Genomic DNA, 54,582 nt, shown 5'->3' with positions numbered 1-54,582 from the left:
GGTGCGCCGGCTGCGCGCGCTGCGAAGGCCCGAGGGCGAGGACGCCGGCGCCCAGACCGAGACGCTGCGCCGGATGCTGCTGGCGATGGCGACCGACATCCGGGTCGTGCTGCTGCGGCTGGCCTCCCGGCTGCAGACGCTGCGCTACCACGCGGCGGTCAGGCGCGATCCCGACGAGCCGGTAAGCCGCGAGACGCTCGAGGTGCTCGCGCCGCTGGCCAACCGGATCGGCCTGTGGCAGCTGAAGTGGGAGCTCGAGGACCTGGCCTTCCGCTTCCTGCAGCCCGAGGCCTACAAGTCGCTGGCGCGGGCGCTCGAGGAGAAGCGGGTCGAGCGCGAGGCCTACGTGGCCGACGCCACGCAGCGCCTGCGCGCGAGGCTGGCCGAGGCCGGGCTGAAGGCCGAGGTCAGCGGGCGGCCCAAGCACATCTTCAGCATCTGGAACAAGATGCGCGCCAAGAGCCGTGGGCTGGAGGGCATCTCCGACCTGCGCGGGCTGCGCGTGATCGTCGACACCGTGGCGCAGTGCTACGCGGCGCTCGACGTGGTGCACTCGATGTGGCGGGCGATCCCGGAGGAATACGACGACTACATCGCGCGGCCCAAGCCGAACGGCTACCAGTCGCTGCACACGGTGGTGACCGCCGAAGACGGCCGGCCGCTCGAGGTGCAGATCCGCACCGAGGCGATGCACCGCTTCGCCGAGTACGGCGTGGCCTCGCACTGGCGCTACAAGGAGCGGGCGAGCGGCGCCGCAGGCGCGGGCGCCCGGAGCGACCAGGCCTACGAGGACCGGATCGCGTGGATGCGCCAGCTGCTCGCGTGGCAGCGCGAGGTCGGCGAGGCGCTGGGCGGCGCGGCGGTGCCGGGGGCGGGGCCGATGGCGGGGGCGGCCGCGGCCGCCGTTGCCGGAAGCGAGGCCGGCCCCGCGGCCGAAGGCGCTCGCGCCACCGCCGACGAGGAGCGCATCTACGTGCTGACCCCGCAGGCGCGGGTGATCGAACTGCCCGCCGGCGCCACGCCGGTCGATTTCGCCTACCAGGTGCACACCAGCCTGGGCCATCGCTGCCGCGGCGCGAAGGTCGACGGCCACATGGTGCCGCTGAACACGCCGCTGCAGAACGGCCAGACGGTCGAGATCGTCGCGGCCAAGGACACCGGGCACGAGGGCCCGTCGCTCGACTGGCTGAACCCGCAGCTAGGCTACGTGAAGAGCCAGCGCACCCGCGCCAAGCTCAGGCAGTGGTTCAACGCGCGCGAGCTGGAGCGCGACACCGCGGCCGGGCGGGAAAAGGTCGAGAAGGTCCTGCAGCGCGAGGGCCGCACCGCGCTGTCCTTCGACGAGCTGGCCAGGCGCCTGGGCTTTCCCGACCCCGGCGCGATGTTCGTGGCGGTGGCCCGCGACGAAGTCGGCCCGCGCCAGCTCGAGGAGGCGGCGCGCCACGACCCGGCGCTCGACCCGACCCGCGCGGCGATCGACGAGCCGGACCTGGCCGCGATCATCGCCGCGCGCCGGCGCAGCAGCGGGGGCGGGGGAGATGGCGTGCTGGTCGTCGGCATCGATTCGCTGCTGACCCAGCTCGCGCGCTGCTGCCGGCCGGTGCCGCCCGACCCGATCGTCGGCTTCGTGACGCACGGCCGGGGCGTGTCGGTGCACCGGCGCGGCTGCGGCACCTTCGCGCAGATGGCCGCCCGCTCGCCCGACCGGGTGATCGACACCGAGTGGGGCCGGCAGCGCGTCGCGCCGGGCGATGCCCGCGCCCGCCGCTACCCGGTCGACATCGAGGTGAAGGCCGCCGACCGCACCGGCCTGCTGCGCGACATCGTCGAGACCGTGGCGCGCGACCGGGTCAACGTGATCGGGATGCAGACGGCCACAAAGCGGCAGGAGGCGCGGATGCGGTTCACCGTCGAGGTCACGGACGCCGAGCAGCTGCAGGCGACGCTCGCCGCGGTGCGCGCGGTGCCGGGGGTCACTTCGGTTCGGCGGGCCTGAGCGCCCTCGTCTTGACGCGCCCGGCCGATCGGAGAGCGGAGCGACCCGCGGGCGCCGGTGCTGCGGCCCCCGCTGCGCGGGGGCTTCCCTCGCCTTCCTCGTCCGCGGCGGGTCGGAGCTCAACTCGGCTCGCCGAAGGCGAGCCTCAGACAGAGCTCCTCCCTGATCGCCGCTCCCTTCGGAAGCGCTCGGCTGGCACAGGCGCCCGCGGGTCGCTCCGCTCCCCGACCTGCCTGGAGGTGGTGGCACACGAGCACTTTGGCCTGCCGAACCTGCGTGACGGTGACAAGGGCGAACGACGCTGGTCACCGGTCGCCCGACACCCCGACACCCCGACACCCCGGCGCCGTGAGCGCCGAAGTCGGCGAAGCGGGGCTGGACTCGCTGCGCATGCCCCGACATCCAGGCGGCGCGGGCGGGGGCTTCCCTCGGGGCGCGTTGGCAAGCCGAGCGCTTCCGAAGGAACCGGCGAAAAGGGAGGAGCTCTGTCTGAGCGAGCCCGCAGGGGTCGCGAGTTGAGCTCCGACCCGCCGGTGACGAGGAAGGCGAGGGAAGCCCCGCCGCAGGCGGGGCCGCAGCCTCAGCGCCCCGAGGGAAGCCCCCGCCCGCGCCGCCGGGCGAACGACCAAGCGAGCGAGTTCAGCCCCGCTTCGCCGACTTCGGCCGGAAGGCCTTGCATACGGCTTCGTTGGTCTCCACGTACGGCGCCCCGATCAGGTCCAGGCAATAGGGCACCGCCGCGAAGATCCCGTGCACCTTCTGCCTGCCGTCCTCGTCCTTCAGCCCCTCGAGCGTCTCGCGGATCGACTTGGGCTGGCCTGGCAGGTTCACGATCAGCGCCTTGCCGCGGATAACGGCCACCTGCCGCGACAGGATCGCGGTGGGCACGAAGTTCAGGCTGATCTGGCGCATCTGTTCGCCGAAGCCCGGCATCTCGCGGTCGCCGATCGCCAGCGTGGCCTCCGGGGTCACGTCGCGCGGGGCCGGGCCGGTGCCGCCGGTGGTCAGCACCAGGTTGCAGCCTTCGCGGTCGACCAGCTCGATCAGCGTGTACTCGATCGTCGGGCGATCGTCGGGGATCAGCCGCACCACGGCTTCCCAGGGGCTGGCGAGCGCCTCGCCGAGCCACTGCTGCAGGCCGGGGATCCCCTGGTCCTGGTAGACGCCCTGCGAGGCCCGGTCGCTGACGGAGACCAGCCCGATGCGGATCGTGTTCGTGCTCATTGCGTCTCGCTCCTGTCGGCGGTGTTCTCGAGTTCGGCGCGAAGCTTGCGGTAGAGCTCGCGGTAGGCGCGGCCCGGGCCGCCGGCCGCCAGTTCGGCGCGCGCCCGAGGCACCAGCGCGGCGATCGCGTCGCGGCTGTCCGGGTACTCGGCCTGCCAGTTCGCCAGCACCCGCTCGTCGGCCAGGATGCGCTCGCGCCAGCGCTCGGCCGCGTGCTGCACGGCGACCGTGGTGCGGTGCTCGCGGCCTTCGTCGGACAGCGCAGCGCGGATCGCGTCGCCGTCGGCATCGCGCATCAGCTTGCCGATCAGCTGGACCTGGCGGCGGCGGCCTTCGTGGCTGCGGATCTCGCGCGCCATGCGCACCGCCTCGATCAGCTCCTCGCCGATCGGCAGGCGCACGAGCACGTCGTCGCGCAGCGTGACGAGCCGCTCGCCGAGCTGCTGCAGCGCGTGCGCGTCGCGCTTGCGCTGGGACTTGCTCGGTCGCTCGTCGGTGGGAGGTTCGGGGCGCTCGGCCCCGCGGGTGTTTCGTCTGGATGCGCTCATGGCCGCTGCTATGATAACCGGCTCGATTCGCCGGGCCCGAAGCGCCACGCCGGCTTCGCCGGGGCACGGCACAACGATGAGGACTCTCCCCCCGATGTTCGAATACGACGCGTCACGCCTGCACGAAATCGCCGCCCTCGCGCTCGAGCGCGCCCACAGCGGCGGCGCCTCGGCTGCGGCGGTCGACGTCTCGGAGAGCAGCGGGCTGTCGGTCAACGTGCGGCGCGGCCGCGTGGAGACGATCGAGCAGACCCGCGACAAGGGCCTGGGCGTGTCGGTCTATTTCGGCAAGCGGCGCGGCCATGCGAGCACCAGCGACTTCTCGCCGCAGTCGATCGCCGAAACGGTCGGCGCGGCCTGCGACATCGCGCGCTACACCGCCGAGGACCCGTTCGCCGGCCTGCCCGAGCCGGAGCTGCTGGCGCGCGACTGGAAGGACCCCGGCGTGTTCCACGCCTGGAACGTGTCGGTCGACGAGGCGGTCGAGATGGCGAAGTCGGCCGAGGCGGCGGCCTTCGCGACCAGCCCGATGATCCGCAACTCGGAAGGCGCGTCGGTCAGCGTGAGCCACGGCCACTTCGTCGCCGCGAACTCGCTCGGTTTCGCCGGCGGCTTTCGCTACAGCAGGCACTCGATCGGCGCCGCCCCGATCGCGCGTCGCGGCCGGGACATGCAGCGCGACGACTGGTACTCGTCGCACTGCAATCCCCGCAAGCTGGCCGATCCCGAGGCGCTGGGACGCTATGCGGCCGAGCGCGCGCTGTCGCGGCTCGGGGCGCGGCGTCTGTCGACCCGCAAGGTGCCGGTGCTGTTCGAGGCGCCGCTGGCCTGCGGCCTGATCGGCCACTTCGTGCAGGCCACCAGCGGCAGCGCGCTCTATCGCAAGACCAGCTTCCTGGTCGATTCGCTGGGCCACGCGATCTTTCCCGAGCATGTGGACATCGTCGAGGACCCGACGCTGCGCGGCGAGTCCGGCAGCTCGCCCTTCGACAACGAGGGCGTGGCCACCCGCAAGCGCAACGTGGTCGAGGCAGGCGTGCTGCAGGGCTACTTCCTGTCGACCTACTCGGCGCGCAAGCTGGGCATGCAGACGACCGGCAACGCCGGCGGCTCGCACAACCTGCGCCTGTCCAGCCGGCACACGAAGCGGCGCGACTCGCTCGAGGCGATGCTGGCGAAGCTCGGCACCGGCCTGTTCGTGACGGACCTGATGGGGCAGGGCGTGAACTACGTGACCGGCGACTACTCGCGCGGCGCGGCCGGCTTCTGGGTCGAGAACGGACGGATCGTCCATCCGGTCGAGGAGATCACGATCGCCGGCAACCTGCGGCAGATGTTCCAGGACATCCGGGCGGTGGGCGCCGACGAGATCGTGCGCGGCACCAAGCGCACCGGGTCGGTGCTGATCGGCGAGATGTCGGTGGCGGGGAACTGAGGGCGGCCGGGGCTCAGTGGACCCAGCCGGCGAGCGTTTCCCGGACGTCCTTGACCCGTGGCGCTTCGGCCTGCATCTTGCGGACCGCGGGCTCCGGCGACTCGACCAGGTCCTCGATCACGACGATCGCCTCGGCAGGCGGCGGCGCCACGTCGTCGCCCAGGGAAGCCTCGAGCCGGTCCTCGGCGTGGCGAACCAGCGCGAGGTATCGGCGGAGCATGCGGCGATCGTTCATGGCGGCCTGCGAGCTGCGTGGGGCTGGACCATCGTCGGCCGCGGCAAGGCGCGCCGCGAGGAAATGCGTCACGGGCCCGCCGATTCGGCGCAAGTAGGCAAATCGATGACCGGCGAGCGATGACCAGCGAGCGATGAGCAAGGCATTCACGAAGGAAAGCGACGAGCTCGACGACGAGCTCGACACCGAGGAGGCGGCGCCGCTGCCGCCCGGCGGGCGCAACTACATGACGCCGGCCGGCCACGCGCGGATGAAGGCGGAGCTGCTGCACCTGCTCGACGTGGAGCGGCCCGAGGTGGTGCGGGTCGTGTCCTGGGCCGCTTCGAACGGCGACCGGTCCGAGAACGGAGACTACCTGTACGGCAAGAAGCGGCTGCGCGAGATCGATCGCCGGATCCGCTTCCTGACCAAGCGGCTGGACAAGGCCGAGGTCGTCGATCCGTCGGCGCAGCAGAACCTGGAGCAGGTGTTCTTCGGCGCCACCGTCACCTACCTGCGCCGTCGCGCCGGCGCGCGGCCGGGGCCCGCGGACAGCGAGGAAACCGTGACCATCGTCGGCATCGACGAGGTCGACCCGCCGCGCCGACGGGTGAGCTGGATCTCGCCGATCGCCCGGGCGCTGGCCAAGGCTCGCGAAGGCGACCTGGTCACGCTGCGCACGCCGGCTGGCGTCGATGAACTGGAAGTGCTGGAGATCGCCTACGTGGCGATCGATTGACCCCGCGGGGCAGCGTCACAGCGCCGCCGCGAACGCTCCGGCGATCAGCGCCACCGCCAGCCAGCTGACCGGATCCTTCGCCGCCCACGAGACCGGGTCTTCGTCGACCGCGCCGCGATTGGCGCGAAACCAGACGTGCACGATCCAGTACAGGAGCACGGGGCAGGCGGCCCAGATGCGCCGCGGGTGCCCGTACAGTTCCAGCGTCTGCCCGCTCTGGATGTACAGCGCGAGAACCAGCACCGCGACCAGGCCGGCGCCGACGCCCGCGGCGATGATCACCGGCAGGTCCTCGGTCTGGTAGTTGCGCGAGATGCGCCCGCCGCCCTCCATCGCCAGCCGGCGCAGCTCGGCAAAGCGCTTGACCAGGGCCAGGCTCAGGAACAGGAACATCGAGAAGGCGAGCAGCCAGAACGAGGGGGGCACGTCGATGGCTGCGGCGCCCGCGAACAGGCGAACCGTGTAGAGGCCCGCCAGGCACATCACGTCGACGATGGGCCGCCGCTTGAGGTCGGCCGAGTAGGCGGTGGTCACGAGCAGGTAGACGCCGATCCAGCCGGCGAAACTCGCTGGCAGCATCGCAGAACAGGCAATTGCGAGCAGCGCGAACGCTGCCGCTCCCTGCAGCACCAGGGGCACCGGAAGCAGGCCGCTCGCGAGCGGCCTGCCGCGCTTGACCGGATGGGCGCGGTCGTCGCGGAGGTCGGCGAGGTCGTTGAGCACGTAGATCGTCGAGGCGGTGAAGCCGAACGCGAGGAAGGCCAGCAGCGCGGCGCTCACCGCGGCGGGGTCGCCCCACAGGTGGGCGGTCAGCAGCGGCACCAGCACCAGGCCGTTCTTGACCCACTGGTGCAGCCGGAAGGCCCGGCGCCAGGCCGAGAGGCCGCCGCGCGGCGCCGGCAGCCGTCGCTCGAGCGTGGCCACTGCCGCAGCCTGCTCGGCGAGTCGGTCGTCGTTGCCGACGACGATCGCCGCGTTCGCGTCGCGCCACACAGCCAGGTCGGCGCTGCTGTCGCCGGCGTAGTCGAAACCCTTCTCGCCGAAACGCTCGACCAGCGCCTCGCGCTTGTGCTCGCCCTTCAGGTTGCGGGTGGCGTCGCTGCCCAGGGTGCCGGCGAACAGGCCCAGGTGCCTCGCGATCTCGTCGACGAAGCGGCGGTGGCTGGCGCTGACCAGCCAGATCTCGCGGCCCTTCGCGTGCTCGCCGCGCAGCCAGTCGAGCACCGCCTCGTTGTAGGGGAGGGTGGCCGGGTCGATCGCGCAGCGCAGCGCGATCTCGTCCTTCAGGCGCGCGCGGCCGGCCAGCAGCCAGCCGATCGCGCGCGGCAGGGCCAGCGGGTTGCGCACCAGGAAGCCGGGCAGCAGCTCGGCCAGCAGGTCGGTGCGCAGCAGCGTGTTGTCGAGGTCGACGACGAGCGGTTTCATGGACCGGGAGGATAGCGCCGAGGAGCGGATTCGGTCAGCCGGCTCGCGGCCGGCCGGCGCGGGCGGCTTCGGCTCAGTGCCGCGTGATCTTCGCGACCTCGGACAGCCTGCGCAGGTTGCGGATCACCTGGGCCAGGTGCACCCGGTCGCGGACCAGCATCGCGAAGCGCAGCAGCGCGGTCTCCTGCGCGTCCTCGTCCATCGACACGTGCACGATGTTGGCCTCGCTGGCCGCGATCTCGGCGGCGATCTTGCCGAGCACGCCGCGGTCGTTGCGCACGCCGATCTCGATCTCGGTGCGGAACTGGCCGGAGATCTCGTCGGCCCAGTCGACGTCGACCCAGCGCTCGGCGTCTTTCGCGCGCTGGCGATGCGCGACCTCGCAGTCGGCGCGGTGCAGCACCAGGCCGTGCCCGCCGCGCAGGTGGCCGATGATGTCGTCGCCGGGCAGCGGGTGGCAGCAGGGCGAGTAGCTGACCGCCGCCCCCTCGTTGCCGCTGATGATCATCGGCGCGGGCCGCGGCAGGATCAGCGCGGCGGCCGCGCTCTTCGTGCCGAACTGCAGCGCGATCGTGCGCGCGATGACCGGCGCGAGCCGCTTGCCCAGGCCGATGTCGGCGTGCATTTCCTCGACGCTCCTGGCGCCGGCGTCGCGCGCGCCGCGCTCGAGCGCCTGCGCGTCGAGCGCGGCAGGGTCGATGCGCAGCGCCGACAGCGCCTGCGCGAGCAGCCTGCGGCCGAGCTCGACCGACTCGCGGTACTTCAGCGTCTTCAGGCAGTGCCGGATGCCGGCGCGCGCCTTGCCGGTGCGCACGAAGGACAGCCAGTTCGGGTTGGCCTTCGCGTTCGGGTCGGTGATCACCTCGACCACGTCGCCGTTGTGCAGCTCGGTGCGCAGCGGCACCGGCTGCTGGTTGACGCGCGCGGCCACCGCCTGGTCGCCGATGTCGGTGTGCACGCTGTACGCGAAGTCGATGATCGTGGCGCCGCGCGGCATCGCGCGGATCTGGCCGCGCGGCGTGAACACGTAGACCGCGTCGGGGAACAGGTCGACCTTCACGTGCTCGATGAACTCGAGCGAGTCGCCGGTCTGGCTCTGGATGTCGAGCAGCGACTGCAGCCACTCGTGGGTGCGCTTCTGCAGGTCGGAGAAGCTCTCCTTCTCTGCCTTGTAGAGCCAGTGCGCGGCCACGCCCGCCTGCGCGACACGCTGCATCTCGCGGGTGCGGATCTGGAATTCGACCGGCGTGCCGAAGGGGCCGACCAGCGTGGTGTGCAGCGACTGGTAGCCGTTGATCTTCGGGATCGCGATGTAGTCCTTGAAGCGGCCCGGCACCGGCTTGTACAGCGCGTGCAGCGCGCCCAGCGTCAGGTAGCACTGCGGCACGGTCTCGACGATCACCCGGAAGCCGTAGACGTCGAGCACCTCGGAGAACGAAAGCCGCTTGTCGCGCATCTTGCGGTAGATCGCGTACAGCGTCTTTTCGCGGCCGTAGACCTCGGCGGTGACGCCGGCCTCGGGCAGCGCCTTCTGCACCGACTCGAGGATCTTCGACAGCACCTCCCGGCGGTTGCCGCGCGCCGCCTGCACCGCTTTCTGCAGCGTGCGGTGCCGGAACGGGTGCAGGTACTTGAACGACAGGTCGACCAGCTCGCGGAACAGCTCGTGCAGGCCGAGCCGGTTGGCGATCGGCGCGTAGATCTCGAAGGTCTCGAGCGCGACCCGCTTCTGCTTGTCGGGCGGCACCGCGCCGAGCGTCTGCATGTTGTGCAGGCGGTCGGCGAGCTTGATCAGGATGACGCGGACGTCGCGCGCCATGGCCAGAAGCATCTTGCGGAAGCTCTCGGCCTGCTGGTGCTCCTTCGACGCGAACTCGACGCGCTCGAGCTTGGACAGGCCGTCGACGATGTCGGCGACCTGGCTGCCGAAGCGCTCGATCAGCACCTGCTTGGGGATCGCGGTGTCCTCGATCACGTCGTGCAGCAGCGCCGCCATCAGCGAGTCGGCGTCGAGCTTCCAGCCGGCGAGGATCTCGGCGACCGCGATCGGGTGGGAGATGTAGGGCTCGCCGCTGGAGCGGAACTGCCCGAGATGGGCCTCGTCGCTGAGCCGGTAGGCCTCGCGGATGCGCCGGATGTCGTCGTCCGGCAGGTAGGCCGAGGCCTTGCGCGTCAGCGTGGCGAGCGAGACGACCTGCCGCTCGTCGGGCGCGGCGACGAAACCGTTGCCGGGAGCCGAGGCCTCGTCCGGGACGGGCTGGGAGGCCTTGGCCGCCGACTGCCGCGGCGCGCGCTTGCGCGGCGCGGTCGGCAGGGCGCCGGGCGGCGAAACCGGTGGGGCAGGGGGCGTGGCCATGACCGCTTCGCGCCTTGCGGTGATGGCCGTGCGTTGCGGCGGGAGGGCGGGTGGCGGGAAGCGGCCGGGGGGCGCTCGCTCAGGTCGGGACGCGCCTGAGCATCTCGCTGCCGACCTGGCCGGCGGCGATCTCGCGCAGCGCGGTCACGGTGGGCTTGTCCTTGCTGTCGACCTTGGGCGTGTGGCCCTGGGCCAGCATGCGCGCGCGATAGGTGGCGGCCAGCGTGAGCTCGAAGCGGTTCGGGATCTTCTTCAGGCAATCTTCGACGGTGATGCGGGCCATGGCTTTCTACCTGGTGGGTCTGTCGCGTTCGGAGGTCTTTTTCGCTGCGCCCGGACTAGCCGCGGATGCCCAGCGCGCAGAAGGTCTCGGGGTGCCGGGCCTTCTGCTGCGCGAAGCGCAACCGCGCCGATTCGACGATCGTGGCGAGCTCGTCGAGTGCGCGCGTAAAGTCTTGATTGATAATAACATATTGGAAGCGGTGCGCCTGCCTCAATTCGGCTTCGGCTGCGGCCACCCGCTGCTCGATCACCTCGATGCTGTCCTGGCCGCGCGCGACCAGCCGTTCGCGCAGCGCCTGGACCGACGGCGGCGCGATGAACACGCCGACCGCGTCCGGGTAGATCCGCTGCACCTGCGTCGCGCCCTGCCAGTCGATCTCGAGCACGATGTCGACGCCCGCGGCCATCCGTTCCTCGATCCAGCGGCGCGAGGTGGCGTACAGGTTGCCGTGCACCTCGGCCCATTCCAGGAACTCGCCTTCGTCGCGGCGCTGCTCGAAGCCCGCCCGGTCCACGAAGAAGTAGTCGCGGCCGTCGATCTCGCCGGGCCGCGGCGCGCGGGTGGTGAAGGACACCGACAGCTGCATGCGCGGCTCGCGGTCGAGCAGGGCGCGCACCAGCGAGGTCTTGCCCGCGCCCGACGGCGCGGCGACCACGAACAGGCTGCCGGCGCGCACCGGGTGAGGGCGGCCGGGCTCGGCTTCGCCGGCCGGGTGGGCGAGCGGGGAGTGCTGGGCGCCAGGGTTCATTCGACGATCGGGCTCATTCGATGTTCTGGGTCTGTTCCCGGATCTGTTCGACCAGCAGCTTCAGGTCGATCGAGGCGTTGGTCATCTCCAGCGCGGCGGCCTTCGAGCCGATCGTGTTGGCTTCGCGGTTGAACTCCTGCAACAGGAAGTCCATCCGCTTGCCGACCGGGCCCGGTCCGGAAAGGACGCGGCGCAGCTCGGCCACGTGCGCGCGCAGACGGCCGATCTCCTCGTCGACGTCGATCCGCATGCCGTGCAGCGTGACCTCCTGGCGGACCCGGGCCATGGTCTCGTCCAGCGGAATCGCCGCTGGCGACCCTTCGTCGGCGCCGGCCGCCAGCCGCTCCAGCGCAGCGCGCAGCCGCTCGACCAGCCGCGCCTCGTGGGCGGCCAGCAACTCGGGCGCGCGGGCCGCCACCTGCGCGGCGATCGCGTCGATCCGCTCGGCGCGCTCCAGGATCAGCTCGGCCAGCCGGGCGCCTTCGCGGGCGCGGGTGGCCACGAAATCGGCCAGCGCCTCGCGCGCGGCGTCGAGGATGGCCGGCAGCAGCGACTCGGCGCTGGCCTGCTCGGCGATCACGCCGGGCCAGCGAAGCGCCTCGCCGACCGACAGCGGGGCGGCGCCGGGCAGCGCGCCGCGCACCGCGGCGTCGAGCGCCGCCAGCCGCTGCAGCGCAGCCCGGTCGATCGCGACCGGTGCCTCGCCGGCCGAGGCCGCGCGAAGCGACACCCGGCACTCGAGCTTGCCGCGCTGCACGGTGCCGGCGATCAGCTCGCGCAGCGCGGGCTCGGCGATCCGGAGTTCGTCGGGAATCCGCAACGACAGGTCGAGGAAGCGGGAATTGACGCTGCGCAGCTCGACCGCGACCTGGCCGGCCGGCGTGTCGCGGGAGGCCAGCGCGAAGCCGGTCATGCTCTGCAAAGGGCGCCGTTCGGCGGTTCGCTTGTTCAAGTTCGGATCGGGGCGACGGTGAGACCTTAGAATCCCGGCAATGGGGAACCAGAACAACGCTCCACTTCCCGACGGGATCGAAGTCGGCGGGTACCGTATTGTAAGGAAGATCGCCAGCGGCGGCTTCTCGATCGTGTACCTGGCCGAGGACGAATCCGGCGAGAAGTACGCGATCAAGGAGTACCTGCCGAGCACGCTGGTCAAGCGCGCGGCGGGCCAGCTCGCGCCGGCGATCCCCGAGCAGAACCTGAACACCTTCCGCAACGGCCTGCGCTGCTTCTTCGAGGAGGGGCGGGCGCTCGCAAGGATCTTCCACCCGAACGTGGTGCGGGTGGTCAACTTCTTCCGCGCCTTCGACACCGTCTACATGGTGATGGACTGGGAGCGCGGCCGCAGCCTGCAGGAGGTCGTTCTCAGGCACCGGCGCCGCCACGGCCGCGAGGTCATGGCCGAGCGGCACATCGTGCGCGTGTTCAACCTGGCGATGAACGGGCTGCGCGAGGTCCACGCCAACCGGCTGCTGCACCTGGACCTGAAGCCGGCGAACATCTACCTGCGGGTCGACGGCACGCCGCTGTTGCTCGACTTCGGCGCCGCTCGCCGCGCGCTCGATGCCGAGCCGCAGCGGCTGTTCCCCATGTACACGCCGGGCTTCGCCGCGCCGGAGCTCTACCGGCGCACCCAGCAACTCGGCCCCTGGACCGACGTCTACGGGCTGGGCGCCAGCATGCTCGGCTGCATGCTCGGCCAGCCGCCGCAGCAGGCGGACCAGCGCGAGCTCGACGACCGGCTGCCGGCCACGCTCGACTCGCTGGCCGACGCCTACTCGCGGCCGCTGCTCGACCTGGTCGGCTGGTGCCTGAAGCTCAATCCGCTCGAGCGGCCGCAGAGCGTGTTCGCGCTGCAGCGCGCGCTGCGGGCGATCGCGGCGGTCGGCGACGACGGCGGCCAGCAGCGGGCCACGACGATCGGCCGCTGGCTCGACTCGCGCGTCGACGCGCCGCAGGCCGGCTGACGACCGGGGGCCGCGGGGCGCGACATGCGATTCTCGATCTACCAGGACAGCCTGATCGGCGAGCGGCAGGTCAACCAGGACCGGATGGGCTACTGCTTCACCCGCGACAGCCTGCTGATGCTGGTCGCCGACGGGATGGGCGGGCACCTGCACGGCGAGATCGCGGCGCAGATGGCCTTGCAGGCCGCCGCCGCCGCGTTCCAGTCGCAGGCCCGGCCGATGCTGGCCGACCCGGCGGCCTTCCTCGACCTGGCGCTGCGCCGCGGCCACCGCGAGATCCTGCGCTTCCAGCATGCGAACCGGCTGCCCGACGCGCCGCGCACCACGATCGTGGCCTGCGTGGTGCAGCAGGGGCAGGCCTGGTGGGCGCACGCCGGCGACTCGCGCTTCTACTGGCTGCGCGGTGGCGCGGTGATGGCGCGCACTCGCGACCACTCCAAGGTCCAGAACCTGGTCGACCTGGGCCTGGTGCACCCGGACGACGCCGAGCGGCACCCCGAGCGCAACAAGGTGCTCAACTGCCTCGGCTCGCCCTTCGAGCCCACGATCGAGATCGGCGGGCCGCTGCCGCTGGCGGCCGGCGACACGCTGCTGCTGTGCAGCGACGGCGTCTGGGCGCCGCTTGCCGAGGCCGACCTGCTGGCCGCGCTGGGCGAGGATTCGGTGCTGGTCGGCGTGCCGCTGCTGGTGCGCCGCGCGGTCGAGCTCGGCGGCGTGCTCGCCGACAATGCCACCGCGCTGGCGATGACCTGGGAGGGCGAAGAGGAGACCGGCGAGGGCGTGTCGTCGGCGCTGGTGCCCGACGGCGCGATCACGACCACGATATCGGTGGGGCCGCCCGACGAGGCCGCCCCGGACGCGATCAGCGAGGACGAGATCGAGCGGACGATCCGCGAGATCCGCGACGCGATCGCACGCACAGGAGGAAGTTCATGACGATCCGCCCGAGCGGGCGCGCGCTGGACGCGCTGCGCGAGGTCCGCTTCACCCGCGGTTACACCCGCTATGCCGAAGGCTCGGTGCTGGTCGAGTTCGGCCACACGAAGGTGCTGTGCACCGCGAGCGTCGAGGACAAGGTGCCGGGCTTCCTGCGCGGGGCGGGCCGCGGCTGGGTCACCGCCGAGTACGGCATGCTGCCTCGCGCCACGCACACCCGCGGCGACCGCGAGGCCGCCCGCGGCAAGCAGGGCGGCCGCACCCAGGAGATCCAGCGGCTGATCGGGCGCAGCCTGCGCGCGGTGTTCGACATGGAGAAGCTCGGCGAGCGCACGATCACGCTCGACTGCGACGTGCTCCAGGCCGACGGCGGCACGCGCTGCGCGTCGATCACCGGCGCGTGGGTGGCGGCTCGCGATGCGGTCGACGCATTGTTGCGGGCAGGCGTCTTGCCGGCTTCGCCGATCCGCGACCACGTGGCGGCGGTGTCGGTCGGCATCTACCAGGGCGTGCCGGTGCTCGACCTCGACTACGACGAGGACTCGAACTGCGAGACCGACCTGAACGTGGTGATGACCGGCGCCGGCGGCTTCGTCGAGGTGCAGGGCACGGCCGAGGGCGAGCCCTTCAGCCGCGCGCAGCTCGACCGGCTGGTCGGACTGGCGGCCGACGGAATCGGCCGGCTGGTCGCGCTGCAGAAGGCCGCGCTGGCTTCGTGACGGCACTGTCTCGCGTCGTCCTCGCCTCGGGCAACGCCGGCAAGCTGCGCGAGTTCTCGGCGCTGCTGGCCCCGCTGGGCCTGGAGCTGCTGCCGCAGTCGGCCTTCGGCCTGCCCGCGGCCGAGGAGCCCTTCGGCACCTTCCTCGAGAACGCGCTGGCCAAGGCGCGCCACGCGAGCCGCGCCACCGGCCTGCCGGCGCTGGCTGACGACTCCGGCATCTGCGTCGAGGCGCTGGGGGGCCGGCCCGGCGTGTGGTCGGCGCGCTGGGCGGCGATGCGGGGCGGACGGGAAACCGGCGACGCAGACGCCGCCAACAACGCCCGGCTGGTCGCCGACCTGGCCGCGCTGGCCGCGGGCGGCGCCGTAGACCGGACCGCCCACTACTACTGCGTGCTGGTGCTGGTGCGCTCGCCCGACGACCCGCAGCCGCTCGTGGCCGACGGCAGCTGGTACGGCGAGGTGATCGATGCGCCGCGCGGCACCGGCGGCTTCGGCTACGACCCGCATTTCCTGCTGCCCGAACTGGGCCTCACGGTGGCCGAGCTCGACGCCGGCACGAAGAACCGCCTGAGCCATCGCGGCAAGGCGATGCGCGCGCTGGCAGAGCGGCTTCGCGAGGCGCGGCTGGCCGGGGCCGGGCGATGATCCCGATCCTGCCTGCCGGCGCCGCGCGCGGCCCGGCCGCGTCGCCCGTCGGCGGCGGTCGGGGGCCGGGCGTGGCCGAGCCGCCGCCGCTCTCCCTGTACGTGCACCTGCCGTGGTGCCTGCGCAAGTGCCCGTACTGCGACTTCAACTCGCACGAGTTCCGCGACGGTGACGCGCCGCCCGAAGACCGCTACGTGGACGCGCTGGTCGCCGACCTGGAGGCCGCGCTGCCGTCCGTGTGGGGGCGCAGCGTGCAGACCGTGTTCATCGGCGGCGGCACGCCGAGCCTGTTCTCGCCCGAGTCGATCGAGCGGCTGCTCGCGGCGATCCGCGCGCGGCTGCGGCTGGCGCCCGGCGCCGAGATCACGATGGAGGCGAACCCCGGCACCTTCGAGGCCGGGCGGTTTCGCGGCTATGCGCAGGCCGGCGTGACCCGGCTGTCGATCGGCGTGCAGAGCTTCTCCGACGACGCGCTCGCAGTGCTGGGCCGCGTGCACGACTCGGCCCAGGCGCGCCGCGCGATCGAGACCGCCGCCGGCGCCTTCGAGACCTTCAACGTCGACCTGATGTTCGCGCTGCCGGGGCAGACGCTGGCCGCGCTGCGCGCCGACCTGCGCGAGGCGCTGGCCTTCGAGCCGCCGCACCTGTCGTACTACCACCTGACGCTCGAGCCGAACACGCTGTTCGCAAGGCATCCGCCGCCGCTGCCCGACGACGACCTGGCCGCCGACATGCAGGCGCTGATCGAGGACGAGACCGGCGCCGCGGGGCTGGGCCACTACGAGGTGTCGGCCTACGCGCGCGCCGGCCATCGCTGCCGGCACAACCTGAACTACTGGCAGTTCGGCGACTACCTGGGCATCGGCGCCGGCGCGCACGGCAAGCTGTCCTTCCACGACCGGATCGTGCGCGAGGCGCGGCTTCGGCATCCGCGCGCCTACATGGACGCGGCGCTCGGATCGGGCGGGCCGCTCGGCGCCCGGGACGCGGGTGGCCATGCGGGTACCGGCGGCGCCGTGGGTACGGCCGGCGCGGCGGGAGCGGTCGAGCTCGTCCGCACGCTGTCGGGGGCCGAGCTGCCCTTCGAGTTCATGCTGAACGCGCTGCGCCTCTACGACGGCGTGCCGGCGGCCATGTTCGCCGAGCGCACCGGCCTGCCGCTGTCGGCGATCTCGCGCGAGCTGGCCCGCGCGGCCGAGCGCGGGCTGCTCGACCCGGATCCGACGCTGATCCGGCCGACCGCGCTGGGCATGCGCTTCCTGAACGACCTGGTCGGGGAATTTCTGAGAGACTGAACGGCGTGCCGGCGACCGACCGGCCCGCCGCGGGGCGACCCACCGGCCGCAGCGCCCCGCCGAAGAACGAAGACAGGAGAGGAGACTGCCGATGCATTCCGTCAAGAGCACGATGATGCCCGCGCCGCTGTCGCTGAACCGGCTGCTCGAGCACGCGGGCAGGCTGTTCCCGGCGCAGCAGATCGTTTCCCGGCTGCCCGACAAGTCGCTGGTGCGCCACAGCTATGCCGACTTCCACCGGCGGGCGCGGGCGCTGGCCTCGGCGCTGAAGAAGCTCGGGCTGCGCAAGGGCGACCGGGTCGCCACGCTGTGCTGGAACCACCACGCGCACCTGGAGGCCTACTTCGGCATCCCGGCCGCCGGCGGGGTGATGCACACGCTGAACCTGCGCCTCGCGCCCGACGAGCTGGGCTGGATCGCCCACCACGCGCACGACCGCTTCCTGATCGTCGACGACGTGCTGCTGCCGCTCTACGAGAAGTTCGCCGCGCACCATCGCTTCGAGCGGATCATCGTGTTCCCCTTTTCCGGCGCGCCGGTGGTCGAGCGCGCCGGCGATCCGCACGCGGGCATCCCGGCCGTCGACGACTACGAGAAGCTGCTCGCGCACGCGCCGGCCGATTTCCACTACGCCGACCACCACGAGGACGATCCGGTGGCGATGTGCTACACCTCGGGCACCACCGGCAAGCCCAAGGGCGTCGTCTACTCCCATCGCTCCACGGTGCTGCACTCGCTGTCGTGCGCGCTGCCCGACGCGGTGAACATCTCGGCCAACGACTCGGTGCTGCCGGTCACGCCGATGTTCCACGCCAATTCCTGGGGCATTCCGTACGCGTCGGTGATGGTCGGCGCGAAGCTGGTGTTCCCGGGCCCGCACCTGCACCCCGACGACCTGCTCGACCTGCTGCAGGTCGAGCCGCCGACGCTGGCGCTCGGCGTGCCGACGATCTGGCTCGCGCTGATCCAGACCTACGAGGCGAACCCGGGGCGCTGGAAGCTGCCGGCCGGCCTGCGCAGCATGGTGGGCGGCGCGGCGGTGCCCGAGGCGCTGATCCGGCAGTTCGCGAAGCACGGCGTCACCGTGACGCAGGGCTGGGGCATGACCGAGACCTCGCCGGTCGGCTCGCTGTTCCTGGAGAAGCCCGAGCTGCGCGGCAGGCTGGGCGAGGACGAATGGTTCGCCCGCAAGGCCACCGCCGGCGTGCCGCTGCCGCTGGTCGAGGTGCGGATCGTCGGCGAGCAGGGCGTCTGCGAGTGGAACGGCCAGGACGTCGGCGAGCTGCAGGTCCGCGGCCCCTACATCACCGGCTCGTATCACGAGGTGCCGCAGGACCCGGACAAGTTCACCGACGACGGCTGGCTGCGCACCGGCGACGTCGCGGCGATCGATCCGCACGGCTACATCCGGATCGCCGACCGCACCAAGGATCTGGTCAAGTCGGGCGGCGAGTGGATCAGCTCGGTCGACCTGGAGAACGCGATCATGGCCCACCCCGGGGTGGCCGAGGCGGCGGTCATCGCGATCGCGCACCCGAAATGGGGCGAGCGCCCGCTGGCCTGCGTGGTGCGCAAACCGGGCGCCGAGGTCACGGTCGAGTCGCTGCGCGCGCTGCTCGGCGGGCGCTTCGCGAGCTGGCAACTGCCCGACGCCTTCGAGTTCGTCGACGAGATCCCGCGCACCTCGACCGGAAAGTTCTGGAAGCTGAAGCTGCGAGAGCGCTTCGCGAACTGGCGCTGGACGGAGGGCGGTTGAGGTCTGCCCGAACGGATCCTTGCCGAAGCGCCAGGCAGGCAACGGACGTTCGGGCGGGCGGCGCATGTCCGGCTTGGCGCGGCCGCGGGCAGGGTGCACAATCCGAGTGCGGCGCAGCGCTCTGGCATGGTGCGTTGCGTCGAAATGCACCGCGGAGGTGCAATCACTGCGCACACGGTGCGGCCCGCCGCAGCGCCGCCGATACCCGTCGGCTAGCGTCGGCGACTGCCACGCCCGGTGTCGGAGCGCGGATAATCGTGCCGGTGCGCGGTTCCGGTCGCCCGGGCTGCCGTCGCCACCCGCTGGCATGGAAACTGCTAGCCACTGAGTCGTCCCCCGTCGGCCCGTGCCGGCGGTTCCGAACCCGATCGGCATGTCGCGGAAGGCCTGCCGTCACCGTCAAACCGTAGCCAGGAGATAGCCAGCATGGCCGCAGCGCCCAAAGACGTGTTGAAGATGATCGCCGACAACGAGGTCAAGTTCGTCGACTTTCGCTTCACCGACACCCGTGGCAAGGAGCAGCACGTTTCGGTCCCCGCTCACGTCGTCGACGAGGACAAGTTCACTTCGGGCCATGCCTTCGACGGTTCGTCGATCGCCGGCTGGAAGGGCATCGAGGCCTCCGACATGCTGCTGATGCCGGATCCGGCCACCGCGAACATCGATCCGTTCCGCGAGGAGCCGACGCTGATCCTGACCTGCGACGTGATCGAGCCGTCCGACGGCAAGGGCTACGCCCGCGATCCGCGCTCGATCGCCAAGCGCGCCGAGGCCTACCTGAAGGCCAGCGGCCTGGGCGACACCGCCTATTTCGGCCCGGAGCCCGAGTTCTTCATCTTCGACTCGGTCACCTGGAGCGCCGACATGTCGGGCTGCTCCGTGAAGATCAACTCCGAGGAAGCCTCCTGGTCGACCGGCAAGGAGTTCGAGGGCGGCAACCTCGGTCACCGTCCGGCGGTCAAGGGCGGCTACTTCCCGGTGCCGCCGGTCGACTCGTTCCAGGACATGCGCTCGGAGATGTGCCTGATCCTCGAGCAGATGGGCGTGCCGGTCGAAGTCCACCACCACGAGGTGGCGGGTGCCGGCCAGAACGAGATCGGCACCAAGTTCTCGACGCTGGTGCAGCGCGCCGACTGGACCCAGCTGCTGAAGTACGTGGTGCTGAACGTGGCGCACAGCTATGGCAAGACCGCGACCTTCATGCCGAAGCCGGTCGTCGGCGACAACGGCTCGGGCATGCACGTGCACCAGTCGATCTGGAAGGACGGCCAGAACCTGTTCGCCGGCGACAAGTACGCCGGCCTGTCGGAGTTCGCGCTGTACTACATCGGCGGCATCATCAAGCACGCCCGCGCGCTGAACGCGATCACCAACCCCGGCACCAACTCGTACAAGCGCCTGGTTCCCGGCTTCGAGGCCCCGGTCAAGCTCGCCTACTCGGCGCGCAACCGGTCGGCGTCGATCCGGATCCCGTACGTCAGCAACCCGAAGGGCCGTCGCATCGAGACCCGCTTCCCGGATCCCACCGCGAACCCCTACCTGTGCTTCGCCGCGCTGATGATGGCGGGCCTGGACGGCGTGCAGAACAAGATCCACCCGGGCGAGGCGGCCGACAAGAACCTGTACGACCTGCCGCCCGAGGAAGACGCGAAGATCCCGACCGTTTGCTCGTCGCTCGACCAGGCGCTCGAGCACCTGGACAAGGACCGCGAGTTCCTGACCCGCGGCGGCGTGTTCTCGAACGAGATGATCGACGCCTACATCGAGCTCAAGATGGACGAGGTCACCCGCTTCCGGATGACCACGCACCCGATCGAGTTCGACATGTACTACAGCCTCTGATCGGCCGGGGGCGAGGGCGACGGGGCGGATCGATGCCCTGCACGCCGGCGGGGCGGCACGCCGCCCCGTTCGTCGACGGGGCGGGCGACCGCCCCGTTGTCGTTTGCTACACTCGAAACGCCCCTCCGACAGACAGGCTGCCGGGCTGCGCGTCCGGCTCGACACCATGAAGCTCGCCTCCCTGCTTTCCCTGCCCGCGCTCGCGGTCTCGCTCGCCTCGCCGGCCGCGCTGGCGCAGGTCTACCGCTGCGAATCCGATACCGGCGTGCCGATCTACCAGGGTTCCCCGTCGGGCAAGAACTGCCGCCAGCTGGACATGGCGCCGCTGACCACGATCCCGGCGCCCAAGCTGCCGGCGGGCGCGGCTGCCAAGCCGGCGGCGCCGTCGGCGGGCCAGCAGGGCGCCGCCCGGCCGGCGGCCGGCGCGACCGGCCCGGCGGATTTCCCGCGCGTGGACCCGGGCACCCAGCGCGCCCGCGACGGCGAGCGGCGCAGCATCCTCGAGACCGAGCTGGCGCGCGAGGAAGGCCGGCTCGACTCGCTTCGCCGCGAGTACAACAACGGCGAACCCGAGCGGCTCGGCAGCGAGCGCAATTACCAGAAGTACCTCGACCGCGTCGAGCGGTTGAAGGAAGACATCGCGCGATCCGAGGCGAACATCGCCTCGCTCAGGCGCGAGCTCGCGGCGATCAGGGAGTGAGCGGAAGAGGCGCGCCAGACGGATCCGGCCGGCGCGTCCGCGGCGATTCGCCGCTCGCCGGGCTGGACCTGCTCGGCACCGCGGTCGTCGTCCTCGACGAGAGCGGCTGCGCCAGCTTCCTGAACCCGGCTGCGGAGCAACTGTTCGAGGTTTCTCGCCGCATCGTGGTCGGCCAGCCCTTCGGGCGGCTGTTCGTCGACGGTGCACCGATCGAGGGCCTGCTGGCCGAGGCGAGGGCGGGCGAGTTCGAGGAAAAGCGCACCGATCTGGAGCTCGAGCGCCCCGGTCGGGAGCCGATGCTGCTGCTGGTCACCGCGACGGTGCTCGACGAAGGGCCCGGCGCGCTGCTGGTCGAGTTTCGCGAGCACGACAAGCGCTGGCGGGTCGATCGCGAGGAGCGCCTGCTCGACTCGGCGCAGGCCAACCGCGAGCTGGTCCGCAACCTGGCCCACGAGATCAAGAACCCGCTGGGCGGCATCCGCGGCGCGGCGCAGTTGCTCGAGAGCGAGCTCGGCTCGCCGGGGCTGCGCGAGTACACGCAGGTGATCATCAAGGAGGCCGACCGGCTGCAGCTGCTCGTCGACCGCCTGCTCGCCCCGCACCGGCATCCGCACATCGTCGGCGACGTCAACATCCACGAGGTCTGCGAGCGGGTGCGCTCGCTGGTGCTGGCCGAGTTCCCGAACGGGCTCGCGATCCGGCGCGACTACGACACCAGCCTGCCCGAGTTCCGCGGCGACCGCGAGCAGCTGATCCAGGTGCTGCTGAACCTGGTGCGCAACGCGGCCCAGTCGATGGGCGGCCGCGGCGAGATCGTGCTGAAGACCCGGATCACCCGCCAGGTCACGATCGCCAAGCATCGCTGGAAACTGGCATTGGACTTGCATGTGATCGACAACGGCCCGGGTGTGCCGGAGGAGATCAGGGACAGGATCTTCTTCCCGCTCGTTTCGGGCCGCGAAGGCGGCAGCGGCCTGGGGCTCACGATCGCTCAGACCTTCGTGCAACAGCACGGTGGCCTGATCGAATGCGACAGCCGGCCAGGACGCACCGACTTCCGGATCCTCCTGCCACTGCCTTGAGCCGGAACGGAATGAACGAGATCTGGATTGTCGACGACGACCAGTCGATCAGATGGGTGCTGGAGAAGGCACTGTCGCGCGACGGCTTCGCGGTGCGCGCCTTCGGCAGCGCGCGCGAATGCCTCGGCGCCCTGGACGAAGACAGCCCGAGGGTGCTGGTGTCCGACATCAGGATGCCGGGCGCGAGCGGCCTGGAGCTACTGCAGCAGTTCAAGAGCAAGCGGCCGGCCACGCCGGTGATCATCATGACCGCCTACTCCGACCTGGACAGCGCGGTCTCGGCCTTCCAGGGCGGCGCCTTCGACTATCTGCCCAAGCCCTTCGACCTGCCGAGCGCGGTCGAGCTGATCCGCCGTGCGTGGGAAGAGAGCGAACGCGAGGCGGCGGTCGAGGAAACGATCGACCAGGGCCTGGACATGCTGGGGCAGGCCCCGGCGATGCAGGAGGTCTTCCGCGCGATCGGCCGGCTGTCGCAGTCGAACGTGACCGTGCTGATCACCGGCGAGTCGGGCACCGGCAAGGAACTGGTGGCCCGCGCACTGCACAAGCACAGCCCGCGCGCGCAGCACGCCTTCGTGGCGCTGAACACCGCCGCGATCCCGCGCGACCTGCTCGAGTCCGAGCTGTTCGGCCACGAGCGAGGCGCCTTCACCGGCGCGCAGCAGACCCGGCGCGGCCGCTTCGAACAGGCCGAGGGCGGCACGCTGTTCCTGGACGAGATCGGCGACATGCCGGCCGAGCTGCAGACCCGGCTGCTGCGGGTGCTGTCCGACGGGCAGTACTACCGGGTCGGCGGCCACCAGCCGCAGAAGGCCAACGTGCGGGTCATCGCGGCCACCCACCAGAACCTAGAGGACCGGGTCCGCCAGGGCCTGTTCCGCGAGGACCTCTTTCACCGCCTGAACGTGATCCGGCTGCGGCTGCCACCGCTGCGCGAGCGAAGCGCCGACGTGCCGTTGCTGGCCCGACACTTCCTGCTGGCCAGCGCGCGCGAGCTGGGCGGCGAGCCCAAGCGGCTGACCGAGGCGGCGATGCGCGCGATGTCGGCGTTCTCGTGGCCCGGCAACGTGCGCCAGCTCGAGAACACCTGCCGCTGGCTCACCGTGATGGCGCCGGCGCAGGTGGTCGATGTCAAGGACCTGCCGCCCGAGATCCGCGAGGCGAACGCCGGCGTGGTCGTCCCGGGCGAAGCGGCGGCCGCCGGCATCGCCTCTCCGCCTCCGGCCGTGGCCGATGCGTCTCCCGACCCGCGCGGCCAGCAGGCGGCCGCGGCGCGTGGCGCCGTACCGAATGGGGCCTACGGGTCCGAGCCGTCGGCGGCGCCGGCGCAGGGCACCGCGGGGCTCGTGCAACCGGGAGACTGGTCGGCGCTGCTGCAGCTCGAGGTCGCCCGTCGGCTGGCCGCCCAGCCGCCCGAGCAGCGCGCCGAAGGCGGCAGCGAGCTGATGGACGCGCTGACCCGCGAGTTCGAGTCGACCGTCATCGGCACCACGCTCAAGCACACCCGCGGCCGCCGGATCGACGCCGCGCTGCGCCTGGGCATCGGCCGCAACACGATCACCCGCAAGATCCAGGACCTGCACCTGGAAGACGACGAGGGTTGAGGCTCAGTCCTCGAGCTCGACGATCACCGGCGCGTGGTCCGAGGGTTTCTCGAGCTTGCGCGGCTCGCGGTCGATCGCGCAGGCGCGCACCCTGGGCGCGATCCCCGCGTCGACCAGGATGTGGTCGATGCGCAGGCCGGCGTTGCGCCGGAAGCCCATCATCCGGTAGTCCCACCAGCTGAACTGCTTCGGCGGCTGATCGAACAGCCGGAACGCATCGACCAGCCCGAGCTCGACCAGCCGGACGAAGCGGGCGCGCTCCTCGTCGGAGCAGTGGATCTTGCCGGCCCAGAGCGCGGGGTCGTGGACGTCGCGGTCCTCGGGAGCGATGTTGAAGTCGCCGAGCAGCGCCAGGGGGGCCCAGCCCGGTGCCGCGGCATCCGTGCCTGCCGAGGCGGAGCTGGCTGCGTCTTGCACGGCCCCGGCCACGGCAGGCGCCAGCCAGTCGATCAGCGCGTCGATCCAGCGCAGCTTGTAGGCGTACTTGTCGGAACCGACTTCCTGGCCGTTCGGGAAGTAGGCGCAGACCACGCGAAGGCCGCCCACGGTGGCCGAGATCAGGCGCTGTTGCTCGTCTTCGAAGCGCGGGTTGCCGACGACCACGTTGGCCGGCGCGCCGACCGTGTCGCGGCGCGCCAGGATCGCCACGCCGTTGTAGGTGGGCTGGCCGGCGAACGCGGCCTCGTAGCCGGCCTCGGCGATCGCGTCCTTCGGGAACTGCTCGTCGCGCAGCTTGGTCTCCTGCAGGCACAGCACGTCGACCGGGTTGGCGGCGAGCCAGTCGAGCACCTGCGGCAGGCGGACCTTCAGGGAGTTGACGTTCCAGGTGGCGAGTTTCAGGCTCATGGCGTCGATGATAAACGACGGCCCTTCGCCCCTGGACCGATCGCGACGAAGGCGATGTCGTGCGAGCCTGAGGCCTTCCTCGCAATCCCTCCGATACCGCGACTTTGATGCTTCGTGCTTCTGGCCGATGATCGGGGTTTGCGGCATTCGATCGTCGACCGACATGGCTTCTTCTCCCGATACCTCCAGTCCCGCCGAGCGCCTCGACCGCCAGGCCCACGCGGCCGTCGCCCGCGCCACCGGCGCGCTGTCGCCCACCTCGGCGCTGCTCGCCTACCTCGACTGGGCGATGCACCTGGCGGCCTCGCCGGGCAAGCAGACCGAGCTCGCGATGCTGGCCTGGACCAACGCGACGCACGTGATGCGCTTCGCCGCGCGCGCGGCCACCGCCGGCCCGGGCCACGCGCCGCACTGCGTGGAGCCGCGCGAGACCGACCGGCGCTTCGCCGATCCGGCCTGGCAGCAGTGGCCGTTCTGCCTGATGCAGCAGTCCTTCCTGATGGCCGAGCAGTGGTGGGCCGAGGCTACCCAGGGCGTGCGCGGCGTGGACCGGCACCACGAGAACATGGTGTCCTTCGCGGCGCGGCAGTGGCTGGACATGATGTCGCCCGGAAACTGGCTGCCGACCAACCCGGTGGTGCTCCAGCGCACCGTGGAGCAGGGCGGCGCCAACCTGCTGCGCGGGCTGGCCAACCGGGTCGACGACCTGGAGCGCTGGTCGCGCGGCGCGCCGCCGGCCGGCGCCGAGGACTACGTCGTCGGCCGCGACCTGGCGGTCACGCCGGGCAAGGTGGTGCTGCGCAACCGGCTGATCGAGCTGATCCAGTACTCGCCGACCACGGAGCAGGTGCGCCCCGAGCCGGTGCTGATCGTGCCGGCCTGGATCATGAAGTACTACATCCTGGACCTGTCGCCGCAGAACTCGCTGATCCGCTGGCTGGTCTCGCAGGGCCACACGGTGTTCTGCATCTCGTGGAAGAACCCCGACAGGGACGATCGCGACCTCGGCATGGACGACTACCTGGAGCTCGGCGTGTTCGCGGCGCTCGACGCGATCGAGGCGATCGTGCCGGGGCGCAAGGTGCACGCGACCGGCTACTGCCTGGGCGGCACGCTGCTGTCGATCGCGGCCGCCGCGATGGCGCGCGACGATGGCCATCGGCTCGCCTCGATGACGCTGTTCGCCGCGCAGACCGACTTCACCGAGCCGGGCGAACTGTCGCTGTTCATCGACGCGAGCCAGGTGTCGCTGCTCGAGGCGCAGATGGACGAGGCCGGCTATCTCACCGGCGAGCAGATGGCCGGCGCCTTCCAGATGCTGCGCTCCTACGACCTGCTGTGGTCCAGGCTGGTCAACGAGTACCTGATGGGCGAGCCTCTCCCGATGAGCGACCTGATGGCCTGGAACGCCGACACGACGCGGATGCCTGCGAAGATGCACTCGCAGTACCTGCGCCGGCTGTTCCTGCACGACGACCTGAGCGAGGGCCGTTATCCGGTCGGCGGGCGGCCTGTGGCGCTCGGCGACATCGAACTGCCGGTGTTCTGCGTGGGCACGGTCGCCGACCATGTCGCGCCCTGGCGCTCGGTGTACAAGCTTCACTACCTGAGCCCGGCCGAGATCACCTTCGTGCTGACCAGCGGCGGGCACAACGCGGGCATCGTCAGCGAGCCCGGTCACCCGCACCGCAGCTACCGGATCGGCACGCGCGAGGCCGGCGGGCCCTACGTGTCGGCCGACGACTGGCTTGCCGCGACGCCCGAGCGCGAGGGTTCCTGGTGGCCGGAGTGGAGCGCCTGGCTGCAGGCGAGGTCCGGCGAGCCGGTGGCGCCGCCGCCGATGGGCGCGCCGCGCAAGGGCTATCGGCCGGTCTGCGACGCGCCGGGCGAATACGTGCTGCAGAAGTGAGGCAGGCGATGACCGAGATGGTGCTGATGCTGAACTGCGGTTCGTCGAGCATCAAGTTCGCGCTGTTCGACTTCACCCGCGAGTCGCTGTCGCGCACGCCGGAGTGGGGCGGCAAGATCGGCGGCATCGGCGGGCCCGCGCCCGCCTACGACGAGAACGGCGGCCCGGCCCGATCGATCGAGCTGGGGGGCGAGCGGCCCTACCACGCGGCGCTCGAGCTGATCCTCGAGCGCGCGCACGGGCAACTGGCCGGCCGGCCGCTCGCTGGCGTCGTGCACCGGGTGGTCCACGGCGGCAACAAGTACTTCGAGCCGGTGCGGGTCGACACGGCGGTGCTGGCCGACCTGAAGCGCTACATTCCGCTGGCGCCCTTGCACCAGCCCTTCGCGCTCGACGCGATCGAGGCGATGCTGGCCTCGCACCCGGGCCTGACGCAGGTCGCCTGCTTCGACACCGCCTTCCACCACACGCTGCCGGTCGTCGAGCAGATGCTGGCGCTGTCCTGGGAGGCCTGGGAGCGCGGGCTGCGCCGCTACGGCTTCCACGGCCTGTCCTACGACTACATGTCGATCGCGCTGCCCGAGCGGCACGGCGAGCTCGCCCGAGGGCGGACGATCGTGGCGCACCTGGGGAGCGGCGCGAGCCTGTGCGCGATGCGCGGGCTCAAGAGCGTGGCGACCACGATGGGCTTCTCGGCCCTCGACGGCCTGATGATGGGCACCCGCTGCGGCGCGCTGGATCCCGGCGCGGTCATCTACCTGATGGAGATCGAGAAGCTTTCGCTCGAGCAGGTGGGCCACCTGCTGTACCACGAGTCCGGGCTGCTGGGCGTGTCGGGCGTCTCGCCGGATCCACGGGTGCTGCTGCAGCAGGAGGCGCGCGAGGACGCGACCGGCGAACGGGTGCGCGCGGCGCTGGCGCTCTACGTGCGGCGCATCGTGCGCGAGATCGGCGCGCTGGCCTCGGTGCTGGGCGGGCTGGACCTGCTGGTGTTCACCGCCGGGGTCGGCGAGCACAACGCGGCGATCCGCGAGCGGGTCTGCCGCGACCTGGCCTGGCTGGGCGTGCAGATCGATGCGAGCGCCAACGCGGCGAATGCCCCGGTGCTGTCGCCGGCGGGCAGCCGGGTCGTGGTCGGCTGCGAGCCGACGAACGAGGAGTGGCTGGCGGCCTTGCGGGCCGAGCCGCTGTTGCGGGCGGCCTGATCGGCGGCGCGGGCGCGGGTGGCGCCCGCCGCTCAGAAACGGATCGAGGGCGCCGGCTCGGGTTCGGACGCCGCGGCTCGCCGGCGCTCTCGCGGGACCGGCGCGGCGGACGCGACGGGCGCGGCGGACTCGGGCGCGTTGCCGGCCGCCCCTGGCGGACCGGCCTGAAGCGTCACGACCGCGGGCTCGGGCTGGGTGAGCGGCTCGGGGCCGGCGAGCTGCCAGTCGCGCGGCAGCTTCGATTCCTTCGGGTAGCCGGCAGCATCGAGCATGCGGTCCCAGCCGGCGGGCTCGAACCCGACCAGGCGGTCGCGGCCGATCGACACGGCGGGAAAGGACAGCGACGCGAAGCCCAGCGCGGTGAATGCGTCGGCGTCGCGCTGCGTGCGGACCTCGCGGGCCTGGTGCGGAATGCCGCGGCGAACGAGGTGCTGGCGCGCCTGCTCGCAGGGCTGGCAGTCGGCTGCCACGTACAGCGTCACCGGATGCCGCTGCGAGGCGGTGCGAAGTTCGTAGGGCAGGGCCGCGGCGCTTCGCTGTCCGGCGGAGGCTGCGGCCTCCGGTCGCGCGCCGGCGCTCGCGCCGGGCTGGCCGAGCATGCGCGCGCCCGGCGGCGGGCGATCGCCGTAGGTGACCGTGCCGTCGGCGCCGACCCACTTGTACTGGGCGAAGGCCGCAGTGGGCAGGGCGGCGGCTAAGGCCAGCGCGATCGCGGCGCCGGCGATCGCGGGCCGGGAGGCAAGGGTGCGGCCGGCAGGCCGCCCGCTGCTGCAGGGTTCAGGCATGGGAGGGTTCCAGGTCGGAGGCCTCGACCATTCCATTGTGGCGCAGCAGCGCGTCGATCTGCGGGTCGCGCCCCCTGAACGCGCGGAAAGAGTCGATGGCCGGTCGGCTGCCGCCCACCGACAGGATCTCGGCCAGGAAACGGCGGCCGGTCTCGGCTACCGCCGCGGCCGGATCCGGCATCGCCATCGCCTCCTCGAAGGCAGCGTAGGCGTCGGCCGACAGCACCTCGGCCCACTTGTAGCTGTAGTAGCCGGCCGAGTAGCCGCCTGCGAAGATGTGCGAGAAGCTGTTCTGGAAGCGGTTCCAGGCCGGCGGGATCACCACCGCCACCTCTCGGCGCACCTCGTCGAGCAGGGCCTGCACGGCTGCGCCGGGCGCGGGCGCCTCGCCGCCTGCCGATGTGCCCGGCGCGGCCGGGTCGTACTCGGCGTGCAGCCGCATGTCGAACAGCGAGAACTCGATCTGGCGCAGCGTCTGCATGCCGCTCTGGAAGTTCCGCGCCGCCAGCATCCGGTCGAAGAGCTCGCGCGGCAGCGGCTCGCCGGTGTCGACGTGGGCGGTCATCGCGCGCACGTTGTCCCACTCCCAGCAGAAGTTCTCCATGAACTGGCTGGGCAGCTCGACCGCGTCCCACTCGACGCCGGAGATGCCCGACACGCCCGCGTCCTCGATCCGGGTCAGCAGGTGGTGCAAGCCGTGGCCGAACTCGTGGAACAGTGTGGTCACGTCGTCGTGGGTCAGCAGCGCGGGGCGCTTGCCGACCGGCGGCTGGAAGTTGCAGACCAGGTAGGCGGCCGGCGTCTGCAGCGAGCCGGCGTGCCGCCGGCGGCCGCGCGCGTCGTCCATCCAGGCGCCGGGGCGCTTCGAGGCGCGCGCGTACAGGTCGAGCCAGAACTGGCCGACCAGTTCGCCGTCGCGCTCGATCCGGAAGAAGCGCACGTCGGGATGCCAGACCTCGGTCTGGTCGGGCCGGATCGACACCGAGAACATCCGGCCGACCAGGCCGAACAGCCCGTCGAGCACCCGCGGCAGCTGGAAGTACTGCTTGACCTGCTGGTCGGAAAACGAATAGCGGGCCTCCTTGAGCCTTTCGCTGGCCCAGGCCATGTCCCAGGGGGCGAGCTCGGCCAGCCCCAGCTCGGCGGCCGCGAACTCGCGCAGCTCCTTCAGGTCGCGCTCGGCGAAGGGCCGGGCGCGGGCGGCCAGGTCGCGCAGGAAGCCGGCGACCTGTTCCGGAGACTCGGCCATCTTCGGCACCAGCGACACCTCGGCGTAGTTGCGGTAGCCGAGCAGCCCGGCCTCCTCGCGGCGCAGGGCCAGCAGCTCGTCGATCACCGGCGCGTTGTCCAGCGCGTTGCGCTTGCCGGCATCCTCGGGCGCGACCGCCTCGGCCGACGCGCGGGTCGAGTAGGCGCGGTACATCGCCTCGCGAAGCGCGCGGTCGTTCGCGTACTGCATGACCGGCAGGTAGGACGGGAACTGCAGCGTGAACTTCCAGCCCTCGCGGCCGTCGGCCTGCGCGGCCTCGCGGGCGGCCTCGATCGCGTCGGCGTGCAGTCCGTCGAGCCGGGCCTCGTCGTCCACGTACAGCGCGAAGGCGTTCGTGGCGTCGAGCACGTTCTCGGAGAAGCGCTGCGACAGCGCGGCGTGGCGGTCCTGGATCTCGGCGAAGCGCTCGCGCGCCGGCGACTTCAGCTCGGCGCCGCCGAGCCGGAAGTCGCGCAGCGCGTTCTCCACGGTGCGCCGGCGCGGCGCGGAGAGCGCGGCGAAGGCGGGCTGCGCCGCGAAGGCCTTGTAGCGCGCGAACAGCCCCTCGTGCTGCGACAGCTCGGTCCAGAACTGCGTGATCCGCGGCAGGTTCGCGTTGAAGGCCTCGCGCAGCGCCGGCGAATCGGCGACCGAATTCAGGTGCCCGACGATGCCCCAAGCGCGCCCGAGCCGCTCGGTCGCGTCGTCCAGCGGCTCGACGAACTCGTCCCAGGTGAGCGGCACCGCGTCCTGCGTGACCTTCTCCAGCGCCTCGCGCGCCTGCGCGATCAGCACGTCGAGCGCAGGGCCGACATGCTTCGGATCGAAGGCCGAGAAGCGCGGCAGCCCGGAGAAGTCGAGCAGCGGGTTGTCGGAGGCGGTTTGCGAGTCGGCAGCGCTCGTCGTTACGGCAGGCTTGGTGGTCGTGTCGGTCATGGTCGGTCGTTCGTGAGTCGGTGTGCGCGGCACGGACTCGGCGTGAGCCGCGCGGGTGAGAAGGTTGAGGCTCGTGATGGTTCGAAAGCTTACGTCGGGACGGCGCGGCAAGCTCTCAAGCCCCTGCGGCGGACCGTCGGGCGGCGCTTCGCGGTCTTGGCCCGCCGCAACGCATCGAGGCGGACGGGAGAGGCCAGATCCTCGCGCGCGTGGGCGCTGGCGAGAGAGCGCCGCCGAGACCGGATGCGCGAAGCGCAAGTCGACCCCTGTCCGAGCCGGCCCGCAGGGCCGGTGAGTTGGGGTCGACGGTCCGGGCTCGGCGTAGCGCGACCGAGCGTTTCCGCGAGGACAGCGCGTCCGCGCGCGAGGATCTGGCCTCCTCCGTCCGCCCGCGCAACCCGATCGCAGGTCAAGACCGCGAAGCGCCGCCCGCCGGTCAGCCCGCGAAGCGCCGCGCCGCCTCCACCGTGTTCACGAGCAGCATCGCGATCGTCATCGGCCCCACGCCCCCCGGCACCGGCGTGATCGCCCCGGCCACCTCGACCGCCGAAGCGAAGTCCACGTCCCCGCACAGCTTGCCCGCGTCGGGCCCTTCCTCGATCCGGTTGATGCCGACGTCGATCACGATCGCGCCCGGCTTGATCATGTCGCCGGTGATCATCTTCGGCCGGCCCACCGCCGCCACCAGGATGTCGGCGCGGCGGGTGTGGAAGGCGAGGTCGCGGGTGCGGCTGTGGCAGATCGTGACGGTGGCGCCTTCCTGCATCAGCATCAGCGCCTGCGGCTTGCCGACGATGTTGCTGCGGCCCACGATCACGGCCTCCGCGCCGTCGAGCTGCGCGCCCGCGTGCTCGAGCAGCTTCATCACGCCGTAGGGCGTGCAGGGGCGGAACAGCGGCGAGCCGGTCAGCAGCGCTCCCGCGTTGTGCAGGTGGAAGCCGTCGACGTCCTTGGCCGGCGAGATCGCCTCGATGACCAGGCGCTCGTCGATGTGCGGCGGCAGCGGCAGTTGCACCAGGATGCCGTGCACCGCCGGATCCGCGTTCAGCTCGCGGATCCGCGCCAGCAGGGCGGCCTCGGTCGTGTCGGCGGGCAGGTGATCGAACACGGAGTGGATGTCGGCCTCGGTGCACGCGCGGATCTTGTTGCGCACGTAGACGGCCGAGGCAGGCGAGTCGCCGACGAGGATCACCGCGAGCCCCGGGCGGGTGCCGCGGGCGGTGAGCGCGGCGGCGCGCTCGGCGACCTCGGCGCGGATCGTGCGGGACAGGGCGGTGCCATCGAGGATTCTGGCGGTCATTCGGGTAGCTCCGGCAGGGGGTTCGATCGATGCTAGCACGGGGTTCGGCGCCTCGACTTGCACTGCATCATGGCGCCTGCTATAGTTTCGGTCTTGCCGGGGGGGTATAGCTCAGCTGGGAGAGCGCTTGCATGGCATGCAAGAGGTCAGCGGTTCGATCCCGCTTACCTCCACCACCGGAAAAGTGAAAGTCCCGTTCGTCTAGAGGCCTAGGACACGACCCTTTCACGGTTGTAACAGGGGTTCGAATCCCCTACGGGACGCCAGATTCGAGCAACGCCCCGATTCGGAAACGAGTCGGGGCGTTTTGCTATGCGCTTCGGCTTTGACCTGCGGCGGTTCGGCCTCTATCGTTGGGGCGTTCTGGTCTTCCCGGTGCCCATGCGCAGATGACGAGCTTCGCGGATCCAACGCACGGCGGCCCCCGGGGCGAGGACGCGCGCGCCGGCGCGCCGGTCGATGCCGGCAAGCCGGCCGGCGCCGGGCACGCCCGTGGCGCGAGTCCGCGCGTGGCCGCGGTGCGCGGCAACGTCGTCGACGTGCGCTTTCCCGGCGACCCGCCGCCGCGCGCCCGCGCGCTGCGCGCCGGCCGCGACGGCGAGGTGGTGCTCGAGGTCGAGGCGCACGTCGACGCCCGCACCGTGCGATGCATCGCGCTCACCCAGACGCGCGGCCTCGCGCGCGGCGCGCCGGTGATCGACACCGGCGACGCGCTGCGGGTGCCGGTGGGCGAGGCGCTGCTCGGCCGGATGCTCGACCTGTTCGGCAATCCGCTCGACGGCGGCGATCCGCCCGCGACTCCGGACAGCCTGCCGATCGTGCGGGCGCCGCTGCCGCTCGCGCAGCGGGTGCCCGGCAACGAGATCTTCGAGACCGGCATCAAGGCGATCGACCTGCTGAGCCCGCTCGAGCGGGGCGGCAAGGCGGGGCTGTTCGGCGGGGCCGGCGTCGGCAAGACGGTGCTGATCACCGAGCTGATCCACAACATGGTCGGCCACTACCAGGGGGTGAGCCTGTTTTGCGGGATCGGCGAGCGCAGCCGCGAGGCCGAGGAACTGTATCGCGAGATGCGCGAGGCCGGGGTGCTCGATCGCACGGTGATGGTCTTCGGCCAGATGAGCGAGCCGCCGGGCGCGCGCTTCCGGGTGGGCCATGCGGCCTTGTCGATCGCCGAGCATTTCCGCGACGAGCTGCGCCAGAACGTGCTGCTGCTGATCGACAACATCTTCCGCTTCGTGCAGTCGGGCGGCGAGGTGTCGGGCCTGATGGGCCGCGTGCCGTCGCGGGTCGGCTACCAGCCCACCCTGGCGAGCGAGCTGGCCGAGCTCGAGGAGCGGATCGCCGGTTCGCCGCAGGCCGCGATGACCTCGGTGCAGGCGGTCTACGTGCCGGCCGACGACCTGACCGATCCGTCGGCCACCCACACCTTCGCGCACCTGTCGGCCTCGGTCGTGCTGTCGCGCAAGCGCGCCGCGCAGGGCCTGTACCCGGCGGTCGATCCGCTGCGCTCCGATTCCAAGATGCTGTCGCCCGCCGTGGTCGGCGAGCGGCACTACCGGGTCGCGCTCGAGGCGCGCCGCACCCTGGCCGAATACGAGGACCTGAAGGACATCATCGCGATGCTCGGCTTCGAGGAGCTGTCGCACGCCGACCGGCGCACCGTGCTGAACGCGCGAAGGCTCGAGCGATTCCTGACCCAGCCCTTCCACACGACCGGCCAGTTCACCGGCGCGCAAGGGCGCACCGTGCCGCTCGAGCAGACGATCGCCGGCTGCGAGCGGATCCTCGACGGCGAGTTCGACGAGATCGACGAAGGCGCGCTCTACATGATCGGCAGCATCGACGAGGCGCGGCATGGCTGAGCCGCGAGGCGATCGACGCCTGATGCGGCTGCGCGTGCTGTTGCCGACGCGCGAGCTGGTCGACCTGCAGGTCTCGAAGGTCGTGGCCGAGGCGTGCAACGGCGCCTTCTGCCTGTTGCCCCGCCACGTGGACTTCGTCGCCGCGCTGGTGCCCGGCATTCTCGCGTACACCGCGCCGGGGCAGGCGGAGCGTTACCTGGCGATCGACGAGGGGACGCTGGTCAAGCGGGCCGACGACGTGCTGGTGTCGGTGGTGGACGCGGTGGCCGGCGACTCGCTGGAAGACCTGAGGTCGGCGATCGAGGGCCGTTTCCTCGAGATCGGCGAGGACGAGCGGCTCGCCCGGTCGGCGATCGCGCGGCTGGAGGCGGCGGCGCTGCGCGGGCTGATGGAGATGGAGCGGGGCGCGCGTGGCTGAGTTGCCGCAAGAGTCGGGCGCGGGGAGCCCCGCCGACGACGGCCCCGCCGCCGGAGCGCCGCGTCCCGCGCTCGCCGATCGCGTGGGCCGTCGCGCCGCGCGCAAGCTGCGGGCCCGCGGGCGCAAGGGCGCCAGCGTGTGGTTCTCGCTCGGTATGATCGGCCTGGTGGGCTGGTCGATTGCGGTGCCCACGCTGATCGGGGTCGCCGCGGGGCTGTGGCTCGACCGCAGCTGGCCGTCGGGGCGGGTGTCGTGGACGCTGACGCTGCTCTTCGCCGGCGCGGCGCTGGGCAGTTTCAACGCGTGGCGCTGGGTGCGGCAGGAGAGCGCGGAAGGCGCGAGCGACGAGGAAACCGGGGCAAGGCAAGCGGGGAGCGATGAGGACCGATGACTGACGGTCAGGGAGCGGGCGTCGCAGCCTGGCTGGTCGGCGCGCTGGCCGGCGGCCTGCTGGGCCTCGCGTTCTTCGCGGGGCTGCGCCTCACCGTGAACGCGCTGGCGAGTGCCCGGCGACCGGCGCTGCTGATGCTGGCCAGCCTGTTCGCGCGCACGCTGCTCGCGGTCGCCGTGTTCTGGGCGGTGGGCCGGTGGGCCGGGTGGCAGGGGCTGGTCGCCGCGCTCGGCGGTTTCCTGGTCGCGCGCACCGCGCTGCTCGCGCGCGCGCGTCGCGAAGACGCCGCGCGTCCGGCGGACGCCGCGAGCCGGCAAGGCGGGGAGCGATGATCGCGATCACGCCCGACGCCTGGGTCCTCTGGCACTGGGGGCCGTTCCCGGTCAACGCGACGATCGCGTTCACCTGGCTGGTGATGGCCCTGCTGGTCGTGCTGTCGTGGCTGGTCACGCGCCGGCTGACCGACGGGCCCGAGCCCTCGCGCTGGCAGCACGTGCTCGAGGTGCTGGTCACCGGCATCCGCGACCAGATCGCGCAAGTGAGCCGACAGGACCCGGGCGCCTACCTGCCGTTCGTGGGCACCCTGTTCCTGTTCATCGCCGCGTCGAACCTGCTGGCGGTGGTGCCGGGCTTCCGGCCTCCGACCGGCTCGCTGTCGACCACGACCGCGCTCGCCTTGTGCGTGCTGGTGGCGGTGCCGGTGTTCGGCGTCGCGCAGCAGGGCGCGCTCGGCTACCTCCGGCACTACCTGAGGCCCACGCCGCTGATGCTGCCGTTCAACCTGATCGGCGAGATCTCGCGTACGGTGGCGCTGGCGGTTCGCCTGTACGGCAACATCATGAGCGGCACGGTGCTGGCCGGCATCCTGCTCTCGCTGGTGCCGTTCTTCTTCCCGGTGGTCATGCAGTTGCTGGGCCTGCTCACCGGGATGATCCAGGCCTACATCTTCGCGGTGCTCGCGATGGTCTACATTGCTTCGGCGGCATCGGCGGCATCGGCGGCTTCGGGCGGCGCAAGCCGGGGCGGCTCCGGTTCCGCGGGCTCGCGGGAACGCGAGGCGAACGATCGGGGCCGGTGAACAGGAACGGCAAAGGGGAACCCGGAATGGACAGTCTTTCTCTCATCGGCATGGTTTCGATCGTCACCGCGGGGCTCACGCTCGCCGTCGGTTCGCTGGGGCCGGCCTTCGGCGAGGCGCGCGCGGTGGCCCAGGCGCTGGCCGCGATCGCACAGCAGCCCGACGAGAGCGCGACGATCACCCGCACGCTGTTCGTGGGCCTGGCGATGATCGAGTCGACCGCGATCTACTGCTTCGTGCTGGCGATGATCCTGGTCTTCGCCAACCCGTTCTGGAACCACTTCGTCCAGGCCGGCGGAGGCTGAGCATGCAGATCGACTGGCTGACCGTGGCGGCGCAGGCGGTCAACTTCCTGGTCCTGGTCTTCCTTCTGAAGAAGTTCCTGTACGGGCCGGTGGTCGCCGCGATCGAGCGCCGCGAGGCGCGGATCGCGGGCCGGCTGTCCGAGGCGGCCGAGCGCGAGGCTGCCGCCGGCCGGACGGCTCGAGACTACGAGGACAGGCTTCGGGGGTTCGAGCGCGAGCGCGAGGCGCTGGCCGCGCAGGCGCGCGACGATGCGGCCGCCGAGCGCGAGCGGCTGATGCAGGCTGCGCGCGAGGACATCGCGCGCACCGAGTCGGCCTGGCGCGAGGAGCTCGCGCGCGAGCGGCAGGCGATCCGCCAGGCGCTGAGGCAGGAGATCGCGGTGTCGGCGCAGGCGATCGCCCGCCGGTGCCTGGCCGACGTGGCCGACGCCGGGCTCGAGTCGCGTGCGATCGGCGTGTTCCTCGGCAAGCTGGCGGCGCTAGACGGCGAGCGGCGTGCGGCCTTCGCCGACGGGGCCGGGCCGGTGACCGTGGCAACCGGCTTCCCCCTTGCGGCCGCCGACCGGCAGCGAGTCCTCGAGGCATTGCGCGAGCTCGTCGGCGGCGACGTCGACACGGTCTTCGAGACCGATCCGGCACTCGTCTGCGGCATCGAGATCGACCGGGCGGGGCGGCGGATAGGCTGGTCGGTGGCCGATCAGCTCGACGAGGTCGAGGACGCGCTGCTGCGCCGGCTGGCCGAGGCCGGAGACGCCGAAGCGCGGCCGCCGGTCGCCGGCGGCGCGGCGCGGGGCGCCGCGGCTTGACGGCCTGAGCGCGGCGAACCGGCGATGTCCTCGATCTTCCCGCACGGCACGCAGTCGCTGATCGACCAGGCGCTCGAGAGCTTCGAGCCGTCGTTGCGGATCGCCGAAACCGGCGTCGTGACCCGCGTCGACGGCGACGTCGCGCGGGTGCGCGGCCTGCCCGGCCTGGGGTCCGAGGAGCTGGTCGAGTTCGACGGCGGCGCGCGCGGCATCGCGATCGACCTTCAGGCCGACGAGGTCGGCGTGGTGCTGGTCGACGCGGGCGACGGGCTGCGGGCCGGCACGCGCGCGCGGTCAGGCGGACGGCAGCTCGAGGTGCCGGTGGGCGAGCGACTGCTGGGCCGGGTCATCGATCCCACCGGCCGACCGCTGGACGGCCGGGGGCCGCTGCACGCCGACGACCGCCGGCCTGTCGAGGCCGCGCCGCCGGCGATCATGGACCGGGCCCCGGTCACCGAGCCGCTGCAGACCGGGCTGAAGGTGGTCGACGCGCTGATCCCGATCGGCCGGGGCCAGCGCGAGCTGATCGTCGGCGACCGGCAGAGCGGCAAGACCACGATCGCGGTCGACACGATCCTCAACCAGCGCGGCAGCGGGGTCGCCTGCGTGTACTGCGCGATCGGCCAGCGCGGCACCGCGGTGGCCTCGGTGATCGAGTCCCTGCGCGCCGGCGGGGCGCTCGACTACACCGTGGTGGTGGTCGCCGCCGGCGAGGATCCGGTGGGCCTGCAGTACGTCGCGCCGTACGCGGCCACGACGATCGCCGAGCGCTTCATGCGGGCCGGCCGGGACGCGCTGATCGTCTACGACGACCTGACCCGCCACGCGCGCGCCTATCGCGAGCTGTCGCTGCTGCTGCGCCGGCCGCCGGGCCGCGAGGCCTACCCCGGCGACGTCTTCTACCTGCACGCCCGGCTGCTCGAGCGCGCGACGCGGCTGCGCGACGAGCTCGGCGGCGGTTCGCTCACCGCGCTGCCGGTGGTCGAGACGCAGGCGCAGGACATCGCGGCCTACATCCCGACCAACCTGATCTCGATCACCGACGGCCAGGTCTACGTGTCGCCGGACCTCTTCCACAAGGGGATCCTGCCGCCGGTCGACGTGGGGCGCTCGGTGTCGCGGGTGGGCGGCAAGACACAGCTGGCCGCCTACCGGGCGGTGGCCGGCCCGCTTCGGCTGGCCCACGCCCAGTTCGAGGAACTCGAGGCCTTCTCGCGCTTCGCGACCCGCCTCGACGAGCAGACCCGCGCGCGGATCGAGCGCGGGCGCCGGGTGCGCGAGGCGCTCAAGCAGGGACGACATTCGCCGCTCACCCCGGCCGAGCAGGTGGCGGTGCTGCACGCGGCCGGGCAGGGCATCTTCGACGACTGCCCGCTCTCGGAGATCCCGGCGATCGAGCGGGCGATCTGCGCGGGGCTGGCCGAGGCCTGCGGCGACCTGTGCGCGCGCATCGAGCGCGGCGAGAAGCTCGATGCGTCCGACTGGCAGCGGCTCGAGGCGCTCGCGCGCGACGCGGTCGCGACCCGCATGGCCCGCTCGGGCGCCGCGAGGGGCTGATGGAGTCGCTCGACCGGCTGCGCCGCCAGCTCGAGAGCTTCGAGGACCTCGAGTCGGTGGTGCGCACGATGAAGACGCTCGCCGCGGTCAACATCCACCATTACGAGCAGGCGGTGCGCGCGCTGGCGGTCTGGTATCGCACGGTGGAGCTGGGCCTGCACGTGGTGCTGCGGGACCTTCGCGTGGCGGCGCCGCCGGCGCCGGACCGGAGGCGGACCGGCGCCGCGTTCGTCGTGTTCGGGTCCGATCACGGGCTCTGCGGGCGCTTCAACGAGGACGTCGCCGGGCGCGCGGTCGCGGCGGTCCGCGCTGGGCCCGCCGCGCCGCGGGTGCTCTCGGTCGGCGCGCGCGGCGCGCAGCGGCTCGCCCACGCTGGCATCGCGGTCGAGGACACGCTGCCGGTGCCGGGCTCGGTCGCCGGCATCACGGCCACCGCCCGCGAGGTGCTGCTCAGGGTCGACGCGTGGCGCGACGCCGGCATCGGGACCGTCGACCTGGTCTACGGTCGGCACCTGTCGAACGCCTTGTCCGAGCCCACGGTTCAGCGCCTGTTGCCGGTCGACTTCGCGGCCTTCCGGGCGCTCGAGGCCGAGCCCTGGGCGTCGCGATCGATCCCGACCTACTCGATGGAGCGCGACGCGCTGCTGTCGGCGCTGTTGCGACAGTACTTCTTCGTGTCGGTGTTCCGCGCGTGCGCCGAATCGCTGGCCAGCGAAACCGGCGCGCGCCTTGTCGCGATGCAGGCGGCCGAGAAGAACCTGGCCGAGCGCCAGGGCGAGCTCGGCGCGGCGTTCCGGCGGGCCCGCCAGGACCGGATCACCGCCGAGCTGCTGGAGCTGGTCGCCGGCTACGAGCTCGCCTCGGACGGGCGGGGCTGACGAGCCGGGCTGAGGCGCGGGCGGACCCCGCTCGCCCGGGCGCCGCGGCCGGCCGGAGCATAATGCGCGCATGCTGAAGATTCCCACCGCCTTCGAACACACGCTCGACTTCGAGCTGGACGACGACGCGATCGCGCACGTGTTCGTGCGCGACTCGCTCGTGCAATTCGGCGACTCGCCGGGCGCCTTGCCCTGGCGCTTCTACCGCGAGGCCGGCCTGGTTCCCGGCCGCGTGCACGGCATCGGCCAGCTCGAGGGCCGCCGGCACCTGGCGGTGGCCCTGCCCGACGAGTTCGGCGCCGAGGCCCTGCCCGCCGGTCTGCGCGCGGCCGGCCTGCGCAGCTGGTTCGGCGTGCTCGACGACGTGTCGCTGGCGATCGCGATGCGCGGCGTTCAGCTCGTCGAGTGGGACCGCACCCACCGCTTCTGCGGCGCCTGCGGCACGCCGACCGAGCGGGTCGGGCACGAGCGGGCCCGTCGCTGCCCGGCCTGCGGCCTGAGTTCCTACCCGCGGATCTCGCCGGCGATGATGGCGCTGGTCACGCGCGGCAAGGAGCTTCTGCTCGGCCGCGGGCTCAACTTTCCGCCCGGCCGCTACAGCGCGCTGGCCGGCTTCCTGGAGGCAGGCGAGTCGATCGAGGAAGCGCTGGTGCGCGAGGTGCGCGAGGAGGCCGGCGTCGAGGTCAAGAACCTGCGTTATTTCGCGAGCCAGAGCTGGCCCTTCCCGAACTCTCTGATGATCGCGTTCACCGCCGAATGGGCGGGCGGCGACATCCGCATCGACGAGAACGAGCTGGCCGACGCGCAGTGGTTCCCGATCGACGCGCTGCCCCAGCTGCCGCCCCGGATCAGCATCGCCCGGGCGCTGATCGAGGCCACGGTCGCCGAGCTGGCGGCCGCGCCGGACTAGCGACTAAGCCGGCCGCGCCGGCCCGCCCGGGCTCTTCACCGGGCGGCCAGGGCTTTAGCCGCGCAGCCGCTTCGCCAGGCTCACGACCGCGACGGTGAACGCGCCGGCGGCGATGCCGGCGAGCGCGTCGACCAGGGTCGGTCCGATCGCCGCGACGATTCCGCCGAAACGCTCCGCCAGGCCGGCCACCCAGTGGTGCAGCGGCGGAATCCCGTGGGTCAGGATGCCGCCGCCGACCAGGAACATCGCCGCGGTGCCTGCGACCGACAGCGCCTTCATCAGCCAGGGCGCCGCGCCCAGGATGCCGAAGCCGAGGCTGCGCCGGAACCGCGACCAGGCGCCGTCGCCCGGCCGCCGGCTCAGGTAGAGCCCCGCGTCGTCGAGTTTCACGATGCCGGCCACGATGCCGTAGACGCCGACCGTCATGATCGCCGCGATGCCGGCGAGCACCGTCACTCGGGTGCCGAAGGCCGCGTCGGCCACCGCGCCCAGGGTGATCGCGATGATCTCGGCCGACAGGATGAAGTCGGTGCGGATCGCGCCCGCGATCTTCTGTTTCTCGAAGGCAACCAGGTCGATCGCCGGGTCGCTGATCGCCCTGACCAGCTCGCCGTGCCGCTCGGACTCTCCGCCGTCGCCGTGCGAAAGCTTGTGCCAGACCTTCTCGAAGCCCTCGTAGCAGAGGAACAGGCCGCCCGCCATCAGCAGCGGCGTGACCGCCCAAGGCGCGAAGGCGCTGATCGCGAGCGCCGCCGGCACCAGGATCAGCTTGTTGCGGATCGAGCCCTTGGCCACCGCCCAGACCACCGGCAGCTCCCGGTCGGCCTTCACGCCGGTGACCTGCTGGGCGTTGAGCGCCAGGTCGTCGCCGAGCACGCCGGCTGTCTTCTTGGTGGCGACCTTGGTCAGCGCCGCCACGTCGTCGAGCGCGCCGGCCGCCTTCTTCGCGGTGATCTTGGTCAGGATCGCGACGTCGTCGAGCAGCGTGGCGATGTCGTCGATCAGGGCCAGGAGGCCGGTGCCTGCCATGCGAGCTTCCTTGGTATCCGGGGTGGCGGTCGCTCAGTCGTCGTAGCGACCGAGCCGCACCTGGGTGTTGCCCGGCCGCAGGTGCGCCAGCGAGGGCATCACCAGCACCGTGTGGTCGTAGGGCGCGAGCCAGACCTTGTCGCCGTCCTGCGCGATCGGCGTGCCGGCCTTCTGGACCACGCCCAGCCCCTCGATCGGCACCAGGAAACGGAAGTCGAGGCTGCGCGCCACCACCGGCTCGGTCACCCGGACGACCCGCTGGCGCGCGGGAAGCGGCACCGACAGGTGGGGGGCGACGGCGTCGAAGGGCAGGCTTCCGCTTGCGGCGAGGAAGCGCAGCATCGTGTCGCGGGCCACCGCCTCGGCGCCGCGCTCCCAGTGCTGGCCGCACTCGACCAGCGCCGACTGGCGCGGGCTCGCCGGATCGTTGAAGCCGCCGCGGTCGCGCATCCGCAGGCCGGCGGGGTGGCCGGTGTCGATCAGCAGGTCGGCGGGCATGCCGATGCGGCGGGCGAGCTCCAGGTGCTTGTCGAGCATCCCGCAGACCATGATCGGGCGGCAGGGCTCGTGCATCGAGTGGATGTCGAGCAGGAAGTCGGCCCGGTCGACGAAGGGCTGCAGCTGACGCGCCCTGCGCAGCTCGGCCGAGTCGCGCGGGCCGAACAGCGTGTCGTCGGCCCAGACCCGGTTGAAGTCCTCGTCGATGAAGCGCGACGCGTTCGGGTCGTCGAAGTCGAAGCGGGCGAAGGCCTCGACGTTCGCGAAGGCCAGGATCAGCCGCCCGGCCGCGGGCCGCAGGCCGCTGCGCAGCAGCCAGTCCAGAGCCAGCGCGCCGCAGAATTCGTTGCCGTGCGTGAGCGCCTGCACCATGACCGTGGGGCCCGGGCGTCCGGAGTCGAGCTCGTGAACGTAGTCCACGCCGGTATTGCCGTGGCGCCAGCCCGAGATGTCGGGCGGCGAGATCTCGATCGGGTAGTGGCCGGGCGCGGCGGCGGCGGCCGGGCGGGTCGGTTCAGTCATGGCGATTCGCCTTGGTTCGGGTGTAGTCGAGCAGCGCGTCGACGAGCGTTCGCAGGTTCGCCTGCAGCGCGGCGAAGCCCTCGTTCGGCTCGCGGGTGGCCGGGTCCATGTACAGGCGCTTGTTGATCTCGAGCTGCAGGCTGTGGCGGCCGGCGGCCGGGTCGGAGTATGCGCGAACCAGCTCCACGCCCTTGTACGGGTCGTTGACCTTCACCTCATAGCCCATGCCGGACAGGACCTCGCGCACGAAGGCGGTGAAGCCCGCCTCGCAGGTGCTGCCGTCGCGGTCGCCGAGCACGAAGTCGGCGCGCACCGCGCCGGCGCCGCCTTCGCCCTGCACGCCGGCCACCGGGTTCATCGAGTGGCAGTTCAGGTGGTAGGAGACGCCGAAGCGGGCGTGCGTCGCGTCGATGGCGCCTTGCAGCGCGCGATGGTAGGGGCGGTGGCCGCGCTCGATCCGGTCGAGCACCTCGTCGACGCGCAGCCTGCGGCCGTAGATCGGCCGGCCGTCGTCGAGCGTGCGCCAGACCAGCGCCTTGCCGAGCCGCGCCTTGCCGCTGGGGCGATACTCGTGGGGCCAGCTTCCTCCCTCGATCAGGTCGAGGTCGATGTCGCCGTGGTGGCGGTTCGGGTCCAGCCAGGTGCGCGGAAAGCGCGCCGCGATCAGGCTCACGCCCAGCTCGGTGGCCGGCAGGTAGAGCTCGTCGATGAAGCAGTCCTCACCGTCGCGCAGGTCGAACTCGCTGACGATCGCGTCGAAGTCGGCCGGGAACTCGCGGCCGGAGTGGGGCGAGTCGAGCAGCAGCGGCTCCCGGGGATCGTCGGGACCGTAAAGCGCCAGGGCCTGTTCGGGGGTCATTCCGTGTTCGTTTCCAGGGGGGCGAGGCCGGCGTCAGCCATCGTTCAGGTGGCAGGCCGACCAGCGGCCCGGGGAAGTCTCGCGCAGCACCGGCGCCTGCGCCGCGCAGCGCGGCATCGCCTTCGGGCAGCGGGGATGGAAGTGACAGCCCGGCGGCGGCGCGAGCGGCGACGGGATCTCGCCGCGGATCGGCACGAAGTCGCGCCGCTTGCGGTCGAGCCGCGGCACCTCCTCGAGCAGCGCCTGCGTGTACGGATGGTCGGGCGAATCGAACAGGGTCTCGGTCGCGCCGATCTCGACGACCCGGCCCAGGTACATCACCACCACGCGCTGCGACAGGTGGCGCACCACGCCGAGGTCGTGGCTGATGAACAGGTAGGTGAGGCCGAACTCGTCGCGCAGGTCCATGAACAGGTTCAGCACCTGGGCCTGGATCGACACGTCGAGCGCCGCCACCGCCTCGTCGCAGACCAGGAACTCGGGCTTCACCGCGAGCGCCCGGGCGATGCCGATCCGCGCCCGCTGGCCGCCGGAGAACTGGTGCGGGTAACGGCGAGAGAAGCCCGGGTCGAGCCCGACTCGCCGCAACAGGTCGGCCACGTAGTCCTCGACCTGCCCGCGATCGACGATGCCGTGCACCCGCGGCGCCTCGCCGACGATCTCGGCCACCCGCATGCGCGGGTTCAGCGACGCGAAGGGGTCCTGGAAGATCATCTGGATCGGGGGGCGCCGGCCGCCGCCGGCCTGCAGCGGCCGGCCGCGGTAGCGGACCTCGCCCTCGCTGGGCGCGTGCAGGCCGCAGCCGACGCGCCCGAGCGTGGACTTGCCGCAGCCGGACTCGCCGACCAGCCCCACGACCTCGCCCTCGGCGATCCCGAAGCTGACCCGGTCCACCGCGTGAACGGTCTGCTCGGAAACCCGCGCGCCCAGCATCCGGGCGAGCTTCTCGATCGCGTCGAGCTTCTTCGTGAAGCGCTTCGAGACCGCGCGGAACTCGAGCAAGGGGGCGTTCATGCCGTGGCCTCGGCCAGGGGGAAGTGGCAGCGCACAGCGCGGCCGTCGCCTGCCGCCAGGTCGGGCATCCGTCCGCAGTCGGCGCGGGCCTCCGGGCAGCGTTCGGCGAACGCGCAGCCCGGGCCGAGCCTGAGCACCGACGGGGTCGAGCCGCGGATCTGCCGCAGGCGGGCGCCCGGCCGCGCGCTGGCCGGCACCGAGTCGAGCAGGCCGCGCGTGTACGGGTGGCGAGGCGAGTCGAGCACCTCGGCGCTGCCGCCGGTCTCGACGATCCGCCCGGCGTACATCACCGCGATCCGGTCGGCGAGCCCGGCCACCACGGCGAGGTCGTGGGTGATCCACAGCAGCGCGGTGCCCGACTCGCGCACCAGCTTCTGCATCTCGTGAAGGATCTGGCCTTGCACCGTGACGTCGAGCGCGGTGGTCGGCTCGTCGGCGATGATCAGGTCGGGCTCGTGCAGCAGCGCGATCGCGATCGCCACCCGCTGGCGCATGCCGCCCGAGAACTGGTGCGGGTACTGCTTCAGCCGCTCGGCCGGCGACGCGATGCCCACGCGCTCGAGCGCCCGGACCGCGCGCTCGCGGGCCGCCGCGCGGCTTACCCGGTCGTGCGCGAGCACCGTCTCGACCATCTGGGTCCCGATCGACAGCACCGGGTTCAGCGTCATCATCGGGTCCTGGAAGATCATCGCGATGCGCTTGCCGCGCAGCTTTCTCAGCGACTCTTCCGGCGCGCCGACCAGCTCGGTTCCGTCGAACGCGATGCTGCCGGCGGCGACGCGGCCCGGCGGGTCGATCAGGCCGAGGATCGAGAAGCCGGTCACCGACTTGCCCGAGCCCGATTCGCCGACCAGGCCCAGCACCTCGCCGCGGGCGATCTCGAAGCCGACGTCGGCCACCGCAGGCAGGATGCCGTCGCGGGTAGCGAACTCGGTGCGCAGGCCGCTCACGCGCAGCAGGGGAGCGTTCGCCATCACTTGGCCAGCCGCGGGTTCAGCACGTCGCGCAACTGGTCGCCGACCAGGTTGATCGACAGGATCGTGAGCAGCAGCGCCACGCCCGGGTAGACGCTGATCCAGTACTTGCCCGACAGCAGGTACTCGTAGCCGGTGGCGATCAGCAGGCCGAGCGAGGGCTCGGTGGCGGGCAGGCCCAGCCCAAGGAAGGACAGCGTGGCCTCGAGCGCGATCGCGTGCGCGACCTGCACCGTGCCGACCACGATCAGCGGCGGCAGCGCGTTCGGCAGCAGGTGGCGCAGCACGATGCGCGCGCCCGACAGGCCCAGCGCGCGCGCCGCCTCGACGTACTCCTTGTTGCGCTCGACCAGCGCGGCCGAGCGCGCGGTGCGCGCGTAGTAGGCCCACTGGACCGTGACCAGCGCCACGATGATCTTGTCCACACCGGTGCCGAGCACCGCGAGCAGCACCAGCGCGACCAGGATCGCGGGGAAGCCGAGCTGGATGTCGACGATCCGCATGACCACCTGCTCGAAGCGCCCGCCCAGGTAGGCGGCGAGCACGCCGGCCAGGCTGCCGATCGCCAGCGCGAGCAGGCCGCTCGCCACGCCCACGTACAGCGACACCCGCAGGCCGTGGAAGATCGCCGACAGCATGTCGCGCCCCTGGCCGTCGGTCCCGAGCAGGTAGGTGACGCCCGACATGCCCTGCTCGCCGGGAGCCAGCCGCGAGTCGAGAAGGTCGAGGCTGGCCAGGTCGTACGGATCCTGCGGCGACAGCCAGGGCGCGAACACGGCCACGAACAGGATGGCCAGCAGCATCGCGAGGCCGGCCAGCGCGACGCGGCTCTCGGCGAACTGTCGCCAGAACCTGCGCAGCGGCGATTCGCCGCGCGCGGCCGGCGCCGCGCCTGCCGGCGAAGGGGAGGGCGCGCCCGCGCTCATCCCTTCGCCTCCGACAGGCGCACCCGCGGGTCGAGCACCGAGTACAGGATGTCGACGACCAGGTTGATGACGATGAACATGAACACCACCACCATCAGGTACGCCACGACCACCGGCCGGTCGAGCTGGAAGATCGAGTCGATGACCAGCTTGCCCATGCCGGGCCAGGCGAAGATCGTCTCGGTGACGATCGCGTAGGCGATCACCGAGCCGAGCTCCAGGCCGATCACGGTGACCAGCGGGATCAGGATGTTCTTCAGCAGGTGCACGCCGACCACGCGGGTGCGCGACAGCCCCTTGGCCCGCGCGAAGCGGATGTAGTCGAGCAGGCTCTGCTCGCGCACCTGCGCGCGGGTGAGCCGGGTGATCAGCGAGAGCTTGAGCAGCGCCAGGTTGGCGGCCGGCAGCAGCGCGTGGCGCAGTCCCTCCCAGTGCAGGATCGACAGCTGCATGCCGAGGAATTCGCTGGTCGGGCCGCGGCCGGTCGAGGGCAGCCAGCCCAGCGTGACCGCGAACACCAGGATCAGCATCAGGCCGACCCAGAAGGTCGGCAGCGAGAAGCCGAGGATCGAGCCGGCCATGATCGCGCGGGCGCCCCAGCCGTTGGGCCGAAGGCCCGCATACAGCCCGAGCGGGATGCCGATCGCGATCGCGATCAGCATCGCCAGCACCGCCAGCTCGAGCGTGGCGGGCATCCGCTCGAAGATCACCTCGAGCGCCGGCCGCGCGTACACGAAGGAGTCGCCGAGATTGCCGCTGGCGGTGCCCTTCAGGAAGATCCAGTACTGCTCGAGCACCGGCTTGTCCAGGCCCAGCGCCGCGCGGGCGCGGTCCTTCTCGATCTGGTCGGCCGTGGGGTTGACCAGGATCTCGACCGGGTCGCCGACCAGGTAGAGCCCGCCGAATACCAGCACGCTGGTGACGAACAGCACCAGCAGCGTCTGGGCCAGGCGACGCAGGACGAAGACGGTCATCGCGGCGCGAAGGGTCCGGGTGCGGCGCCGGCTTGCGGGGGCCGGCGCCCGGCTCTCACTTGGCCGGCACCACGTCGTAGGCCAGCGTGTACTGGTCGGCGCGCGCCCGGTAGCTCAGCCCCTTGCGCGTGCCCCAGGTGCTCACCTCGTAGTGCACCGGCACCAGGCCCATCAGCTCGATCGCCTTCTCGCTGGCGGCCGCCAGCATCAGCCCGCGCTTGGTGTCGTCGATCGTCGTGAGCGCGGTGGTGATCAGCGCGTCGAGGCCGGCGTCGGAGAAGCGGCCGCGGTTCGCCGCGCCCATGCCGGCGGCCCGGTCGTAGGTGCCCAGCAGCGAGCGCAGCGGCGAGCTGGTGTCGCCCGATTCGGCGCCCCAGCCCGCCAGAAGGAACGAGAACTCGAGCTTGGAGCCGCGCGAGAAGAACACGTTCGACGGCATCGTCTCGAGCTTGGTCTGGATGCCGTTGCGGGTCAGGAACTGGGCGATCGCCTGGGCGATCGCGGCGTCGTTGATGTAGCGGTTGTTCGGCGCATGCAGCGTCAGCCCGAAACCGTTCGGATAGCCGGCCTCGGCGAGCAGCTTCTTCGCGCCGGCAGGATCGTACTTTTCGGCCTTGAGCTTCTGGCTGGTGCCGAAGAACTGCTCGGCGAGCAGCTGTCCGGCGGGCACCGACTGGCCCTCCATGATGCGCGAGGCGATCGCGTCGCGGTCGATCATCTTGCTGATCGCGCGGCGCACGCGCGGATCGCGCAGCGGGTTGGCCTCCATCGGCTTGCCGTCGGCGGTGGTCACGAACGGCGAGTTCGTCTCGCGTCCGCTGTCCATGTGCAGGTAGATCAGCCGGTTGGACACCGCCGAGGACAGCGCGACGCGGGCGTCCTTCTTCAGCTTCGGGATGTCGGCGGTCGGCACGTTCTCGATCATCTGCACGTCGCCGGCCAGCAGCGCGGCCACGCGTGCCGGCGCGCTGGTGATCATCTTGAACTGCACCTTCGCCCAGTGCGGCTTCTTGCCCCAGTAGGCATCGTTGCGGGTGAAGGCGACGCGGTCGCCGGCCACGTACTCGGCGAAGCGGAACGGCCCGGTGCCGATCATCGCCTTGCCGGAGTTGAAGTCCTCGGTCTTGGCGGTCTCGGCCACCGACTTCGGCAGGATCAGCACCGAGCTCAGGTCGCTGGGCAGCAGCGGGTGGGCGGTGGCGGTCTTCAGGCGCAGCGTGTGCTTGTCGAGCGCGTCGATCGACGTGATCTGCCGCACGAACACCGCGAACGAGGCCGGGCTGTTGGGCACGCCCGGCACGCGCTTGAAGGTGGCGATCACGTCGTCGGCGGTGAACTCCGAGCCGTCGTGCCACTTGACGCCCTTGCGCAGCTTGATTTCCCACTCGGTGTCGGACAGCGCCTTCCAGGACTCCGCCAGGCCCGGCAGCTTGCGCTGCGCCTCGTCGGTGCGCACCAGGGTCTCGAAGACGTGGCGCGCCATCGCGTTGTTCGGCGACAGGTTGTGGAAGTGGGGATCCAGCGTGGTGATCGGCGTCGACAGCCCGATCGTCAGGTTCTGGGCGGAAACGGTGCCGGCGGCCAGGGCCAGCGCCAGCGCGGGCAGCCAGCGAGCGAGACGTCCGATCATGATGGGGTTCCTGAAAGGGGCGACGGCGCGAGCATAAACCGGAAGCGGCGCCGTCGGTTCAGCCGGGGCGAAAGATCCGCGGCGAGCCGACGGAGCCGGCCGCCGCGCGCGCCGGTCAGCGGATCGCGACCGGGTTGATCATCGACTGGACCGCGCCCTTGTACTTGTTGTGGCCCAGCACGAACATGAACTCGTAGGCCTTGTCCTTGGCCAGCGGCGCGGTGTTCATGTTCTCGAGGATGTAGGTGCCGGTCTTGGTCAGAAGGATCTGGTGCACCTCGAACACGCCGACGCCCTGCTCGAAGGGCAGCACCTCCAGGCCCCAGGTGTCCGCGCCGATCGCGACCACGCCCTTGCCGGTCAGGTACAGCGCGCCTTCCTTGCCGAGGCCGGGCTCGACGCTGCCGTAGCGCTTCGGGTCCTTGTCGATCAGGCTGAGCCAGCCGGTGTGGAAGAGCACCACGTCGCCCTCGCGGATCTCGACGCCCTGCTTCTTCGCGGCGCCCTCGATCTCGGCCTTGTTGAAGGGGGTGCCTTCCTTGACCACGTCGACCCCGAAATAGGCGGCCATGTCGAGCAGCACGCCGCGGGTGACCATCGGCGGGATCTTCTCGATGCCGTACTTCTTCAGGCCGGTCGAATCGACGAAGTCCTTCGCGTGCACGCCGTTGTAGTACACGTTGTCGATGCCGATGTGGCCCAGGCCGTCGAGCTGGCTGCCGATGCCGACCCAGCAGTTCAGGATGTCGTCGTTGTAGCTGGTCTTGGTGGGGCCGAGCGTGGCGCCGGCATGCTGGCCGGGCTGCACGATGTACAGCTTGCAGCCGCGCGGCGGGAAGGCCGGCGTGTCGGGCGTGACCTCGATGCCCAGCGAATAGACCTTGCCGGTCTTGACCAGCTTGGCGGCCGCGGCCACGCGCTCGGGCGTCATGTAGTTGGCCGCGCCGATCTCGTCGTTGGCGCCCCACTTGGACGGGAACCAGTTCGCCTGCTGCGCGAAGGCGAGCGAAGCGGCGAGGCCCAGGCTGGCGCCCAGGCCCGCGATGACGGCGGTACGTGTCTTCCTCGTACGTGTCTTCCTCGACTGCATGGCAATCCTCCTCGGTGGTTGTCGTTGTCCCGCCTTCCTGGCACCGGCTGCACGGGGTGCGCGGCGAGGGCGGTCTGCCGGATGATCGGGGCAGCGGCGAGGTGCGTCAATCTCCGGATGCGGGGCCGGGAAACGCCGGCCGCACCGATCAGGGGAATTACGGGACGGGGCCGCGTTTCAGCGCTTCAGGCGGTGCCACTGCATGACCAGCACGCCGGCGAGCACCAGCGCGCCGCCGAGCACCTGGCCGGCGGTCGGCACGAAGCCGAACATCATCGAGATCAGCACGCCGAAGACCGGCACCGTGTTCTGCCAGAGCACCCCGGCCGCCAGCCCGACCCGCGACACGCCGACGTTCCACAGCAGGCCGCCGAGCGCGGTCGAGAAGGTGCCGGTCACGCCGAGCCACAGCAGCGCCTCGGCGTCCGGGGAGAGGTTGGGCGGCGGCGCGATGCCGACGGCGTGGATCAGCGCCCAGCAGGGCAACAGCCAGAAGGCCGCGCCCAGCGTGGCGCTCCAGGTGCGCCGCAGCTGCGGCACCTCGGGGCCGAACCAGCGCTGCGCGTAAAGGGAGTAGGCGGTCCAGCAGCCGAAGGCCAGCACGATCAGCAGCTCGCCGCCCTGCAGCCGCATCGCGCCGCCGTCCGCCCGGCTCCACACCGCGATCGCGCCGCCGACCAGCGTGAGCGCCACCGCCGGCACGAAGCCGCGCTCGAGCGGCGAGCCGGTGAGCAGCCGCATCGTGACTGCGCCGTAGACCGGCGCGCCGGCCATGATCGCGGCGGCGGTGATCGTGTTCGTGTAGCGAAGGCCGAGGTTGTACAGGATGAAGAAGCCCGCCATCGCTGCCGACATCGCGGCCAGCCTGCCGAGGCCGATCGGCAGCGCCAGCCTGCGCCAGCCGAGCATCAGCACCACGGCGATCGCCAGCACCACCGAGGCCACGCTGGCGCGCAGGAAGCCCAGGAAGAACGGATCGAAGCTGCGGAACAGGATCGCGGTGAGCGGGATGTTCGCGCCCCAGCAGACGCTGGTCGCGAAATAGGCGAGCGTGCCCGACGCGAGCGAGCCCGCGGCGACGGCGCCGGGCGTCGGCGAGGCCGTGCCGCTCACGATCGCGCCCCGGACGCGCCGATCACGGCCTCGCTCCGTTCGCGCAGAGCACGGCTTTCCTGCGACGCTGCCGACCGGTTGTGCATCATTCGGCGAAGCGCACGTCGACGGTGCCGAGCGCGCCGAAGTCGGCCACCAGGTGGTCGCCGGGCTGGATCTCGAGCGGCGGCAGGCAGGTGCCGGTCGTGACCACCTGCCCGGCCTCCAGCGGGATGCCCTGCGCCGACAGCTCGTCGACCAGCCAGGCGAGCGCCAGACGCGGATCGCCGAGCACGTTGCTGCCTATCCCATCGCGGGTGTAGCGGCCGCCGACCGCCGCCCGGACCTGCCAGGCGGCGAGGTCGGCGTCGCGCCAGCTCTCCGGCGCGGGCTTGCCCGGCACGAAGCGCCAGGCGCAGGCGTTGTCGGCGATCAGCTGCGGGGCGCCGGCGCGCTCGAAGGGCTCGAAGCGCGAGTCGGGGATCTCGATCGACGGCAGCAGCGCGTCGACCGCTTCGAGCAGCTCGCCGCTGCGCCAGGGGGCATCGCGAGGTTCCAGCGTGCGGCCGATCCGGAAGGCGAACTCGACTTCGGCGACCCGCATCCGGTTGCCGGCCAGAGAGACCGTGTCGCCGGGCGCGTGGATCCGGTCGGCGAAGATGCGCCCGCCCAGCGGGCCGTCGACCCCGATGTGCTGCTGGCCGGCGACGCTGGTGGCGGCGATTTTCCAGCCCCAGCCGCGGCCCGCCAGCGCGAGCAGTTCGGACTGGATCCGGTAGCCGTCGGCGCGGCTGTCGGGACGGCAGGCCTCGGGCAGCGCAGCCAGGGTGCCCGCGGTGCGCCAGGCCTTCCAGAGCAGGCCGGCGGCCTGCTTCGCGGCGTCGTCGTCGATCATCGTGTCGCTCCTTTCGTTTGCGCCTGCGCCTGCGCCGCGGCGCCGGCCGTCGGCGCGGCGAGCTTCGCCGGCGCGCGCGCCGGCAGCAGGATCAGCGCAGCCGCCGCCAGCACCGCGGCGAAGCCGGCGAGATCGAGCGCGCCGGGCCGGTCGCCGACCAGCATCATCGCACCGAGCACGCCGACCACCGGGATCATCAGCGTGGTCAGCGCCGAGGTCGACGCGCTGGTGCGCTCGAGCATCCGGAACCAGAGCAGGTAGGCGAGCGCGGTGGCGAGCAGCACGTGAAAGGCCAGCGCGCCCGCCACCTGCGCGTCGAAGCGCGCGAGCCTGGGCGTTTCGCCGCTGGCCAGCAGGCCGATGCCGGCGCAGGCGGCGCCGACCGCGAGCTGCCAGCCGGTCGCGACGATGCGGTCGCCGGCGATCGGCCTGAACTTCAGGTAGACGGTGCCCGCAGCCCAGCCGAGCGCGGCGACCAGCGGGTAGACGAGGCCGCGCGCCGAGCCGCCGGCGGCGAACACCGGCCAGGCGAGCAGCGCGATACCGGCGCTGCCGCAGGCCAGCGCGATCGCCTTGCGCCGGTCGATCCGCTCGCCGAGCAGCAGCCAGGCGAACAGCGCGGTCCAGATCGGCATCGTGAAGGTGAGGACCGCGGCGCGCGAGGTGCTGGTGTTCAGCTGCGCGAACGCGGTGGCCACGTTGAATACCGCGATGTTCAGCACGCCCGCGATCGCGATCCGCGGCGCCATGCCCGGTGCCGCGCGCAGCGAGCGCCCGAGGGCCTTCGCGATCGCGAGCAGCAGGATCGCTCCGCAGGCCAGGCCGGCGCCGCGCAGCGTCCAGGGCGGCAGGGCGCTCAGCGCGATACGGACCGCGGGCCAGTTCAGGCCCCACAGCAACGCCAGCACGACGGGAACGATCCTCATCGCGGCATTCTAGGCCGCGCAAGGCGCCGGGACGGCGTCGATGCGTTCCGATCGGTTCAGAGCGCGGTGTAGCCGCCGTCGACCAGGTGGTAGCTGCCGGTGATGAAGCTCGCCCGATCCGAGAGCAGGAATGCGGTCAGTTCGGCGACCTCCTTCGCACGCCCCAGGCGGCCCACCGGATGCAGCCCGACCAGGTATTCCTTGGTGGCCGCGTCCAGCACGTTCAGCAACGGGGTGTCGATGTAGGCCGGGCCGACCGAGTTGATCCGGATGCCCTGCTTCGCGTACTCGGCGGCAGCGCTCTTGGTCATGCCCACGACGCCGTGCTTGGCGGCCACGTAGGCGGAGCTGTTGGGCGTGCCGACCGAGCCGAGGATGGAGGCCATGTTCACGATCGCGCCGCCGCCCGCGGCCAGCATCGCCGGGATCTCGTACCTCATCGAGTAGAAGACGCTGTTCAGGTTGACCGCGATCACCCTGTGCCAGGCGTCGAGCGGCTGGTCGGCGAGCGGCGCGAGCGCGCCCCCGATGCCGGCATTGTTCACCGCCAGGTGCAGCCCGCCGAAGCGCTCGACCGCGGCGTCGACCATGGCCTTCACCGCGGTCGGATCCGAGACGTCGACCCGGTGGGCGAGCGCTGCGCCGCCGGTCTTCGCGATGCGCTCGGCGACCGCATTGGCGCCCTCGGCGTCGTGGTCGGCCACCAGCACCGATGCGCCGCCGGCGGCCAGCAGCTCGGCCACCGCGGCCCCGATGCCCGACGCCGCGCCGGTGACGATCGCGACCTTGCCGGCAAACTCCTTCGTATCGTGCGTCCTGTCCGTCATTTTCTGCTCCTTCTCCTGGGGTCCGGAGAGAATTGTCCCGGCGGGCGATGACAACTTGCAGGCTGCGGATCACTCGCCGGCCAGGCCGTCGAGGATCGGGCAGTCGGGCCGGTGGTCGCCGTGGCAGGCCTCGGCGAGCGAGGCCAGCGTGGCGCGCATGCTGCGCAGTTCGGCGATGCGCGCATCGAGTTCGCGGATGTGCGATTCGGCGAGCGCCTTGACCTCGCCGCTGGGCCTGCCGCGGTCGCGCCACAGGTCGAGCAGTACGGCGATCTGCGCAATGCCGAAGCCGAGCTGGCGGGCCTGCCTGACGAATCGCAGCGTGTGAAGGTCCGCTGCCACGTACTGCCGGTAGCCGGAAAAGCTTCGCTGCGCGGCGGGCAGCAGCCCGATCTCCTCGTAGTGGCGGATCATCTTCGCGCTGACGCCGGTGGCCTGCGACGCCTGGCCGATGTTCATCGGGCCTGCATCGACGGCGCGCGGCGGGCTTGCGGCCGCGGCGCGCGCGGCCGCGGGCTGCGACTTCCCAGGGGCCTCGGGCCGCGACCGCCCCGCCGCCTCAGGCCGCGACTTCGTAGCCGGCTTCACGGATCGCTTCGGCCAGCTCGACCCTTGGCCGCGCGCTCTGCACCTCGACCGAGCCGGCCGCGAGATCCACCTCGACCTTCGCCGACGGGTCGATCTCCTGGATCGCGCCGGTCACCGCGCGCGCGCAATGGCCGCAGCTCATGCCTTTCACTTCGAATACCTGGTTCATCTCTGGCTCCCTCGTTACCGATCGCCGGGGTCGGCGATCCGTGTTGTCTTCCCCGCCGGGGAAGATTCGACAAGAGTTTCAAGCTTCCCATTATGGGAAGGTCAAGCGGCGGAAGTCGAGAGGCGCGCCGGCGCGGGCACGCCGGACAGGCGCTCAGTCGCCGGGCTGGTCGCGGTTGAGCCGCAGGCCCATCCGGCTGGCGGCGATCACCGCCTGGGTGCGGTTGCGCACGCCCAGCGCGCGAAGCACCGCGCTGACGTGAACCTTGACCGTGCCCTCGGCGAGATCGAGTTGCCGGCAGATCAGCTTGTTCGGCAGGCCGCGCAGGATCAGCCGCAGGACGTCGCACTGCCGCTCGGTGAGACCCAGCTTGCGCGGATCGACCGGCGCCGAGGCTTGCGCCACGGCCTCCGCCGGACGGGGCGGGGCGGCCGCGCGCGTGCCGGCGGGCCAGCCCGGCTCGCCGCCGCCCGGCGATCCGGCAGCCGCGGGCACCCGGGCCGCGCCGACGCCCGCGGCGAATACCAGGGCGGCCCCGCCCGGTTCACCGGCGACCGGGGCCGGCCAGGCGGCCGAGGATCCGGCGCGCGCCGGCAGCGGTGGGCTGCGGTCGAGCGC

The 54,582-nt window shown here is 71.8% G+C and carries 52 protein-coding genes, 2 tRNA genes and 1 pseudogene (2 of these 55 running past the window's edge); 27 read left to right on the top strand and 28 right to left on the bottom strand.

Translation table 11 applies throughout. From position 1 onward, the window contains the following. A protein-coding gene (locus M6I34_RS15910; RefSeq protein ID WP_272486791.1) for a RelA/SpoT family protein crosses the window boundary here: on the top strand, positions 1–1,996 show its 3' portion. 359 nt of this gene lie to the left of the window's left edge; only the last 1,996 of its 2,355 coding nucleotides appear in the window; its start codon lies beyond the left edge, outside the window; the stop codon is at positions 1,994–1,996. A 639-nt stretch (positions 1,997–2,635) separates the two neighbouring features. Here M6I34_RS15910 and mog read toward each other — a convergent pair. Continuing rightward, complete coding sequence (gene mog, locus M6I34_RS15905) at positions 2,636–3,220, bottom strand: molybdopterin adenylyltransferase (protein ID WP_272486790.1); 585 nt, start codon at positions 3,218–3,220, stop codon at positions 2,636–2,638. After that, entirely contained in the window at positions 3,217–3,768 is a 552-nt protein-coding gene (gene yjgA / locus M6I34_RS15900; protein ID WP_272486789.1) for a ribosome biogenesis factor YjgA, read from the bottom strand. Before yjgA ends, mog begins: the two co-directional genes overlap by 4 nt. Before the next feature lie 76 nt (positions 3,769–3,844). Between yjgA and pmbA the strand changes: the two genes are divergently transcribed. Next, positions 3,845–5,203, top strand: a complete 1,359-nt coding sequence (gene pmbA / locus M6I34_RS15895; RefSeq protein WP_272486788.1) for a metalloprotease PmbA — start codon at positions 3,845–3,847, stop codon at positions 5,201–5,203. Between the two features lie 13 nt (positions 5,204–5,216). Here the strand turns inward: pmbA and M6I34_RS15890 are convergent, their stop codons facing one another. Further along, the gene (locus tag M6I34_RS15890; RefSeq protein ID WP_272486787.1) at positions 5,217–5,423 is read right to left on the bottom strand and encodes a hypothetical protein; all 207 of its coding nucleotides are present in this window, start codon (positions 5,421–5,423) and stop codon (positions 5,217–5,219) included. A 148-nt stretch (positions 5,424–5,571) separates the two neighbouring features. On the opposite strand from M6I34_RS15890, the gene greB reads away from it, so the two are divergent. After that, positions 5,572–6,156, top strand: a complete 585-nt coding sequence (gene greB, locus M6I34_RS15885) for a transcription elongation factor GreB (RefSeq protein ID WP_272486786.1) — start codon at positions 5,572–5,574, stop codon at positions 6,154–6,156. Positions 6,157–6,171: 15 nt separating this feature from the next. Here the strand turns inward: greB and M6I34_RS15880 are convergent, their stop codons facing one another. From M6I34_RS15880 to M6I34_RS15860, 5 genes are all read right to left on the bottom strand, one after another. After that, positions 6,172–7,581 carry a UbiA family prenyltransferase gene (locus M6I34_RS15880; protein ID WP_272486785.1) on the bottom strand — a complete coding sequence of 470 codons (1,410 nt, stop codon included), beginning with the start codon at positions 7,579–7,581 and terminating at the stop codon, positions 6,172–6,174. A gap of 73 nt (positions 7,582–7,654) precedes the next feature. Next, positions 7,655–9,937, bottom strand: coding sequence for a RelA/SpoT family protein (locus M6I34_RS15875; RefSeq protein WP_272486784.1), 2,283 nt, complete (start codon positions 9,935–9,937; stop codon positions 7,655–7,657). A gap of 79 nt (positions 9,938–10,016) precedes the next feature. Then, positions 10,017–10,220 carry a DNA-directed RNA polymerase subunit omega gene (gene rpoZ / locus M6I34_RS15870; RefSeq protein WP_272486783.1) on the bottom strand — a complete coding sequence of 68 codons (204 nt, stop codon included), beginning with the start codon at positions 10,218–10,220 and terminating at the stop codon, positions 10,017–10,019. A gap of 55 nt (positions 10,221–10,275) precedes the next feature. Next, the gene (gene gmk / locus M6I34_RS15865) at positions 10,276–10,968 is read right to left on the bottom strand and encodes a guanylate kinase (protein WP_272486782.1); all 693 of its coding nucleotides are present in this window, start codon (positions 10,966–10,968) and stop codon (positions 10,276–10,278) included. A 13-nt stretch (positions 10,969–10,981) separates the two neighbouring features. Beyond that, positions 10,982–11,920: a YicC/YloC family endoribonuclease gene (locus tag M6I34_RS15860; protein WP_272486781.1), complete on the bottom strand. Its 939-nt coding sequence runs from the start codon at positions 11,918–11,920 to the stop codon at positions 10,982–10,984. A gap of 40 nt (positions 11,921–11,960) precedes the next feature. Between M6I34_RS15860 and M6I34_RS15855 the strand changes: the two genes are divergently transcribed. The 10 genes from M6I34_RS15855 (at position 11,961) to ntrC (ending at position 23,516) form a co-directional block, all read left to right on the top strand. After that, positions 11,961–12,935 (top strand): serine/threonine protein kinase, encoded by a 975-nt coding sequence (locus M6I34_RS15855; protein ID WP_272486780.1) that lies wholly within the window; start codon positions 11,961–11,963, stop codon positions 12,933–12,935. A 24-nt stretch (positions 12,936–12,959) separates the two neighbouring features. Beyond that, complete coding sequence (locus M6I34_RS15850; RefSeq protein WP_272486779.1) at positions 12,960–13,871, top strand: PP2C family protein-serine/threonine phosphatase; 912 nt, start codon at positions 12,960–12,962, stop codon at positions 13,869–13,871. Then, on the top strand, positions 13,868–14,590 hold the full coding sequence (rph, locus tag M6I34_RS15845) for a ribonuclease PH (protein ID WP_272486778.1): 723 nt from the start codon (positions 13,868–13,870) through the stop codon (positions 14,588–14,590). The genes M6I34_RS15850 and rph overlap by 4 nt, the downstream gene beginning before the upstream one ends. A 5-nt stretch (positions 14,591–14,595) precedes the next feature. Continuing rightward, positions 14,596–15,237, top strand: coding sequence for an RdgB/HAM1 family non-canonical purine NTP pyrophosphatase (rdgB, locus tag M6I34_RS15840; protein ID WP_272487222.1), 642 nt, complete (start codon positions 14,596–14,598; stop codon positions 15,235–15,237). Continuing rightward, entirely contained in the window at positions 15,234–16,532 is a 1,299-nt protein-coding gene (gene hemW / locus M6I34_RS15835) for a radical SAM family heme chaperone HemW (RefSeq protein WP_272486777.1), read from the top strand. The genes rdgB and hemW overlap by 4 nt, the downstream gene beginning before the upstream one ends. Positions 16,533–16,623: 91 nt before the next feature. After that, positions 16,624–18,288 carry a long-chain fatty acid--CoA ligase gene (locus M6I34_RS15830; RefSeq protein ID WP_272486776.1) on the top strand — a complete coding sequence of 555 codons (1,665 nt, stop codon included), beginning with the start codon at positions 16,624–16,626 and terminating at the stop codon, positions 18,286–18,288. A 426-nt stretch (positions 18,289–18,714) separates the two neighbouring features. Further along, positions 18,715–20,130 carry a glutamate--ammonia ligase gene (gene glnA / locus M6I34_RS15825; protein ID WP_272486775.1) on the top strand — a complete coding sequence of 472 codons (1,416 nt, stop codon included), beginning with the start codon at positions 18,715–18,717 and terminating at the stop codon, positions 20,128–20,130. A gap of 166 nt (positions 20,131–20,296) precedes the next feature. Beyond that, a complete protein-coding gene (locus M6I34_RS15820) occupies positions 20,297–20,830 on the top strand; it encodes a DUF4124 domain-containing protein (protein WP_272486774.1) in 534 nt (177 codons plus the stop codon). Beyond that, the gene (glnL, locus tag M6I34_RS15815) at positions 20,827–21,912 is read left to right on the top strand and encodes a nitrogen regulation protein NR(II) (protein ID WP_272486773.1); all 1,086 of its coding nucleotides are present in this window, start codon (positions 20,827–20,829) and stop codon (positions 21,910–21,912) included. Before M6I34_RS15820 ends, glnL begins: the two co-directional genes overlap by 4 nt. A gap of 11 nt (positions 21,913–21,923) precedes the next feature. After that, entirely contained in the window at positions 21,924–23,516 is a 1,593-nt protein-coding gene (ntrC, locus tag M6I34_RS15810; RefSeq protein WP_272486772.1) for a nitrogen regulation protein NR(I), read from the top strand. Positions 23,517–23,519: 3 nt separating this feature from the next. On the opposite strand, the gene M6I34_RS15805 is transcribed toward ntrC, so the two are convergent. Next, positions 23,520–24,356, bottom strand: coding sequence for an exodeoxyribonuclease III (locus M6I34_RS15805; protein ID WP_272487221.1), 837 nt, complete (start codon positions 24,354–24,356; stop codon positions 23,520–23,522). A 169-nt stretch (positions 24,357–24,525) separates the two neighbouring features. Between M6I34_RS15805 and M6I34_RS15800 the strand changes: the two genes are divergently transcribed. Both M6I34_RS15800 and M6I34_RS15795 read left to right on the top strand, forming a co-directional pair. Next, entirely contained in the window at positions 24,526–26,271 is a 1,746-nt protein-coding gene (locus M6I34_RS15800) for a PHA/PHB synthase family protein (protein WP_272486771.1), read from the top strand. A gap of 8 nt (positions 26,272–26,279) precedes the next feature. After that, positions 26,280–27,476 carry an acetate/propionate family kinase gene (locus M6I34_RS15795; RefSeq protein WP_272486770.1) on the top strand — a complete coding sequence of 399 codons (1,197 nt, stop codon included), beginning with the start codon at positions 26,280–26,282 and terminating at the stop codon, positions 27,474–27,476. Positions 27,477–27,508: 32 nt separating this feature from the next. Here M6I34_RS15795 and M6I34_RS15790 read toward each other — a convergent pair whose 3' ends face one another. From M6I34_RS15790 to folD, 3 genes are all read right to left on the bottom strand, one after another. Continuing rightward, positions 27,509–28,261 (bottom strand): DUF4124 domain-containing protein, encoded by a 753-nt coding sequence (locus M6I34_RS15790; protein WP_272486769.1) that lies wholly within the window; start codon positions 28,259–28,261, stop codon positions 27,509–27,511. Beyond that, a complete protein-coding gene (locus tag M6I34_RS15785) occupies positions 28,254–30,446 on the bottom strand; it encodes a M3 family metallopeptidase (protein ID WP_272486768.1) in 2,193 nt (730 codons plus the stop codon). The genes M6I34_RS15790 and M6I34_RS15785 overlap by 8 nt, the downstream gene beginning before the upstream one ends. Positions 30,447–30,882: 436 nt before the next feature. Next, a complete protein-coding gene (folD, locus tag M6I34_RS15780) occupies positions 30,883–31,746 on the bottom strand; it encodes a bifunctional methylenetetrahydrofolate dehydrogenase/methenyltetrahydrofolate cyclohydrolase FolD (RefSeq protein ID WP_272486767.1) in 864 nt (287 codons plus the stop codon). A gap of 100 nt (positions 31,747–31,846) precedes the next feature. Here folD and M6I34_RS15775 point away from each other — a divergent pair. The 12 genes and pseudogenes from M6I34_RS15775 (at position 31,847) to nudC (ending at position 39,951) form a co-directional block, all read left to right on the top strand. Further along, a tRNA-Ala gene (locus tag M6I34_RS15775) sits at positions 31,847–31,922 on the top strand. A gap of 14 nt (positions 31,923–31,936) precedes the next feature. Beyond that, a tRNA-Glu gene (locus M6I34_RS15770) sits at positions 31,937–32,012 on the top strand. Between the two features lie 123 nt (positions 32,013–32,135). Continuing rightward, a pseudogene (gene atpD, locus M6I34_RS15765) lies at positions 32,136–33,773 on the top strand (F0F1 ATP synthase subunit beta); the annotation flags it as partial. Beyond that, a complete protein-coding gene (locus M6I34_RS15760; RefSeq protein ID WP_472926570.1) occupies positions 33,664–34,026 on the top strand; it encodes a F0F1 ATP synthase subunit epsilon in 363 nt (120 codons plus the stop codon). The pseudogene atpD and the gene M6I34_RS15760, both read left to right, overlap by 110 nt. Next, positions 34,019–34,417 carry an AtpZ/AtpI family protein gene (locus M6I34_RS15755; RefSeq protein WP_272486764.1) on the top strand — a complete coding sequence of 133 codons (399 nt, stop codon included), beginning with the start codon at positions 34,019–34,021 and terminating at the stop codon, positions 34,415–34,417. Before M6I34_RS15760 ends, M6I34_RS15755 begins: the two co-directional genes overlap by 8 nt. Beyond that, on the top strand, positions 34,414–34,749 hold the full coding sequence (locus tag M6I34_RS15750; protein ID WP_272486763.1) for an N-ATPase subunit AtpR: 336 nt from the start codon (positions 34,414–34,416) through the stop codon (positions 34,747–34,749). The genes M6I34_RS15755 and M6I34_RS15750 overlap by 4 nt, the downstream gene beginning before the upstream one ends. Next, positions 34,746–35,495, top strand: a complete 750-nt coding sequence (locus M6I34_RS15745; protein WP_272486762.1) for a F0F1 ATP synthase subunit A — start codon at positions 34,746–34,748, stop codon at positions 35,493–35,495. Before M6I34_RS15750 ends, M6I34_RS15745 begins: the two co-directional genes overlap by 4 nt. Before the next feature lie 26 nt (positions 35,496–35,521). Continuing rightward, on the top strand, positions 35,522–35,800 hold the full coding sequence (locus tag M6I34_RS15740) for a F0F1 ATP synthase subunit C (RefSeq protein WP_272486761.1): 279 nt from the start codon (positions 35,522–35,524) through the stop codon (positions 35,798–35,800). 2 nt (positions 35,801–35,802) lie between these two features. Next, positions 35,803–36,606, top strand: coding sequence for a F0F1 ATP synthase subunit delta (locus M6I34_RS15735; RefSeq protein WP_272486760.1), 804 nt, complete (start codon positions 35,803–35,805; stop codon positions 36,604–36,606). 24 nt (positions 36,607–36,630) lie between these two features. After that, the gene (locus M6I34_RS15730) at positions 36,631–38,163 is read left to right on the top strand and encodes an alternate F1F0 ATPase, F1 subunit alpha (RefSeq protein ID WP_272486759.1); all 1,533 of its coding nucleotides are present in this window, start codon (positions 36,631–36,633) and stop codon (positions 38,161–38,163) included. After that, positions 38,163–39,041 carry a F0F1 ATP synthase subunit gamma gene (locus M6I34_RS15725; protein ID WP_272486758.1) on the top strand — a complete coding sequence of 293 codons (879 nt, stop codon included), beginning with the start codon at positions 38,163–38,165 and terminating at the stop codon, positions 39,039–39,041. The genes M6I34_RS15730 and M6I34_RS15725 overlap by 1 nt, the downstream gene beginning before the upstream one ends. 70 nt (positions 39,042–39,111) lie before the next feature. Next, positions 39,112–39,951 (top strand): NAD(+) diphosphatase, encoded by an 840-nt coding sequence (nudC, locus tag M6I34_RS15720; RefSeq protein ID WP_272486757.1) that lies wholly within the window; start codon positions 39,112–39,114, stop codon positions 39,949–39,951. 54 nt (positions 39,952–40,005) lie between these two features. On the opposite strand, the gene M6I34_RS15715 is transcribed toward nudC, so the two are convergent. The 16 genes from M6I34_RS15715 to M6I34_RS15640 all read right to left on the bottom strand — a co-directional run. Continuing rightward, positions 40,006–40,980 carry a DUF808 domain-containing protein gene (locus tag M6I34_RS15715; RefSeq protein WP_272486756.1) on the bottom strand — a complete coding sequence of 325 codons (975 nt, stop codon included), beginning with the start codon at positions 40,978–40,980 and terminating at the stop codon, positions 40,006–40,008. 33 nt (positions 40,981–41,013) lie between these two features. Next, positions 41,014–42,000 carry a M14 family metallopeptidase gene (locus tag M6I34_RS15710; RefSeq protein ID WP_272486755.1) on the bottom strand — a complete coding sequence of 329 codons (987 nt, stop codon included), beginning with the start codon at positions 41,998–42,000 and terminating at the stop codon, positions 41,014–41,016. After that, a complete protein-coding gene (locus M6I34_RS15705; protein WP_272486754.1) occupies positions 41,993–42,859 on the bottom strand; it encodes an N-formylglutamate amidohydrolase in 867 nt (288 codons plus the stop codon). The genes M6I34_RS15710 and M6I34_RS15705 overlap by 8 nt, the downstream gene beginning before the upstream one ends. Positions 42,860–42,892: 33 nt before the next feature. After that, positions 42,893–43,873 carry an ABC transporter ATP-binding protein gene (locus M6I34_RS15700; RefSeq protein WP_272486753.1) on the bottom strand — a complete coding sequence of 327 codons (981 nt, stop codon included), beginning with the start codon at positions 43,871–43,873 and terminating at the stop codon, positions 42,893–42,895. Continuing rightward, positions 43,870–44,847: an ABC transporter ATP-binding protein gene (locus M6I34_RS15695; protein WP_272486752.1), complete on the bottom strand. Its 978-nt coding sequence runs from the start codon at positions 44,845–44,847 to the stop codon at positions 43,870–43,872. The genes M6I34_RS15700 and M6I34_RS15695 overlap by 4 nt, the downstream gene beginning before the upstream one ends. Next, positions 44,847–45,773: an ABC transporter permease gene (locus M6I34_RS15690; protein ID WP_272486751.1), complete on the bottom strand. Its 927-nt coding sequence runs from the start codon at positions 45,771–45,773 to the stop codon at positions 44,847–44,849. The genes M6I34_RS15695 and M6I34_RS15690 overlap by 1 nt, the downstream gene beginning before the upstream one ends. Then, entirely contained in the window at positions 45,770–46,747 is a 978-nt protein-coding gene (locus tag M6I34_RS15685) for an ABC transporter permease (RefSeq protein WP_272486750.1), read from the bottom strand. The genes M6I34_RS15690 and M6I34_RS15685 overlap by 4 nt, the downstream gene beginning before the upstream one ends. 55 nt (positions 46,748–46,802) lie before the next feature. Continuing rightward, positions 46,803–48,377 carry an ABC transporter substrate-binding protein gene (locus M6I34_RS15680; RefSeq protein WP_272486749.1) on the bottom strand — a complete coding sequence of 525 codons (1,575 nt, stop codon included), beginning with the start codon at positions 48,375–48,377 and terminating at the stop codon, positions 46,803–46,805. 115 nt (positions 48,378–48,492) lie between these two features. Continuing rightward, positions 48,493–49,467, bottom strand: a complete 975-nt coding sequence (locus M6I34_RS15675; RefSeq protein WP_272486748.1) for a cyclase family protein — start codon at positions 49,465–49,467, stop codon at positions 48,493–48,495. A 177-nt stretch (positions 49,468–49,644) separates the two neighbouring features. Further along, positions 49,645–50,580, bottom strand: a complete 936-nt coding sequence (locus M6I34_RS15670) for a DMT family transporter (RefSeq protein ID WP_272486747.1) — start codon at positions 50,578–50,580, stop codon at positions 49,645–49,647. Positions 50,581–50,665: 85 nt separating this feature from the next. Beyond that, positions 50,666–51,454, bottom strand: a complete 789-nt coding sequence (locus M6I34_RS15665) for a 2-keto-4-pentenoate hydratase (protein WP_272486746.1) — start codon at positions 51,452–51,454, stop codon at positions 50,666–50,668. Continuing rightward, positions 51,451–52,380 carry a DMT family transporter gene (locus M6I34_RS15660; RefSeq protein ID WP_272486745.1) on the bottom strand — a complete coding sequence of 310 codons (930 nt, stop codon included), beginning with the start codon at positions 52,378–52,380 and terminating at the stop codon, positions 51,451–51,453. Before M6I34_RS15660 ends, M6I34_RS15665 begins: the two co-directional genes overlap by 4 nt. A gap of 56 nt (positions 52,381–52,436) precedes the next feature. Further along, positions 52,437–53,207: an SDR family NAD(P)-dependent oxidoreductase gene (locus tag M6I34_RS15655; RefSeq protein WP_272486744.1), complete on the bottom strand. Its 771-nt coding sequence runs from the start codon at positions 53,205–53,207 to the stop codon at positions 52,437–52,439. Between the two features lie 69 nt (positions 53,208–53,276). Then, a complete protein-coding gene (cueR, locus tag M6I34_RS15650) occupies positions 53,277–53,666 on the bottom strand; it encodes a Cu(I)-responsive transcriptional regulator (RefSeq protein WP_272486743.1) in 390 nt (129 codons plus the stop codon). Between the two features lie 100 nt (positions 53,667–53,766). After that, positions 53,767–53,964, bottom strand: coding sequence for a heavy-metal-associated domain-containing protein (locus tag M6I34_RS15645; protein WP_272486742.1), 198 nt, complete (start codon positions 53,962–53,964; stop codon positions 53,767–53,769). A gap of 153 nt (positions 53,965–54,117) precedes the next feature. Beyond that, positions 54,118–54,582, bottom strand: the 3' portion of a protein-coding gene (locus tag M6I34_RS15640) for a response regulator transcription factor (RefSeq protein ID WP_272486741.1). 390 nt of this gene lie beyond the right edge of the window; 465 of the gene's 855 nt are visible here — the last part of the coding sequence; its start codon lies off the right edge, out of view; the stop codon is at positions 54,118–54,120.

The organism is Zeimonas sediminis (assembly GCF_023721795.1).
Lineage (GTDB): Bacteria > Pseudomonadota > Gammaproteobacteria > Burkholderiales > Burkholderiaceae_E > Zeimonas > Zeimonas sediminis.
The sequence above is the reverse complement of the archived record's forward strand: the minus strand, read 5'-3'. Positions and strand labels throughout refer to the sequence as shown.

What these genes read in the sequence shown, in the direction of transcription:
- mog (WP_272486790.1), bottom strand. Translation starts at nt 3,220, where the DNA reads ATGAGCACGAACACGATCCGCATCGGGCTGGTCTCCGTCAGCGACCGG.
- yjgA (WP_272486789.1), bottom strand. Translation starts at nt 3,768, where the DNA reads ATGAGCGCATCCAGACGAAACACCCGCGGGGCCGAGCGCCCCGAACCT.
- pmbA (WP_272486788.1), top strand. Translation starts at nt 3,845, where the DNA reads ATGAGGACTCTCCCCCCGATGTTCGAATACGACGCGTCACGCCTGCAC.
- M6I34_RS15890 (WP_272486787.1), bottom strand. Translation starts at nt 5,423, where the DNA reads ATGCTCCGCCGATACCTCGCGCTGGTTCGCCACGCCGAGGACCGGCTC.
- greB (WP_272486786.1), top strand. Translation starts at nt 5,572, where the DNA reads ATGAGCAAGGCATTCACGAAGGAAAGCGACGAGCTCGACGACGAGCTC.
- M6I34_RS15880 (WP_272486785.1), bottom strand. Translation starts at nt 7,581, where the DNA reads ATGAAACCGCTCGTCGTCGACCTCGACAACACGCTGCTGCGCACCGAC.
- M6I34_RS15875 (WP_272486784.1), bottom strand. Translation starts at nt 9,937, where the DNA reads ATGGCCACGCCCCCTGCCCCACCGGTTTCGCCGCCCGGCGCCCTGCCG.
- rpoZ (WP_272486783.1), bottom strand. Translation starts at nt 10,220, where the DNA reads ATGGCCCGCATCACCGTCGAAGATTGCCTGAAGAAGATCCCGAACCGC.
- gmk (WP_272486782.1), bottom strand. Translation starts at nt 10,968, where the DNA reads ATGAACCCTGGCGCCCAGCACTCCCCGCTCGCCCACCCGGCCGGCGAA.
- M6I34_RS15855 (WP_272486780.1), top strand. Translation starts at nt 11,961, where the DNA reads ATGGGGAACCAGAACAACGCTCCACTTCCCGACGGGATCGAAGTCGGC.
- M6I34_RS15850 (WP_272486779.1), top strand. Translation starts at nt 12,960, where the DNA reads ATGCGATTCTCGATCTACCAGGACAGCCTGATCGGCGAGCGGCAGGTC.
- rph (WP_272486778.1), top strand. Translation starts at nt 13,868, where the DNA reads ATGACGATCCGCCCGAGCGGGCGCGCGCTGGACGCGCTGCGCGAGGTC.
- hemW (WP_272486777.1), top strand. Translation starts at nt 15,234, where the DNA reads ATGATCCCGATCCTGCCTGCCGGCGCCGCGCGCGGCCCGGCCGCGTCG.
- M6I34_RS15830 (WP_272486776.1), top strand. Translation starts at nt 16,624, where the DNA reads ATGCATTCCGTCAAGAGCACGATGATGCCCGCGCCGCTGTCGCTGAAC.
- glnA (WP_272486775.1), top strand. Translation starts at nt 18,715, where the DNA reads ATGGCCGCAGCGCCCAAAGACGTGTTGAAGATGATCGCCGACAACGAG.
- M6I34_RS15820 (WP_272486774.1), top strand. Translation starts at nt 20,297, where the DNA reads ATGAAGCTCGCCTCCCTGCTTTCCCTGCCCGCGCTCGCGGTCTCGCTC.
- ntrC (WP_272486772.1), top strand. Translation starts at nt 21,924, where the DNA reads ATGAACGAGATCTGGATTGTCGACGACGACCAGTCGATCAGATGGGTG.
- M6I34_RS15800 (WP_272486771.1), top strand. Translation starts at nt 24,526, where the DNA reads ATGGCTTCTTCTCCCGATACCTCCAGTCCCGCCGAGCGCCTCGACCGC.
- M6I34_RS15795 (WP_272486770.1), top strand. Translation starts at nt 26,280, where the DNA reads ATGACCGAGATGGTGCTGATGCTGAACTGCGGTTCGTCGAGCATCAAG.
- M6I34_RS15790 (WP_272486769.1), bottom strand. Translation starts at nt 28,261, where the DNA reads ATGCCTGAACCCTGCAGCAGCGGGCGGCCTGCCGGCCGCACCCTTGCC.
- M6I34_RS15785 (WP_272486768.1), bottom strand. Translation starts at nt 30,446, where the DNA reads ATGACCGACACGACCACCAAGCCTGCCGTAACGACGAGCGCTGCCGAC.
- folD (WP_272486767.1), bottom strand. Translation starts at nt 31,746, where the DNA reads ATGACCGCCAGAATCCTCGATGGCACCGCCCTGTCCCGCACGATCCGC.
- M6I34_RS15750 (WP_272486763.1), top strand. Translation starts at nt 34,414, where the DNA reads ATGACTGACGGTCAGGGAGCGGGCGTCGCAGCCTGGCTGGTCGGCGCG.
- M6I34_RS15745 (WP_272486762.1), top strand. Translation starts at nt 34,746, where the DNA reads ATGATCGCGATCACGCCCGACGCCTGGGTCCTCTGGCACTGGGGGCCG.
- M6I34_RS15740 (WP_272486761.1), top strand. Translation starts at nt 35,522, where the DNA reads ATGGACAGTCTTTCTCTCATCGGCATGGTTTCGATCGTCACCGCGGGG.
- M6I34_RS15735 (WP_272486760.1), top strand. Translation starts at nt 35,803, where the DNA reads ATGCAGATCGACTGGCTGACCGTGGCGGCGCAGGCGGTCAACTTCCTG.
- M6I34_RS15730 (WP_272486759.1), top strand. Translation starts at nt 36,631, where the DNA reads ATGTCCTCGATCTTCCCGCACGGCACGCAGTCGCTGATCGACCAGGCG.
- M6I34_RS15725 (WP_272486758.1), top strand. Translation starts at nt 38,163, where the DNA reads ATGGAGTCGCTCGACCGGCTGCGCCGCCAGCTCGAGAGCTTCGAGGAC.
- nudC (WP_272486757.1), top strand. Translation starts at nt 39,112, where the DNA reads ATGCTGAAGATTCCCACCGCCTTCGAACACACGCTCGACTTCGAGCTG.
- M6I34_RS15715 (WP_272486756.1), bottom strand. Translation starts at nt 40,980, where the DNA reads ATGGCAGGCACCGGCCTCCTGGCCCTGATCGACGACATCGCCACGCTG.
- M6I34_RS15710 (WP_272486755.1), bottom strand. Translation starts at nt 42,000, where the DNA reads ATGACTGAACCGACCCGCCCGGCCGCCGCCGCCGCGCCCGGCCACTAC.
- M6I34_RS15705 (WP_272486754.1), bottom strand. Translation starts at nt 42,859, where the DNA reads ATGACCCCCGAACAGGCCCTGGCGCTTTACGGTCCCGACGATCCCCGG.
- M6I34_RS15700 (WP_272486753.1), bottom strand. Translation starts at nt 43,873, where the DNA reads ATGAACGCCCCCTTGCTCGAGTTCCGCGCGGTCTCGAAGCGCTTCACG.
- M6I34_RS15695 (WP_272486752.1), bottom strand. Translation starts at nt 44,847, where the DNA reads ATGGCGAACGCTCCCCTGCTGCGCGTGAGCGGCCTGCGCACCGAGTTC.
- M6I34_RS15690 (WP_272486751.1), bottom strand. Translation starts at nt 45,773, where the DNA reads ATGAGCGCGGGCGCGCCCTCCCCTTCGCCGGCAGGCGCGGCGCCGGCC.
- M6I34_RS15685 (WP_272486750.1), bottom strand. Translation starts at nt 46,747, where the DNA reads ATGACCGTCTTCGTCCTGCGTCGCCTGGCCCAGACGCTGCTGGTGCTG.
- M6I34_RS15680 (WP_272486749.1), bottom strand. Translation starts at nt 48,377, where the DNA reads ATGATCGGACGTCTCGCTCGCTGGCTGCCCGCGCTGGCGCTGGCCCTG.
- M6I34_RS15675 (WP_272486748.1), bottom strand. Translation starts at nt 49,467, where the DNA reads ATGCAGTCGAGGAAGACACGTACGAGGAAGACACGTACCGCCGTCATC.
- M6I34_RS15665 (WP_272486746.1), bottom strand. Translation starts at nt 51,454, where the DNA reads ATGATCGACGACGACGCCGCGAAGCAGGCCGCCGGCCTGCTCTGGAAG.
- M6I34_RS15660 (WP_272486745.1), bottom strand. Translation starts at nt 52,380, where the DNA reads ATGAGGATCGTTCCCGTCGTGCTGGCGTTGCTGTGGGGCCTGAACTGG.
- M6I34_RS15655 (WP_272486744.1), bottom strand. Translation starts at nt 53,207, where the DNA reads ATGACGGACAGGACGCACGATACGAAGGAGTTTGCCGGCAAGGTCGCG.
- cueR (WP_272486743.1), bottom strand. Translation starts at nt 53,666, where the DNA reads ATGAACATCGGCCAGGCGTCGCAGGCCACCGGCGTCAGCGCGAAGATG.
- M6I34_RS15645 (WP_272486742.1), bottom strand. Translation starts at nt 53,964, where the DNA reads ATGAACCAGGTATTCGAAGTGAAAGGCATGAGCTGCGGCCATTGCGCG.